The sequence below is a fragment of the Streptomyces sp. NPDC001532 genome, from assembly GCF_040298625.1.
In the GTDB taxonomy this organism is placed as follows: Bacteria; Actinomycetota; Actinomycetes; order Streptomycetales; family Streptomycetaceae; genus Streptomyces.
Genome location: NZ_JBEPAL010000017.1, coordinates 88,690 through 142,568, shown reverse-complemented (window position 1 = coordinate 142,568; position 53,879 = coordinate 88,690). Strand labels below are relative to the sequence as shown.

The window sequence follows — 53,879 nt, the reverse complement described above, 5'->3', positions numbered from 1 at the left end:
AGGGCGGCATGGCGGAGCCATGGCAACCGACGACAACGCGGCGAGGCGCGGTGCCAGACGCCGGGAGCCCGGCATGATCGGCGAGACGCCCCCTAGCCCGTCGCGTCCACCAGGGCCAGTTCGTGGAGGCGTTCCGGGGGGCCGGGGCGGGCGTAGTACCAGCCCTGGGCCGTGTCGCAGCCCAGTATGCGGAGCTGTTCGGCCTGGGCGCCGGTCTCCACGCCCTCCACGGTCACCGCGAGGTCCAGGCTGTGGGCGAGGGAGACGATGCCTTCGACGATCTTCAGATCGACGGGGTCGGCAGGGAACTGCTGCATGCTCTGGGTGAAGGAGCGGTCCAGCTTGAGGATGCTCACCGGGAGGCGGCGGAGGTTGGCGAGGTTGGAGTAGCCGGTGCCGAAGTCGTCCAGGGCGATGTCCACGCCCATCTCGGCGAGCCGGCGCAGCGGTTTCAGCAGGTCGTCGTCGGCGCCGATCAGGGCGGACTCGGTGACCTCCAGGCAGAGCGCGTCGGGGTCCACGCCCGCCGCCTCCAGGATGTCGACGGTGTCCTGGACCAGGCCGGGGTGGGTGAGCTGGCAGGGCGAGAGGTTGACGTTGATGCGCAGCGGACCGGACGTGGTGCCCGCGTACCGTTCGCGCCACTCGCGGGCCTGGCGGACCGACTGCTCCAGCACCCAGCGGCCCAGCGGCACGATCAGGCCGGTGTGCTCGGCGAGCGGGATGAACCGGTCGGGGCCGAGCACGCCGTGCTGCGGGTGCAGCCAGCGCACCAGGGCCTCCGCGCCGCGCACACTGCCGTCGCCGAGGTGGACCAGCGGCTGGTACTCGATGAAGAACTCGCCGCGCTCCAGCGCGGTCGGCAGTGCCGTGGTCAGCCCGTTGCGGGTGATGGCGCGGGCGTCGGCCTCCGCGTCGGCCAGCTCGAAGCGGTTGCCGCCGGCCGACTTCGCCCGGTACATGGTGATGTCGGCGCTGCGCAGCACCTCGGCCGCACTGCGCTCCCCCGCCGGGCCCTCGACGATGCCGATGCTGCCGCGCACGGTCAGCTCACGGCCGTCCACGCTGACCGGTGCGATCAGGGCGTTCATGATCCGGGCGGCCAGCTCGTCGACCTCGTGCTGGGTGTCGGGGCCGGTGGTCAGCGCCACGAACTCGTCGCCGCCGAGCCGGGCCACCATCTCGCCGGGCGCGGTGGCGCAGGACTGGAGCCGGTCGGCGACCTCGACGAGCAGCCGGTCGCCGGCCGCGTGGCCGAGGCTGTCGTTGATGGTCTTGAAGCCGTCGAGGTCCAGGTAGCACAGCCCGAAGCGCTGTCCGGGGCCCGCGTTGAGCGCCTTCTCCAGGCGCTCGAAGAAGAGCGTGCGGTTGGGCAGTCCGGTGAGGGCGTCGTGGGTGGCCTCGTAGCGCAGCCGCAGGTTCAGCAGCCGGCGCTCGGTGGTGTCCTCCATCAGCGCGAGCTGGTACTGCGGGTTGCCGTCGGCGTCGCGCAGCAGGGAGACGGTCAGATTGGTCCAAAGGGCCGTGCCGTCCGGCCGGTAGAAGGCCTTCTCCACGTGGTAGTGCTCGCGCTCGCCGCGCACCAGTTCCTCGTACAGCCGCCACACCTGCGGCGCGTCCTCGGCGTGGGTCCAGTCGCGGACGTTGCGGCCGCGCACGTTCTGCTCGCCGCCGCCGAACATCCGCAGCAGGGCGCCGTTGACCTCCAGGACGTTGCCGTCGAGGTCGGCGATGCCGATCCCTATGGCCGCGCCCTCGAACACCGCGCGGAACCGGGCCTCGCTGGCGTGCAGCGCCTGGGCGACGACACCCTGGGCGCGCAGCGCGGCCTGGGCGATGGACTCCTGCTCGGCCAGGGTGCGTTCGCGCAGTGCCTGGGCGAACCCGGCGGCCATGGCGTGCTGGAGGCGCGCGGAGCGGGCCCGCAGGTCCTCCTGGTCGCCGTCCTCGCCGCAGTAGAGCACGAGGTAGGCGTCCACGCAGTCCAGTGTGTGGCTGAGCGCCTCCGGGTCGGTGCAGTGCGCGGCGACCAGCGCGGCGCCCACCGCCCGGCCCTCGGCCGCGTCGAACGCCCTGGCGCGCAGCGCCTGGCTCAACCGGCGCGCGAGCGGCAGCAGTTGACGCTCGAACTCGGGCCGCGTCAGGGACGTCACGGTCACCGGGAAGACCGCCCGGCTCCAGATCGTCGCGAAGCGGCGCAGTCTGTCCTCCGGCCCGTCCGGCTCCGCGCTCACGCCGTACGCCCCACGCCCACGCCCGCGAACCCGGCGAAGGCATACGGGTCCTCGTCCTCCGGTGCGGTGTCCGGCCGCCAGTGCGGCATCGGCACCAGTCCGGGTTCCACCATGTCGTACCCCTCGAAAAACCGCGCGATCTCGTCGCGCGAACGCATGATCAGCGGGTTGCGAATGTCCTTGTATACGTCCACCGCACCCCCGGCCCGCTCCGGTGGGAGGGGGATTCCCTCGTACGAGGCATGCGTGAGCACCAGCATGCTGCCGGGCGCCAGTGCGTCGCTCAACTGCGCCACTGCCGCGTACGGGTCGTCCGCGTCCTCCACGAAGTGCAGTATGGCAACGAGGAGCAGGGCCACCGGACGGTCCAGGTCCAGCAGCCGGGCGACCTGCGGGCTGGTCAGGATGTCCTGCGGCTTGCGCAGGTCCGCGGCGACCACGTCCGCGTCCGCGTTGCCCTCGAGCACCGCCTGGCTGTGCGCGACGGCCACCGGGTCGTGGTCGACGTAGACGACGCGCGAGCCGGGAGCGGCGGCCTGGGCGACCTCGTGGACATTGCCGAACGTCGGGATGCCGGAGCCGATGTCGAGGAACTGGGTGATGCCCCGCTCCACCGCGTACCGGACCGCGCGGCGCATGAACGCGCGGTTGGCCTGCATGATTTTCGGGAGCCCCGGCATGAACTCCATCGCCCTGCGGGCCGCTTCCCGGTCGACCTCGAAGTTGTGCGAACCGCCCAGGTAGTAGTCGTAGATGCGCGAAACGCTCGGCACCGAGATGTCGATGCTTCGTGGGGCCCAGGCGGGACGCTCCATCTATCTCTCCAGGCATAGGCGATCCGGTGTTCGAGCAGAGGCTACTGATCGCCCGCCAAAGGAGCGAGCCGAAACGGAAATTGACCATCCGTTCCCGGTCACTGCCTGCGGCACGTGCCGAATGAGGCCCGCGCTGTTCCCACGGGAGGTATCGGCGGCATTCCGGAGAGTTCCGGTGCGGCGGAAGAAGGCGGGAAGAAGGGAGAGGAATGCCGAGGAGTCGCGGCGAATGACGGCAAACCGGTCCGCCCCCTGCCGCGAGGGGGCGGAAGAGGGCGGACCGGGGTCGGGCGCGCCGGTGACACCAGGGGAGGCTCACCGGAGTAGTGCTCCGAGCACTACTCCTTGTCCGGCGCGCCGACCGGCTTTCCGTCGGGCGCCACGGCGAACCAGGTGCCGCCGACGCCCTGACCGTTGGTGTCGCCCGGGGCGTTGTCACCGCTGAAGGTGTAGATCGGCCAGCAGTTGACCGTCTGCTGCCTGGCGCCGTCCGGGCGGGTGAAGCTCATCAGGCCCTTCTTCTGCACCCCCTTGGTGTCGTTCGCCTCCACCGGGGAGACGACCGGCCAGTTCTCAAGGCAGGCGCCGGTGCACGCCGAGACCGGCTTAGGCCAGGCCTCGTCCTTCATGAAGCGGTAGACCGTCATGCCGTTCTTGTCGACGACGATCTCGCCGAGCTCGGCGTCCTTGCGGGTGGACAGGCCCGGCAGGTCGGCGAGGGCCGCCTTCTTGCCGTCGGGGGCGAGCGCGTACCAGGTGCCGCCGACGCCCTGGCCCTTGGTGTCCCCGGCGTTGACGTCCTTGGCGTAGCGGTACGCCGGCCAGCCGCCGACGGTCAGCTGCTTGCTGCCGTCGGCGCGGGTGACCTCGCCGAGCAGCTTCTTGTCGATGCCCGCGCCGGCCGAGGCGTCGTCCGCGGGAACCGGCGGCCAGGCGGTGGCGCAGTCGCCCTCGCAGTTGGTCTTGGGGGGTTCGGCGGTGTCCTTGTCGAACCGGTAGAGGGTGCGGCCGTCGCCGTCGGTGAGGACACGCCCCAGCTCCGCGTTGACGGAGACGCCGAGCTTGCCGGCCGGCTGCGCCTCGGCCGCGGCGTTCTGCTGATCCGTAGTACCGGTTCCGGCGCCCGCTTCCGTGCCGTCCCCGAGGCCCGTGCCGCCGTAGCCGCCGGCCGCTGCCGTGGCGCCGACGTTCTGACTGGCCGGCTGGGACCCCGCGCCGTCCTGGCCGCACGCCGTCGTCAACGCCAGCACGACCACGGCACCCGCCGCGAGCGATGCGCTCCGCCAGGAGGTCTTCATCGTCAACTCCCCATATTCACAAGGCTGTTGCAGTTGCAGCGCCCTGCTGCGCCGCCGCTCGACAGGGGGTACGGGCGGAGGTGGGGTGAGTGTTCAACGCGGACGCGGATTTCTTTTCGGGGAGTTCCGGCGCGGGCGAGCCGGTGCCCTGCGGGTTCAAACGTGCGAGCGGCCGCTTCCCTCCTTCGGGGCATTCCCCCGGTCCCCGGGCATGTCGAGCCCCTGGAAGGCCTCATGATCTTCGGCGTGCATGGATCCGAACCGACCCATTTCTCCGCCGCCGCAAGGGTGTTGACCCTCACCGCGTTGACGTGGGCCCTCGCCGGCGCACCGGCCGGCGTCGCGGTCGCCGATGCCTGTGCCTGGGCCTCGACCGGGCCGGGAGGCACGGAGGCGGTGTCGGTCGCGGGAAGTCTCACGTGCCCGACCCCGACCCCCACCCCGACCCCCACACCCACTCCGACCCCCACACCCACCCCCACTCCCAAGCCACCGCCGCCGAAGCCGCCCCCCGCACCGACACCCAGCCCGCCGCCGAAGCCGACGCCCACCCCGGAGCCCGAGCCACCGCCTCCGCCGCCCCCACCGGCCCCGCGGCCCGTGCCGCCCCGCCCGGCACCGCCCCCGGCGCCCGCTCCCCCGCCACCGCCCGCCCCCACTCCCACCCCGAAGCCGAGGCCGGCGCCCAGCCCGCGGCCCTCCGCGACCCCGGTGAGCTACCCGGAGTACCGCACCGCACCGCACCCGCGGCCCGTCCACCACGCCCCCTCGCCGGTCACCTACGTCCTGCTCATCACCGCCCCCGCGGTGGTCGCCGTCGCCGCGCTGCGTCCGCGCTGATCCCTGGAGGAATCCGTTGCCGGAATGGCTTGTTCTCACCCTCGCGATGGGGGCCGCCTGCGTCGTGGTCGTCGTCATCACGCTTGTACGGCACCGCACCGCGAGCGACGACGAGGATCCCAGCGAGACCCCGGACGTCATCGAGTACATGACGATGTGGATCGGCGTGGTCTACGCGATCGTTCTGGGCCTGGCCATCGCGGGTGTCTGGGAGGCGCGCGGTGTCGCCCAGGACCATGTGCGCGCCGAGGCCCAGGCGCTGCACGAGATCTCGGAACGGGTGCGGGTCTACCCGCCCGACGTCCGCGACCGCATCCGGGACGATGTCAACACCTACGTCGGACATGTCGTCACCACCGAGTGGAAGGCGATGGCGGACGGCGGCCAGGTCACCGAGCGCGGCGCCGAGCTGATGGCGCGCCTCCGCGAGGACATCACCGACTACGAGCCGCGAAGCGACTTCGAGGCCCAGGCGTACCAGCCGCTCATGGACCAGGTCACCGCCGCCGACCAGGCCCGCAGCGCCCGCGCCGACTCCACCGAGCCGACCATGCCGGGTGTGGTGTGGTTCGGTCTGCTCGTCGGTGCCGCGATCACCATCGGCATGGTCTTCGCCCTGCAGATCCGGCGCACCGCGCGCGAGCTGATCCTCGCCGGGCTGTTCTCCGCGCTGATCGCCTTCCTGCTCTTCCTCATCTGGGACTTCGACGCGCCCTACAGCCGGGGCATCACGGCGACGGCGGACCCGTTCCTGGAGCTCTTCCCCGACGCCAAGGGCTGACGGCCCTTCATCGCCTTCGCCCCGGCTCCCTGGAGGAGCCGGGGCGAAGGACCGTACGCGCTCAGATCCGCTTCTCGGAGCGGCGGCGCATCCAGAACACCCCGCCGCCGACGACGGCCGCGGCGACCAGACCGCCGCCGATCGCCATGTCGGTCGGCGTGGCGCCGGCGGAGCTGCTGCCGCCGAGACCGCCGCGCACGCCGCCGAGGACGGTGAAGGCCGCCGGGCGGGTGAGGGTCCGGCCGGCGCAGTCGACGGTGATGTCGTACCTGCCGGGGCGGGCGTTCTCGTTGATCGTGGCGCTGCCCCGGGAGGTCTGGTTGGCGCCGCTGATCGGGCTGAGGGAGGTGTTGCGGAACGCGCCGGAGCTGGCGGTGCCGCCGCGGGGGCAGCCGTCGACGGTGATCGTGATCTGTCCGCCGCGGGCGATCACGCTGGGCAGAGCGACGATGTTGCTCGGGCCGTGACCGGAGTGGCCGCCGTTGCCGCCACCGTTACCGCCCGCACCGTTACCGCCACCATTGCCGCCGCCGTTGCCACCGGCGCCGTTGCCACCGTTGCCTCCTCCGTGACCTCCTCCGTCACCCCCGTTTCCGCCGTTGCCACCGGCGCCGTTACCGCCCCCGTTGCCGCCGTTGCCCCCTCCGTGACCTCCTCCGTCACCCCCGTTTCCGCCGTTGCCCCCGCCGTTCCCGCCGGCGCCGTTGCCGCCACCGTTCCCGCCGCCGTTCCCACCGGCGCCGTTACCGCCCCCGTTGCCCCCTCCGTGACCTCCTCCGTCACCCCCGTTTCCGCCGTTGCCGCCGCCATTGCCGCCGCCACCGTCGCCGCCGTTACCGCCGTTGCCGTTTCCGCCGTTTCCGCCGTTTCCGTTACCGCCGTAATCGCCGCCGCCGTCACCCCCCGAGCCGCCGCCCTGGTCCCCACCGGAATTGCTGCTGGAGACACCGCTCTGATTTCCCCCTGGGTTGTCCCAGGCCACGGCCGCCGGGGCGGCGAGGCCGAGGGCGGCGACCGCGGCGGCGGAAACCGCCAGGACACGTGAGTTGCGCATGTGATCCTCCGCGGAAGACGCCCCGGGGCCCGTCCCCGGTCGATCGGCGAGAAAGCGCCTCCCGGAAAAGACCCTCAGCGGCCGTGCGGCACGCCGCATTTCGGCGATGGTCCGTCCTGGTGAGCCAACACGCCGGACGAAAACCGCACAATCGGATATTGCCGCAGGTCACGCCCCGTCAGAAATTTCCTGGTCACGGCAACTCGGATGGCGCACCACGCCCGGCGGCGGGCCACCCGTTCGCCTCTGTCCCGTCGCCGGTTGCATGGACTCCATTTAGCGTTCTCATATGCGCGAATGGACGCGGCGACGGCCGCGTCGAGAGGGGATGGCGAATGTATGCATCAGAGCTGTCCGAGTTGGCCGAAGAGGAGGAGCGGCGGAAGAAGCGCGCCCCTTGGGGCGTGATAGCGCTTGTTCTGCTGACCGGCCTCGCGCTCATTCGCAATGGTTCGGGGGAATTCGACGTGGGCCCGCCGCAGCCCGCCTCGGCGGCGGCCGCGGACAGCGCCGTGCAGGACGCCTTCGGCCAGACGGCGCAGGCGCTGCCGTACGCCGTGCCGGACCGGGTCAGGATCCCGGCGATCCAGGTCGACGCGCCGACCATCCCGGTGGGCCTGGACGCGGACGGCTGGGTGGACGCGCCGCCGGCCGAGGACCCGAACCTGGCGGGCTGGTTCACCGGGGCGGTCTCGCCGGGCGAGAAGGGCACCGCCGTCGTCGTCGGCCATGTCGACAATCAGCAGGGGCCCGCGGTCTTCTACGGGCTCGGCGCGCTGAAGAAGGGAAATCGCGTCGAGGTGTCCCGCCTGGACGCGAAGACGGCCGTGTTCGAGATCTACGGCGTCGAGGTTTTCGAGAAGAACAATTTCCCCGGCGACCGCGTCTACGCGTCGAAAGGCGCTCCGGAACTGCGGGTCATCACCTGTGGTGGCGGATTCTCCAAGCAGAACGGCTACGACGGGAATGTCGTCGCCTTCGCCCGCCTGGTCGAGGTCCGCTGAACGGTCCCCGGCCGGGCGGGCGGCCCGCGGTCACACAGGGTGGCGGCGCGGCACGGTGACGCGGTAGCCGGCGTCCAGCAGCTGCGGCAGATAGGAGCGCAGCGCCCGCACGCTCTGCGAGCGGTCGCCCCCGGCGTCGTGCGAGAGCACCACGACACCGGGGGCGGCGCCGTCCTCCACCCGGTCGACGATGGTGCCGGTGCCGGGCTCGGTCCAGTCGAGGGTGTCGACGGTCCAGGCGAGGGGTTCCATGCCGAGCTCGGCGCCCAGCTGGAAGGCCGCCCGGTTCCAGGCGCCGTAGGGGGCGCGGAACCAGCGGGGCCGCTCGCCGTAGGTCTCCTCGACGATCTCGCTGGTGCGTTCCATCTCGGAGCGGATCCGGGACCGGCTGAGGCTGGTGAGCAGCGGGTGGGACCAGGTGTGGTTGCCCACGACGTGCCCCTCGTCCGCCATCCGCGCGAGCAGGTCCGGGTTGGCGGCGGCCATCTCACCGCAGACGAAGAACATCGCGGGGACCTCGTAGGTCCGCAGGGTGTCCAGGATGTCCGGGGTGTAGCGGGGGTCGGGGCCGTCGTCGAAGGTCAGCACCATGGTGCGGCCGAGGCCGGACACGCTGAGCAGCGGCTCGCTGCGGACCGGGGTGCGGCCGGGGGCCGCGCGTGGGGGGCCGTAGCCGGTCAGGGGCTGGAGGCGGTAGGCGGAGGGTTGCAGCGGGCGGCGCGCCGGTGTGCCCGGGGCGGGAGCGGCGGAGCGGACCGCGTCCCGGCCCGGGCCGAGGGTGAGCAGACCGGCGGTACCGGCAGCACCCACCGCGGCGGCACCGGCGAGCAACACCCGGCGCCGCGTGAGCAACTGATCCTTCTTCATGACTCATCAGTCGCCCGCTCCGCCCCCGACGCACCACAGCGGCACCGGTGCGGCGGCATGAATCCACCCGTGCGGCCCATGACGAACCGTCAGCGGATGCGGGCCGCCGTCGGAGGTGCGACGGGGGGTGCCGGCGGCCGCCGAACGGGCGGCGGGCTCGAGCGGCAGGACGCGGGCGACGGGAAGGGCCGGCGGGGCGCGGGAGGCGGGCGACGGGCACTGCCGTCGGGACGCGGGCAGCGGGCACCGGCGGCCGCACGGGCAGCGGGCACGACCGCCGAGACGCGGGCGGCGGACACGACCGCTAGGCACGACCGCCGGGACGCGGGCGGCGGACACCGGCGGCGGGACAGACCGCCGGGTCCGAGCAACGGACACGACCGCCGGGCGTCGGGCACGACCGCCGGGACGCAGCCGGCGGGAAGGGCCAGCGGGACGCGGGCAGCGGGCACATCCGTCGGCACGCGGGGGCGCGGCGCAGGCAGCGGACACCGGCGGCGGGACGCAGGCAGCGGGACGCGGGCGGCGGACACCGGCAGCGGGGCGCGGGCAGCGGGACACGGGGGGGCAGACACGGCCAGCGAGACGCGCGCCAGGCACGACCGCCGGAACACGGGCGGCGGACACGGGTGCCGGGACGCGGGCGGCGGACACGGGCGGCGGGACGCGGGCGCCGGGACGCGGGCGCCGGGACGCGGGCAGCAGGCACAGCTACTGGGACGCAGGCCGCAGGCACAGCCCCTTTGTGGACTGGCGTGTTCCGATAGCCTCGGGCCGTGACGGAACAGCACTCGTACCAGTTCGAGCGGGGCACCGACGGGCCCAAGGTGATCCTGGTCGGCGTCGACGGATCCGACTCCTCGCTGCGGGCCGCGGCCTACGCCGGTGGGCTGGCCCGGCGGCAGCGCGCGCTGCTCGCCGTGGTGTACGTGCAGCCGGTGATGGCCGGGGGCGCGGCGCTCGGGGCGCCGGTCGCGGGGACGACCGAGGAGATCGCCGAGGAGCTGGTGGCGCAGATCCGGGAGGCGGCCGAGCGGGTGAAGGGGATATTCGACGTGCGCTGGGAGTTCCACACCCTGCGCGGCGACCCCTACAACGGGCTGGTGAGGGCCGCGGACGAGCTCAAGGCCGACGCCGTGGTGGTCGGCGCCTCCGAGCAGGCCGGCCACCGGATCGTCGGCTCCGTCGCGATCCGGCTGGTGAAGGCCGGCCGGTGGCCGGTGACGGTGGTGCCGTAACCGCCGCGCTCGTGCGTGGCGCCTTTGCCCGGGCCCGCGGCTGAGACATCATGATCCGCCGTCAGCCGTTTGCCGAGCGTGAAGAGGTGGCCGTATGGCCGGGCTCCGGGCGGGTCAAGGGGTTCTCCGTCGCAAACCGATCGAGCACATCGAGGAGACGGAGGTCGTGGAGGGCACACGCCTCGACCGCTCCCTCGGTCTGGGGCAGCTGACCGCGATCGGGGTCGGCGGCATCATCGGCGCCGGCATCTTCACCCTCGCGGGCACGGTGGCCAACGGCACGGCCGGACCCGCGGTCGTGGTCTCGTTCCTCATCGCCGGTGTCGCGAGCGCCGCGGCGGCGCTGTCGTACGCCGAGTTCGCGGGCCTGATCCCGAAGGCGGGCTCCGCCTACACCTACGGGTACGCGGTGCTCGGCGAGCTGGCGGGCTGGTTCATCGGCTGGGACCTGCTGCTGGAGTACACCGCGATCGTGGCGGTGGTGGCGATCGGCATCTCCGGCTACTTCAGTTTCCTCGTCGGGGAGTTGGGCGCCGATCTGCCGGCCTGGATGCTGGGCGCGCCGGGCACCGGCGGCGGTCACCGGATCGATCTGTTCGCGGCGGTGCTGTGCCTGCTGATCGCGTATCTGCTGAATCTGGGCATCAAGAACGCGGCCCGGTTCGAGACGGTGGTCGTGATCCTGAAGGTGCTGGTGGTGCTGCTGGTCATCGGGGTCGGTGTCTTCCACATCGACACGGCCAACTACGACCCCTTCTTCCCGTACGGGGTGGGTGGCGCGTTCACCGGTGCGGCGACCGTGTTCTTCGCGGTGTTCGGCTACGACGCGATGTCGACCGCCGCCGAGGAGTCCAAGGACGCGCAGCGGCACATGCCGAAGGCGATCATCTACTCGCTGGCGATCTCGATGGTGCTGTACGTCGCGGCCTGCATGGTGCTGACCGGGATGCAGAACTACACCGAGATCGACAAGGAGAGCGGCTTCTCGACGGCGTTCAAGTCGGTGGGACTGAGCGGGCTGGCGGACGTGATCGCGGTGGGCGCGATCATCGGCATTCTGACGGTCATGTTCACGTTCATGCTGGGCGTCACGCGGGTGTGGTTCGCGATGTCCCGGGACGGACTGCTGCCCGCCTGGTTCGCCAAGACGCACCCGACCCGGCATGTGCCGACCCGGGTCACCTGGATCGTGGGGGTGGCGTCGGCCGCCATCGCCGGGTTCCTGCCGATCGGCGAGGCGGCCGAGCTGACCAACATCGGCATCCTGCTGGCGTTCGTGGTGGTGTGCGTGGCGGTGATCGTGCTGCGCTACCGGCAGCCGGAGCTGCCGCGCACCTTCCGTACGCCCTGGATGCCGTTCGTGCCGGCCGCGGGTGTGGTCTTCTCCATCTGGCTGATCACGTTCCTCCAGTGGCAGACCTGGGTGCGGTTCGCCATCTGGTTCGCGCTGGGCCTGGTGGTCTACTTCGCCTACTCGTACCGGCACTCGAAGCTGGCCGACCGGGCCGAACGACAGGGCCCGGCCCGGCGGCGGCCCTGAGCCGGCCGCGGCCCTGAGCCGGCCGCGGCCCTGAGCCGGCACGACGGCCGGGCGGCGCCCGGCGGCGGTCACTCCCCCATCATCAGCCCGTCCTCCGCCGCGCCCCGGCTCAGCACCACGTCGCGGATCCGGTCGCGCACCCCCCGCACGTCGGCGCCCTGCGCGAGGGCCTGGTTGAGGGCGACCACCCGGCCTGCGTCGACGTCGAAGAGCAGAGGGACGAACTCGGCGCGGGCCACCTCCCAGCGGCCGCCGGGACGGGCGGGCGGGCGGAAGGTGAAGCGGCCGAGCGTGGACTGGTTGGCGCGCGGGTCCTGGACGCCCGCGTTGTCGTACATCTCGCCGGCGACCTGGTCGCCCATGCCGTAGACCACCCAGGTGCCGTTGACCTTCTCGTACGCCTGCGGGACGTGGGCGTGGGTGCCGAGGATCAGGTCGATGTCGGGGCGGCCGCGGGTGGTGGAGGCGGTGAGGTTCTCGGCCAGTGAGAGCTGGCGCTGGTCGGGTTCGGCCTGCCATTCGGTGCCCCAGTGCATCGACACGACCACCACGTCGGCGCCCGCCTCCCGGGCGGCCCGCGCGTCGGCGACGATGCGGCCCTCGTCGATGAGGTCGACCGCCCAGGGCTGCCCGGCGGGCAGGGGTCGGCCGTTGGTGCCGTAGGTGTAGGCGAGGTGGGCGACCTGTGCCGTGCCGGCCCGCAGGACGGTGACGGTGCGGGCCTCGCCCTCGGTGCGGGCGGCCCCGGCGTGCCGTACGCCCGCGCGGTCGAGGGCGTCCAGGGTGCGCCGGATGCCTTCGGAGCCGTCGTCGAGGCTGTGTTCGGAGGCGGTGGAGCAGCCGTCGTAGCCGGTGGCGGCGAGGGCCTGGGCCACCTCGGGCGGCGAGGTGAGGACCGGGTGGCCGGTGTAGTCGCCGTCGGCGCCGTACACGGTCTCCATGTGGCACAGCGCGAGGTCGGCGGGGGCGACGACGGGGCCGAGGCCGGAGAGCATCGGCCGGAAGTCGTATCCGGTGCCGCCCGCGTCGAAGCGCGCCCGTTCGATGATCGAGGTGTGCGGCAGGATGTCGCCGCCGGCGACGAGGGTGAATCCGCCGGGGGCGGCGGACGGCGCGGGGTGCCCGGCCCGCGCGGCCGGTTCCTGGTGCTGGGCCTGGCAGGCGGCGCCCGCGGCGAGGAGCGCCGTCAGGGCGATGGCCACCTGCCGTCTGCGTGCGATGCGTACGATCATCAGCTTCCCCAGTGCGGTCGTATCTACCTACGAATAGGTACGAAGCTGTACACGACGGCAAACAGCCCCACGGGTCCCTTTAACCCGTCCGGTGCGCGCGGTCGGACGCGTCGGACCGTTCGTCGTACCGTTCGCCGACGCGTTCGACCGTCCGCCGCAGATCCGTGTGCGCGCCCTGTCCCGCTCCGGCGCCCTGCGATGCCATACGGCCATGACGGCCGGAACCACCCTCACCCACGGGACCACCGCCGAGCACGAGCTCGCCGCGCTCCAGCGCGAGCACGGCCGGCCCCTCTTCGCGCTGCTGCTGCGCCTGTGCGACGGCGACCGGCAGCGCGCCGAGGATCTGGTCCAGGAGACGCTGGTGCGCGCCTGGCAGCATCCCGAGGCCCTGCGCGCCGACGACTTCGACTCCGTACGGCCCTGGCTGCTGACCGTGGCCCGGCGGCTCGCCATCGACGCCCGGCGGGCCCGGCAGGCGCGGCCCGCGGAGGTCGGGGACGCGGTGCTGGAGAACGCGCGGGTGATCTCCGACCACGCCGAGCGGGCCGCGGCGATGCTCGATGTCCGCGAGGCTGTGAAGACACTCACTCCGGAGCACCGTGAAGTCCTGGTGCTCGTGTACTTCCAGGGGGCGAGTGTGGCGGAAGCCGCGCAAACGCTGGGGATCCCGCCCGGTACCGTGAAGTCCCGCGCGTACTACGCGATCCGCGCCCTGCGTCGGGTGCTTCCCGGATACGCATCCGACCTGCGGTGAAACCGACGGCCGGGTCAAGCCTCCGTAAAGCGCCTTGCTGAGGGCCTCCGTTGCGTATCGGCTGTCCTCATGCGTGTTCCGGACGGGGACAGGCCCCGAGCCCGGGGCCGGGCGACGCGCGCGACGGAGGAAGGCAGGAAGGGATGCCGCACAGAGGTCACCAGAACACGGACGGCACGGACGGCGCCGAGGACGGCGCGCCGGCCGTCCCCATGGCCTGGTTCTACGCCGAGTACATCGCCGACGAACTGCTGCGGACCGGCGATCTGATGCCGCCGACGTCGTTCGAGTTCCGCGCGGGCCGCGACGCCCTGGCGCTCACCATCTTCCTGTCCGACACCGGCGGCGAGCTGCCCGGCATCCGGGTCGTCTCCCAGCTGGAGACCTGGCTGTCGCTGACCGCCTACGACCAGCCCTGGCAGGACTGGGTGCGCGAGCGCATGGCGCAGCTCTCCGCGGCGGCGGCCGAGGCGGGCGGGCCCGCACCGGACCTGGAGCTGGCCGCGGCGGCCTGGCGCTGGCTGGAGGAGACCGAACTGCTCGCCCCGGACCTGAACGCGGTACCGGGTGGCGGTCCGGTGGTGGGCGAGGACGACGGGCCGAAGGTGTGGACACCGGCGTGGCAGCTGGGGCTGCCGCTCGGCCACCTCGCCATCCACCTCTTCTAGGGCTCTTCCGGCGCGGGCTGTTCGCCCGCGGATCCGGCCTTTTTCCGAACGGACCAATCCTCAGGCCCGGCGGCTCCGAATCCCTGGCCGCGATTGCGGTCGCGGCTTGAGTGATTCGGCCGCCGCGTGCGTACCGGTGGGTGCACGGAGTAACCCCACACCCACCCAACGGCACGAGGATGCGGCATGAGGTCCCTGGAGAGGCATCGCGACGTCGGCGCGTACACGCTCGGCGTGCTGGACGAGGCGGAGGCCTTCCGCTTCGAGGATCACCTCATGGAATGCCCGCGGTGCACGGCCCAGGTCACCGAATTCGGGCCCACGACACGGCAGTTGATGCTCTACCGGCAGGCGACGCCGCGGGTGGTGCACCCGGCGGCCCGGCCCGGACCGAGCCTGCTCGACCGGCTGCTCGGCGAGGTCACGGCACGGCACCGGGCGCGGCGGCGGCGCATGCTGTGCGCCGTGGCGGCGGCGGTGGTGCTGGCGGTCGGCGGGCCCTGGGCGGCGGTCGTGTCGGCGGGCGGGAACGGGGTGGTGCGGGTCGCGGCGACGGACGCGCGGTCCGGGGTGTGGGCGCAGGTCACCGCCGAGGACGCGGCCTCGGGCAGCCGGGTGGAGCTGAAGGTGAAGGACGCGGCGGGGCCCCGCACCTGCCGGCTGGTCGCCGTCGGCCGCGACGGCTCCGAGGAGACCCTGGCCACCTGGAGCGTCCCCCGCCACGACGCCCGCCCCAACACCGTGGAAGGGTCGGCGGCCCTGCACCCCGAGCAGATCGACCGCTACGAGGTGCGGACGGCGACCGGGGAACGTCTGGTGCGGATCGACACGTCCTGACCACGTGGGTCCCCGCCCGCGCCGCACCGCCTCAGTCCGTCACGCGCTCCCCCACCGGCGGTGTCTCCTCGCGCAGGCGGGTGCAGGTCCGGCTGAGCAGGCGGGAGACGTGCATCTGGGAGATGCCGAGGCGTTCGGCGATACGGGTCCGGGACCAGTCCTCGAACAAGCGCAGGTAGAGGATGGCCCGCTCCTGGCCGGGCAGGCGGCGTACGGCGTCCTTGACGCTCTCGCAGTGGGGATGGCGAACGGTTCGAAGGGCCCGCGCGAGGGGTCGTAGCGGCGGATCGCCTTCACCAAGCCCAGCGCGGCCACCTGCCGCAGGTCCTCGGTGCTCTCGCCCCTGTCCCTGAAGCGCCCGGCTATCCGGTACGCCATCCGCAGCCACGCGCGCAGCACCTCCTCGTGCACCCGGTCCCGCTCGGGTCCGTCCGGCAGTGCGAGCAGCCGCCGGAAGCCGGCGGCGGTGTCGGGGGCGGTGTCGGGGCGTCGGGGCGGGGGCGGTGCGGGCGGTGTGGGGCGAGGGGCGCGGGGGCGGCTCGGACGGTGGTGCCCGTGCGGGCGGTGGCTTCGGTCGGCATGGTGCTGTTCCTCGACGTCGGCTCGGTCGGATGTGCTGTCCTCCGTACTGCCCGGAGCCACCACGTCCGCATACGGGACCTTGGTCCCGAGGTCGTCGGGACCTCTCACCCGTACGGCCGTGCCGTCCGTCCCGGCGCCCCGGCCGCCGGGCGGGCCGCAGGCCACGGTGTGAGACTGCTGAGGGACGCCACCCGACCGCGCCCGCGGTCCCGACGAGGGGAGAGACGTGTCGACGGCAGAGACCGGTGACGGTCTGCTGGAGGAGTTCCTCGCCGACCCGGAGACCCCGGCGCTGGAGCTGGCGACCGCGGCGGCGCGCTGCTCGAAGGCTCTCGGACTTCAGCACTCCGTGGTCTACCTCGCCGACCTCCAGCAGCGCCAGCTCGTCCCGCTGACGGACGTGGCCTCCGCCCTGCCCATCGACGACTCGCTCGCCGGCTGGACCTACCGCACCCAGTCGCTGCGCGTGGAGGAGTCCGAGACCGGCGGGATGACGGCGTGGCTGCCGCTGTTGGACGGCGCGGAACGGCTCGGCGTCCTCGCGGTGCACCAGCCCACCCTCAGCCCGGTCTCCCTGCGCCGCAGCCGGAGCCTCGCGACCCTGCTGGCGATGATGGTCACCTCCAAACGGGCCTACAAGGACTCCTTCGTACGGCGCACCCGGACCGAACCGATGCAGCTGCCCGCCGAGATGCTGCGCGCCTTCCTGCCGCCGCGCACCATCGGCACCGCGCACGTGGTGTCCACGGCGGTCCTGGAGCCCGCCTACGAGCTGGGCGGCGACTCCTTCGACCACTCGCTCACCGAGACCACCCTGCATGCCGCCGTCCTCGACGCGATGGGCCACAACCTGGCCTCCGGGCTGACCACCGCGGTGTCGCTGGCGGCCTGCCGCAACGCCCGGCGCACCGGCGCCGACCTGCCGGAGCTGGTGAAGAGCGTCGACGACGCGCTGTCGCAGTGGCTGCCGGACCAGTTCTGCACCGGGGTGCTCACCCAGCTCGACCTGGCGAGCGGCGTGCTGCGCTGGGCGAACTGCGGGCATCCGACGCCGTTGCTGATCCGCGACCAGCGGCTGCTGGTCGACGCGATGGAGCGGGAGCCCGATCCGCCGATGGGGCTGCCTGCGCTGCTCGACGGCCGGGCGCGGCCGACCCATGAGCTCGCGCTCCAGCCGGGCGACCGGGTGCTGCTGTACACGGACGGCGTCACCGAGGCGCGCACCCGCGACGGCGAGGAGTTCGGCCTGGAGCGGTTCGCCGACTACGTCATCCGGGCCATCGCGGGCGGCGAACTGGCGCCGGAGATCCTGCGCCGCCTGATCCACTCGATCCTGGACTCCCAGCCCGGCAGGCTCCGCGACGACGCGACGATCGTGATGATCGAGTGGTGGCCCCCGACGACCTGACCGGCCCGCTCGCCCGGCCGGCTCCGCCACCGGCCCCTCACTTCAGCAACCGTGACATCCTCCGGTCGGCCAGCGGTCTGCCGCCGGTCTGGCAGGTCGGGCAGTACTGGAGCGAGGAGTCGCTGAACGAGACCTCGTGGATGGTGTCGCCGCACACCGGGCAGGGTTCGCCGGTGCGGCCGTGGACACGCAGGCCGGACTTCTTCTCGGCCTTGAGGCGGCCCGCGGCCAGACCGCGGGAGCGCTCGACGGCCTCGGTGAGGGTGGTGCGCAGCGCCTCGTACAGGCGGGTGGTCTCCTCCGCGGTGAGGGACCCGGCCAGTTTGTACGGCGACATCCTGGCGGCGTGCAGGATCTCGTCGCTGTAGGCGTTGCCCACCCCGGCGATCAGGCTCTGGTCGCGCAGGGCGCCCTTGAGCCGGCGGCGCTCACCCGCGAGGAGCGCGGCGAGGCGGGCCTCGTCGAAGTCGTCGGCGAGCGGGTCGGGGCCGAGCCGGGCGACGCCCGGGACCTGCTGCGGATCGGCCACGACGTACACCGCGAGGCGCTTTTGGGTACCGGCCTCGGTCAGGTCGAAGCCCGCGCCGGTCTCCAGGGCCACCCGCAGGGCCAGGGGCCCCTTGCCGGGGCGGGGCGGCCCGTCGGGGAGGCGGTCCTTCCAGTGCAGCCAGCCGGCCCGGGCCAGATGGGTGACGAGGTGCGGGCCGCCGTCGGTGGCGAGGTCGAGGAACTTGCCCTGCCGCCGTACGGCGGTGACCTCGCGGCCTTCGAGCGCGGTGAGCGGAGGGTCGTACGTCTTCAGGACGCTGATCGCGACCGGCAGCACGCGGACGATCTCGTGTCCGACCAGGTGCTCGGTGAGGAAGTCCTTGAGCGCTTCGACCTCGGGGAGTTCCGGCATAGGTCCAGAGTGCCACCCGGCACCGACAGCCTCAGCCCGGCGCGGTCCGGCTCAGCCCCGTTCGGGCACCGCGAACTCGCACCACACGCACTTGCCGCCGCCGCGCGCCTCCACCCCCCACACCTCGGTGAGCAGGTCGACCAGGAGCAGGCCGCGGCCGGAGACGCCGGACTCACCGGCCTCGCGGCGGCGCGGCAGGGCGCTGGAGGAGTCCTCGACCTCGACGCGCAGCCGGCGTTCGGCGCCGGCCAGCACCCTGAGGGTGACGATGGCGGCGCCCTCGGTGTGCATCAGGGCGTTGGTGATCAGTTCGTCGGCGACGAGTTCGATCTCGTCGGCGCGGTCCGCGGCGCCCCAGGCGCGGACGGCGGCGCGGATCATGTGCCGGGCGCCGGTGAGGGCCTCGGGGTCGCCGGGGGCGACGTGCTGCTGGAGGCGGCCACCGGTCTTGGGGGCGTCCATGCCGCGGCGGCGCAGCAGGAGCAGGGCCACGTCGTCGTCGCCGCCGCGTTCCTCGGCGAGGTCGATGAGGCGGTCGGCGAGTTTCCACACGTCCGGCGGGCCGGAGGCGATCAGTCCGGTGAGGGCCTGCATACCGTCGTCGAGGTCGGCGCCGGGTGTCTCGACGAGGCCGTCGGTGCACAGCAGCAGGGTGTGACCGGGGTCGAGTTCCAGGGTGCCCACGGGGTAGTCGAGGCTGCCGAACTCGGCGGACAGGCCGAGCGGCAGGCCGCCCTCCACCGGGACCCGGCGGCAGCTGCCGTCGGCGGCCCGCAGCAGCGGGTCGATGTGCCCGGCGCGCACCACCTGGACCACTCCGGTGGACAGGTCGGCCTCGGCGTACAGGCAGGTGGCGAACCGGTCGGTGTCCAGTTCGTGGAGGAAGACGGAGGCGCGGGCCATGACGGTGGCCGGGGTGTGGCCCTCGGCGGCGTAGGCGCGCAGCACGATCCGCAGCTGGCCCATGACGGCGGCGGCGTGGGTGTCGTGGCCCTGGACGTCCCCGATGACGGCGCCGACCCGGCCGCCGGGCAGCGGGATCAGGTCGTACCAGTCGCCGCCGATGTCCCGGCCGAGGGTGCCGGTGGCGCTGCCGGAGCGGTAGCGCACGGCGACGTCGGCGCCGGGGACGCTCGGGATGGTGCGCGGCAGCATGGCCTGCTGGAGGCCGGTGGCGAGGTCCTTCTCCTGCTCGTAGAACATGGCCCGTTGCAGGCTCTGCGCGATGCTGCTGCCGAGGGCGACGAGGATGTCGCGTTCCTCGGGGGTGAAGCCGCGGCGGTCGCTGTAGAGCAGGCCCATCGCGCCGATGGGCCGGGCCTGGACGATCAGCGGCAGATAGGCGGCCGAGGTGATGCCGAGGTCGGTGATGTGCGGCCACAGGACGGGGTAGCCGGCCGCGAACTCCTCCGGGGACTCGATGAAGCGGGGGCTGAGGGTGCGGACGACCTCGCTCATCGGGTACTGCTCGTCGATCCGGGTGACGTCGGTGCCGGGCACCCGGCTGCCCTGCGGGCCCTCGGCGATCAGCCGGATGCGGCCGGCCTCGACGAGGCCCATGACCAGGCTGGTGGCGCCGAGATGGGCGACGCCGTCGGAGTCCTTGAGGACGTCGATGACGTCGTGCACGGTACGGGCGTGCGCCAGGGCCGCGGTGGTGGACTGCACGATGCTTCCCTGGTCGCGGCGGACGCCGTCCTGGCCGCCCTGGGCGCCGCGGGCCTCGATCTCGTCGAGTTCCCGGGTGGCGTCGCGGACGATGCCGACGATCCGGCGCGGCCGGCCGGTGTGATCGCGCCGGATGTAGCCCTGGGTGTGGGTCCAGCGCAGGGTGCCGTCGCGCAGCCGCAGGCGGAAGTAGGCGCCGTAGTTCTCGCTGCCGTCCTTGATGGCCTGCGCGACCAGGGCGTCCAGCCGCTGGCCCTCGGCGGGCGGGACCCGGATGGACAGCGTCTGCGGGCGGCTGTCGAACTCGTCGGGGCGCACGTCGAAGACCTCGTGGGCCTGGGCGTCCATGTGGAACAGACCGCTGTCCAGGTCCCAGTCGAAGGTGCCCATGCGGTTGAGCGCCAGGATCGGGTCCGGGTGGGCGGGCCAGTCGTCCGGGAGTGACAGGGCGCTCGCTCCCCGATCAACCATGGGCCCCACCTTGCCAGGCTTTGTCCGATTCTTCGACTTGTCCTCTGTATTGTCTGCTTCACTCGCTTGGGTCACGCAAGCGGAGGCGCTCGCCGCGGATGGTGGGGTGAGCCGTCGACGCCAGAATGGAGGGAGAGGAGTGCAACGGCCGTGGACTGGTTCACCGCATCCGACTACTGGCTGAGCCGGCTGGTCTTCCAGCGGGCGCTGGCCGCCGTCTACCTGGTCGCGTTCCTGACCGCGGCCCTGCAGTTCCGGGCGCTGCTCGGCTCGCGCGGAATGCTGCCGATCCCCCGCTTCGTGGCGCGGGTGCCGTTCCGGCGGGCACCGAGCCTGTTCCAGCTGTACTACTCCGACCGGTTCTTCGCCGGGTGCGCCTGGGCGGGGGCCGCGGTGTCGGCGGCGCTGCTGGCGGGTCTCGACGGGTGGCTGCCGCTGTGGGCGGCGATGCTGCTGTGGCTCGTCCCGTGGGCGCTCTATCTGTCGATCGTCAACGTCGGCCAGACCTGGTACGGCTTCGGCTGGGAGTCCCTGCTGCTGGAGACCGGGTTCCTGGCGGTCTTCCTCGGCAACGACGAGGTGGCCCCGCCGATCGTGGTGCTGTTCCTGCTGCGCTGGATCCTGTTCCGGGTCGAGTTCGGCGCCGGCCTGATCAAACTGCGCGGCGACGAGTGCTGGCGGAAGCTGACCTGTCTGGACCACCACCACGAGACGCAGCCGATGCCGGGCCCGCTGAGCTGGTTCTTCCACCGTCTGCCGAAGCCGCTGCACCGGGTGGAGGTGGCCGCCAACCACGTCACGCAACTGGTGGTGCCGGTGCTGCTGTTCACCCCGCAGCCGGTCGCCACGGCCGCCGCCGCGCTGATGATCGTCACCCAGCTGTGGCTGGTGCTGTCCGGCAACTTCTCCTGGCTGAACTGGATCACCATCGTGCTGGCCCTGTCGGCGGTCCGGTTCCCGGTCGACCCGCCGTCCGTCGCGAGCGCCCCGCTCTGGTACGTCGTCGTGGTCCTCGCCGTGGCCGCGCTGCTGCTCTTCCTGAGCCACCGCCCCGTGGCGAACATGATCTCCCGCGGCCAGATCATGAACCGCTCCTTCGACCCGCTGCACCTGGTGAACACCTACGGCGCCTTCGGCAGCGTCAGCCGGGTGCGGTACGAGGTGGTCGTCGAGGGCACCGCGGACGCCGTACCGCGCGAGGACTCCGACTGGCGGGAGTACGAGTTCAAGGGCAAGCCCGGCGATCCGCGGCGCTGGCCGCGCCAGTTCGCGCCGTACCACCTGCGGCTGGACTGGATGATGTGGTTCGCCGCGCTGTCGCCGGCCTACGCGGGCTCCTGGTTCGGGGCGCTGGTGGAGCGGCTGCTGGAGGACGACCGGGACACCCTGAGGCTGCTGCGCCGCTCCCCCTTCCCGCCCGGCGAGCCGCCCCGCCACATCCGCGCCCGTCTCTTCCGCTACCGCTACTCCACTTGGCGGGAGCTGCGGGAGACGGGGGCCTGCTGGCAGCGGACGTATGTGCGGGAGTACCTGCCGCCGACGCGGCTGAGCGGGACCGCTCAGAGGCTGTAGACGCGGGTGGCCGTGTGCGTGAAGACCTCGGCGCGTTCGGAGGCGCTCAGCCCGGCGGTCAGCTCGGCGGCCGCGGTGATCACCTCGCCGTAGGTCGCCGCCAGGGTGCACACCGGCCAGTCGGAGCCGTACATCAGCCGGTGCGGTCCGAAGGCGTCGAGCACCACGTCGGCGTACGGCCGCAGGTCCGCGATCGTCCAGGAGGCGAGGTCGGCCTCCGTGACCAGGCCGGACAGCTTGCCCACCGTGTTCGGCAGGGCGGCCAGGGCGCGCACGGCGCCCGCCCAGGGCTCGGTGGCGCCGGAGGCGACGGGTGGTTTGCCGAGGTGGTCGAGGACGAAGGCGAGCCCGGGGTGGCCTGCGGCGGCGCGGGCGCAGACGGGCAGCTGGTGGGGCCGGACGACGAGGTCGTAGGCGAGGCCCGCGGCGGCCACGGCGGCCAGGCCGCGGTGGACGTCCGGGCGCAGCAGCCAGTGCGGGTCGGGTTCGCTCTGGACCTGGTGGCGGATGGCGCGGAGCCGGCCGCCGCCGGGCAGTTCGCGCAGCCGGGCCAGTTCGTCGGCGATGTCGGGCCGGGTGAGGTCGGTCCAGCCGACGACGCCCGCGATCAGCTGGTCGCCGTCGGCCAGGGCCAGCAGTTCGGGGGTCTCCTCGGGCACGGTGACCGTCTGGACGAGGACCGTGCGGTCCACTCCGGCAGCGTCGGCCTCGGGGCGGAGGTCGTCGACGGTGAAGTCGCGGCGCAGCGGCCCGAGTCGGGGTCCGGTGATCCATTCCTGGTCCCGGACGGACAGGTCCCAGACGTGGTGGTGGGCGTCGACGGTCACGGCCGCTCCTCGCCGGGCAGCGGGGCGTCGGCGGGCAGCAGGCCGGTGTCCCGCAGCTCCTGCCAGAAGGCCGGCGGCACGGGGGTGCGGAACTGCTCGGCGCAGTCGTCGACCTCGGCGGCCGAGCGGGCGCCGACGAGGACGCCCGTGACGGCCGGGTGGGCGGCGCAGAAGGCGAGGGCGGCGGCGCGCAGGGTGGTGCCGTGGCGTTCGGCGGCGGACTTCAGGCGCAGGGCCCGGTCGAGGAGGTGCGGCGGTGCCTGGGCGTAGTCGTAGGTGGCGGTGGGGCGGGGGTCGGCGAGCAGGCCGGAGTTGAAGGGGCCGCCGATCACGACGGCCGTGCCGCGCTCCCGGGCGGCGGGCAGGAGGTCGGTGAGGGCGCTCTGGTCGAGCAGGGTGTAGCGGCCTGCGCACAGCACCACGTCGACGTCGGTGTCGCGGACGAAGCGGGTGAGCATCGCGGTCTGGTTCATGCCCGCGCCGATCGCGCCGACCACGCCTTGTGAGCGCAGCTTCTCCAGCGCCGGATAGCCCTCCCGGAAGGCCTGTTCGGCGTGGTCGTCGGGGTCGTGGAGGTAGACGGTGTCGACGTGGTCCAGGCCGAGGCGGGCCAGGCTGGCGTCGAGGGTGCGCAGGATGCCGTCGGCGGTGAAGTCCCAGACGCGGCGGTGGGTGGCGGGCACCGCGAAGCCGTGCGCGAGGTCGTCACCGGTGCCGTCGGCGGGTTCCAGGCGGCGGCCGACCTTGGTGGAGACGGTGTAGGCGGAGCGCGGGTGTTCGCGCAGGGCGGCGCCGAGGCGGCGTTCGGCGAGGCCGAGGCCGTAGTGGGGTGCGGTGTCGAAGGCGCGGACGCCCTGGCGCCAGGCGGCGGCCACGGCGGCGTGCGCCTGCTCGTCGGTGACCTCGGTGTAGAGGTTGCCGAGGGCTCCGGTGCCGAGGGCGAGGGCGCTCACCGGACGGCCGGGCGCAGTCGCAGGCCCTGCATGCCGCCGTCGACGGCGAGCGCGGTGCCGGTGGTGGCGCCGGAGAGCGGGCTCGCCAGGTAGGCGATGGCACCGGCGACCTCGGCGGCGCTGACGAGCCGGCCGGCCGGCTGGCGGGCCTCCAGCGCGGCGCGTTCGGCCACCGGGTCGTCGGCGGCGTCGAGCAGCCGGCCGACCCACGGGGTGTCCGCGGTGCCGGGGTTGACGCAGTTGACGCGGATGCCCTCGCGGACGTGGTCGGCGGCCATGGCGAGGGTGAGGGAGAGCACGGCGCCCTTGGTGGCGCTGTACAGGACCCGCTGCGGCAGGCCGGCGGTGGCCGCTATGGAGCAGGTGTTGACCACGGCCGCGTGGGCGGAGCGGCGCAGGTGCGGCAGGGCGGCGCGGGCGGTGCGGACCATGCCGACGACGTTGACGTCGAGGACACGGTGCCATTCGGCGTCGTCGTTGTCCTCGACGGTGCCCTGGGCGCCGATGCCCGCGTTGTTGACGAGGACGTCCAGGCCGCCGAGGTCGTCGGCGGCGGCCGTCACCGCCCGGCGTACGGAGGCGTCGTCGGTGACGTCGGCTCGGTGTGCGAGCAGCGGTTCGCCGACCGCGGCGACGTCCAGGTCGAGGACGGCGACCCGGGCGCCGCGCTCGGCCAGCAGGTGCGCGGTGGCCCGGCCGATGCCGGAGGCGCCGCCCGTGACCAGGGCCCTCAGCCCTGCGAAGTCGTTCATCGTGCCTGCCCCTTCGGTGTGCGCTCGGCGAGGTCGGCGGCCCAGAAGGCGCCGCCGGGGAACGTGTACCGCGCGATCGACTCCGGGCGCATGGTCGCCGAGAAGCCGGGCGCGGTGGGTGCGGTGTAGTGGCCGTCCCGGATCACCACCGGGTCGAGGAAGTGGTCGTGGAGGTGGTCGACGTACTCGATGACCCGGTCGTCGGTGGTGCCGGAGACCGCCAGGTAGTCGAACATCGCCAGGTGCTGGACGAGTTCGCACAGTCCGACTCCGCCGGCGTGCGGGCAGACCGGGACGCCGAACCGGGCGGCGAGCAGCAGGATCGCCAGGTTCTCGTTGACGCCGCCGACGCGGGCCGCGTCGAGCTGGAGCACGTCGATCGCGCCGGCCTGGAGCAGCTGCTTGACGACGATCCGGTTCTGGGCGTGTTCGCCGGTGGCGACCTTGACCGGGGCGACGGCCCGGCGGATCGCCGCGTGGCCGAGGATGTCGTCGGGGCTGGTGGGCTCCTCGATCCAGTACGGGTCGAACTCGGCGAGCGCCTCGGTCCAGTGGATCGCCTCGTCGACGTCCCAGCGCTGGTTGGCGTCCACGGCGAGGCGGATGCCGGGGCCGACGGCGGCGCGGGCGGTACGGCAGCGGCGGATGTCGTCGTCGAGGTCGGCGCCGACCTTCAGCTTGATCTGGGTGAAGCCGTCGGCGACGGCCTGTCCGGCGAGCCGGGTGAGCTTGTCGTCGTCGTAGCCGAGCCAGCCGGGGGACGTGGTGTAGGCGGGGAAGCCGCGCTCCAGGAGCCGGGCCCGCCGCGCCTCGGCGCCCTTGCGGCCGCGGCGCAGGAGGGCCAGGGCGTCGTCCGGGGTGAGGGCGTCGGTGAGGTACCGGAAGTCGATCTGTCCGACCAGCCATGCGGGGTCGGCGTCGGCGAGCAGCTGCCACAGCGGCTGCCGGGCGCGCTTGGCGGCGAGGTCCCAGACGGCGTTGACGACGGCGCCGATCGCCATGTGCATCACGCCCTTCTCCGGGCCCAGCCAGCGCAGTTGGCTGTCGCCGGTCAGGGCGCGGCTGAGGGTGCCCGGGTCGGCGCACAGCTCGTCGACGGAGCGTCCGACCACGTGTCCGCGCAGTGCCTCGACGGCGGCGACCTGGACGTCGTTGCCGCGTCCGATGGTGAAGGTGAAGCCGTGTCCCTCGTGGCCGTCGGCGGCGTCGGTGCGCAGCACGACGTAGGCCGCCGAGTAGTCGGGGTCGGGGTTCATCGCGTCGGAGCCGTCCAGCTCGCGCGAGGTCGGGAAACGGATGTCGTAGGTGTCGACGGCGGTGACGCGGGCGGGAGTCGGGGACGTCATGCCGCATGCTTATCAGACCACTTGGTGTCCACGGCACCCTGGCGACGGTGTTTCGATACGCTTTCGCTTCGAGTGGTCCGACCACTCGGGTGACTAAACAGCCGCGCACCGATGACAGGGGAGACGACGTGGAGAGAGCCGACGAGAGCCCTCCGGACGGTGAGCCGGCCGGCCCGAGGGGCACGGTGACCCAGCGGGCCATCGAGCGGATCAAGGAGATGATCACCGAGGGCCGGCTGGAGCCCGGCCAGCGGCTGCCGACCGAACGCGATCTCGCCGCGCGCCTCGGCATCTCCCGCAGTTCCATGCGCGAGGCGATCCGCGCCCTGACCGTCCTCGGTGTGCTGGAGGCGCGGCACGGCTCCGGCATCTACGTCACCCGGCTGGAGGCCGGCGATCTGCTGGAGACCTTCGGCGTGGTGGCCGACCTTTCCCGGGGCGAGCGCCTGGTCGAACTGCTGGAGGTGCGCCGGGTGCTGGAGTCGACGGCGACGGCGCTGGCCGCCGCCCGCATCACCCCGGACCAGCTGGCCGAGGTCGAGCGGCAGCTGACGGCGATGAACGCCACCGACGACCCGGAGCGGATCCTCGCCCACGATCTGGCCTTCCACCGCGCGATCGCCGAGGCGGCCGGCAACGAGTCCATGGCCGCCATCCTGGAGGGCCTGTCCTCCCGCACCTTCCGGGCCCGTGTCTGGCGCGGCTACCAGGAGGAGGGCGCCTTCGACCGCACCCGCCGCGAGCACGCCGCCATCCACCGCGCCCTGGCCGCCCGCGACCCGGAGGCGGCCCGCGCGGCGGCGGCCACGCACGTGGGCGAGGTGGAGCAGTGGCTGCGGGAGCGGCTCGATGTCCGAGCCGCGCCCGGTTCACGCCCGTGACAGCCGCAGGGTCATCAGCTCGAACGGCCGCAGCCGTACGGTGATCCGGGCGCCGTCCAGCCGAGGCGCGGCCGCTTCGGCGAGCGGGCGTTCCAGCAGGTCGGTGGCGGTGACCGCGGCGACCGGGAAGCCGAGGTCGAGGCGCGCGCGGATCCGGCCGCCGTGGGCCTCGTGGAAGCGGACCACGACATCGCCGCTGCCGTCGTCGGCCAGTTTGACGGCCGTGACGACGACGGCGTCCTGGTCGACGGTGAGCAGCGGCGCGACCTCGCGGGCGCCGCGGAGCCGCCGTTCCGGGAGGTTCAGCCGCCAGCCCTCACGCACCGCGTCGCCGATGTCCGCGCCGGGCACCAGGGCGTGCCGGAACCGGTGGACTCCCTGGTCGGTCTCGGGGTCCGGGAAGCGCGGGGCGCGCAGCAGGGAGACGCGGACGGTGGTCGTCGTCCCGGCGTCGGGGCCGGTACGGACGGTGCGGGTGACGTCGTGGCCGTAGGTCGAGTCGTTGACGAGGGCGACGCCCCAGCCGGGTTCGGCGAGGTGCACGAAGCGGTGGTTGCAGGCCTCGAACCGGGCGGCGTCCCAGGAGGTGTTGTCGTGGGTGGGGCGGAAGAAGTGGCCGAACTGGGTCTCCGAGGCGTACCGCTCGGCGTGCAGGTCGAGCGGGAACGCCAGTTTGAGGAACTTCTCGGTCTCGTGCCAGTCGACCTCCGTGTCCAGCACCAGCCGCCGCTCGCCCGGCGGCAGCGACAGCACCTGGGTGACCCGGGAGGCGCCGAAGGACCGGACGATCCGCACCGAGGCGCCGTCCTCGCCGACGGCGACCTCGTCGGCGTCGGTGAGGTCGGTGACCGTGTTGCGGTAGAACTCGTCGACGTCCCAGGCGTCCCACATGTTCGGGAAGTCGGGGTGCAGCTGGAGGAGGTTCGCGGCCCGGCCCGGGGCGACGGTCTCGCGGTCGGCGGCGATGTCGTGGGCGGAGACGACGAGACCGCGGGCGTCGATCTCGACCCGGAGCAGACCGTTGTCCAGGACGTGGCCGCCCTCCGCCCGCGGGGACAGTGAGGTCGTGCCGCTGGTGGCCGGGGTCGCCGCGCCGCCGGCGGGGACGCCGTTCCTGGCGTGCGGCGCCGAGTTGAACACCAGATCGCGCCCGCCCTCCCCCGCCAGCGCCCGCTGGGCGGCCTCGACGATGCCGGTCAGCTCGGCGGCGACGCGGGCGTAGGTGGCGCGGGCCTCCCGGTGCACCCAGGCGATGGACGAGCCGGGCAGGATGTCGTGGAACTGGTGCAGCAGCACCGTCTTCCAGAGGCGGTCCAGCTCTTCGTAGGGGTAGCGGAAGCCGGTGCGCACGGCCGCCGTCGCCGCCCACAGCTCGGCCTCCCGCAGCAGGTGCTCGCCGCGGCGGTTACCCTGTTTGGTCCCGGCCTGGCTGGTGAGGGTGGCGCGGTGGAGTTCGAGGTACAGCTCGCCCACCCACACCGGCGGCTGCGGATACTCGGCCTCGGCGCGGGCGAAGAAGCGCTGCGGGGTCTCCCAGGTCACCGTGGGGGAGCCTTCGAGGTCGCGCAGACGGGCCGCGCGGGCCACCATCTCGCGGGTGGTGCCGCCACCGCCGTCGCCCCAGCCGGTGGGGGCGAGGGAGTGCCGGGCACGGCCCTTCTCCCGGAAGTTGCGGGCGGCGTGGGCGAGTTCGGCGCCGCGCATGGAGCAGTTGTAGGTGTCGACGGGCGGGAAGTGGGTGAAGATCCGGGTGCCGTCGATGCCCTCCCAGCGGAAGGTGTGGTGCGGGAAGGTGTTCGTGCGTGACCAGGAGATCTTCTGGGTCAGCAGATACCGGGAGCCCGCCGCCTTGATGATCTGCGGCAGTCCGGCGGCGAAGCCGAAGGTGTCCGGCAGCCAGGCCTCCTCGTTCTCGATGCCGAACTCGTCGAGGAAGAACCGCTTGCCGTGCACGAACTGCCGGGCCATCGCCTCCGAGCCCGGCATGTTGGTGTCCGACTCCACCCACATCCCGCCGGCCGGCACGAACCGCCCGTCGGCCACGGCCTTCTTCACCCGCGCCCACACCTCGGGCCGGTGCTCCTTGATCCAGGCCCACTGCTGGGCCTGCGACATCGCGAAGACGAACTCCGGTTCCTCGTCGATCAGCGCGGTCATGTTCGCGGCCGTGCGGGCCACCTTGCGGACGGTCTCGCGCAACGGCCACAGCCACGCCGAGTCGATGTGCGCGTGCCCGACCGCGCCGATCCGGTGCGCGGAGGGCGCGGCCGGGGCGGCGAGGACACCGGCGAGGCAGTTCCGGGCCCGCCCGGCCGTACCGCCCACGTCCTGGAGGTCGACGGCGTCCAGGGCCCGCTCCACGGCCCGCAGGATCTCCCAGCGGCGCGCCGAGTCCCCCGGCAGCTCGGCCATCAGCTCGCCCAGCACCTCCAGGTCGAGCACCAGCTGCCACACCGTCTCGTCGAAGACGGCCAGCTCCATCCGCCCGAGCGTGTACTGCGGCTCCCGGCCGGCCGTCTCCTTGTCGCCGAGCGGGGTCGGCCGGAAGGGCGGGAAGTCGAGGACGACCGGGTTGGAGGCGGCCTCGATGTGCAGCCGTACCTCCTCACCGCCCGCGACCGGCGCGCCGATCCGCACCCACTGGTTCTGCGGGTGCAGGCCCTTCACGGGGGTGCCGTCGGGCCGGTAGGCCAGGCCCTCGCACTGGAAGCCGGGCATCCCCGCCTCGAAGCCGAGGTCGAGCAGGGCCTCGACGGTCCGCCCGGCCCACGCCTCGGGCACCCGCCCGCTCACCCGGAACCAGCTGGTCCCCCAGGGCGCGCCCCACCGCTCCCCGGCCGCGATCGGCCGGCCTTCCGCGGCCAGCCCCTCGGCGACCGGCACCGGCTCGTCGGGGGCGTGCCACACGGTCACCTCCAGCGGCACGGTCAGCGGATACACCGCGGGCCGGACACGCTCGTCGAGGACACGCCTCAGCCGGCCCTCGACGAGGCCGCGGTCGTCATGCATGGGCTCTCCTTGCTTCTCACGGGCGGACGGTACGGTCCGGCACGGGGCCGACGAGGTCTACAGCTCCCCTGCCGCATCCGGTCCGAACCGTGCCCGCCCTCGCCGGTCTCTCGACGCGGCCCGGCCCCACCGGGCACAGTTCTCCCTACGTACTCACCAGTAGCCAGCTGAACCCATCGCCGAGGAGCACCCGTGACCAACTGGGTCGGACGGACCGCCGTGGAGATCGCCGCCGCCGTACGGGAGAAGCGGGTGACGCCACGGGAGGTGGTGGCCGCGCACCTGGCGCGGATCGAGCGGCTGGACGGCCGGATCGGCGCCTTCCGTACGGTGCGGGCCGAGGCGGCGCTGCGCGAGGCCGAGGAGGTCGCCGCCCGCGGCGACCTCGGTGAACTGCCGCTGGCCGGGGTGCCCGTGGCCGTCAAGGACAATCTGGCCGTGCGCGGCGAGTCCAGCCGGATCGGTTCGGCCGCGACACCGGACACGCCCGCGGCGGCGGACCACGTCACCGTGGCCCGGCTGCGGGCGGCGGGCGCGGTGGTGGTGGGGCTGACCAACGTGCCCGAGCTGTGTGTGTTCGGCACCACCGAGGGGGTGCACGGCACCTCCCGCAACCCCTGGGACACCTCCCGGACGGCGGGCGGTTCGTCGGGCGGCAGCGCGGCGGCCGTGGCCGCCGGGATGGTCCCGCTCGCCCTCGGCAACGACGGCATGGGCTCGCTGCGCATACCGGCGGCCAACTGCGGCCTGGTCACGCTGAAGCCGGGCCACGGGGTGGTACCGGCGGGCATCGGCGAGGGCGACTGGTTCGGCATGTCGGAGAACGGGCCGCTCGCCACCACCGTCGCGGATCTGCGGCTGATGCTGTCGGTCCTCGCGGACGGCGGCGCCACCGCCGTGGGCCCGGACGCCGCCGCCACGCCCAAGGTCGCGCTCTCGCTGCGCAGCCCGCTCGCCGGGGTCGTCCTCGGCAAGCCGTACGCGCAGGCCGCGCGGGAGGCGGCCGGTGTGCTGCTGAAGGTGGGCCTTCCGGTGCGGCGGGCCGACCCACCGTACCCGCTGTCGCTGCCCTTCACCGCGCTGGCGCACTGGACGGCGGGCACGTCGGTGGACGCCCAGGGACTCGATCCGCGGCTGCTGGCCCGGCGCACCCGCGTCCACGCGGCCGTCGGCCGGCGTTTCGCCGGGCGGGTGCGGTCCGGGGCGAGCCGGGAGGAGCTGCGCCGGCGGCTCGAGCCGTTCTTCGCCGAGTACGACGTGCTGCTCACGCCCGCGCTGGCCCGCCGCTCGCCCAAGGCGGCGCCGTGGCACGAGCGGGGCTGGCTGCGCAACCTCGCGGCGAACTCCGCGTACTCGCCGCTGACGCCGCCGTGGAACCTCACCGGCTGGCCCGCGATGGCGGTGCCGTTCGGCAGGCTGCCGTCGGGCGCCCCGTGCGCCGTGCAGTTGGTGGGGCGGCCGGGGACGGAGACGCAACTGCTCGGGGTGGCGGAGCAGTTGGAGCGGCTGCGGCCCTGGGAGCGGACCGCACCGCTCGACCGGGCGCTCTCCGTACCGGACGCTCAGGGGGTGTCCGGCTAGGGCCTGTCAGACAGGCCCTAGGCCGACGGCAGGGCCTTGTACATGACGTGGAGGCCGACGAGCCCGTGCCTCGGGTGGTCGAAGGCGTTCGGCACGGTGGTGAGGATCGTGAAACCCAGGGACGTCCACAGCTTCACGGCCGGGTTGGTCTCGACGACCGCGTTGAACACCATGCCCCGGTAGCCGTGCGCCTCGGCCTCGCTCAGCACGTGCTCGGCGAGGGCTCGGCCGATGCCGCGGCCGCCCCGGTCGGGGTCGACCATGAACCCCGCGTTGGCGATGCGGGCGGCGGGACCGCCGTAGTTGGGGGTGAGGTAGGCGGAGCCGACCACGGCTCCGGTCTCGTCCTCGGCCACGTAGACGCGTTTCGCCGGGCTCATCCAGAGGGCGCGGGCCGCCTCCTCGCCGGTGTCCGGGTCCCAGGCGTAGGTCTCGGCGGCGGCGACGATGCGGTGCCAGAACGGCCAGATGCGCGGCCAGTCGTCGGCGGTGGCTTCTCTGATCAGCATGGGCGTGAGTCTCGCACGCCCAGCTGACCGGTGATCGCGAGCCTGCCCGGGAGGTCAGTCCACGCTGGGCAGGATGTGCGGCTCGGCGAGGTCGTCCTCGTAACCCGCCAGGCGGATCGGGGCCGAACGGGCCCACACGTCGAGGCTGCCGAGCTCGCCGGGACGTCGCCCCGCGCGCTCGTTGCGTTCCTTGGGGCGCTGATCGCGATTCTTCTTCTCCGGTGTCACCGCGCACTCCTTATGTGTCGGGTCACCCTCGGGCTTGCCGGCCAGTCTGCGGTCCGCGGCACGACGCGCACTCGGGTCTCAGTCGAATCCGTCCGGACGCGGTGGCGTCTGCAACTCACGGGCGAGCAGGCCGATGTGCACCGGCTGTTCCCGGGACGGACGGTGGGTGTGGGTAGGGACCCGTGCTGCTGTCCGTCCGCCTTAGGTTAACCAAATGAGCGGGCGTCCGCTCGATGGCGCTCGAAACTAGGGGGAGCTTAGGGGTGACTATGCCAAGTCGTCCGTATCGTGCCGCACAACCCCTTGCGCCGTTTTGCCACATGATGCCCCGTTCACCACTCACCCGCTCGGCCTACTGGGCCGAGCGGATGTCGGAATGGAGGACGCATCGGGCGGGCCGGCGCGGGCGGTGCGGGGCGGGTGTCACCACTTGCCGGGCGCGTAGTCCTTCAGGAAGACGCCGTACAGGTCCTCGCCCGCCTCGCCGCGGACGATCGGGTCGTAGACGCGGGCGGCACCGTCGACCAGGTCGAGCGGGGCGTGGAAGCCGGCCTCGGCGAGGCGCAGCTTGTCGAAGTGCGGACGCTCGTCGGTGATCCAGCCCGTGTCGACGGAGGTCATGAGGATGCGGTCGGCGTCGAACATCTCCTGGGCGCTGGTCCGCGTCACCATGTTCATCGCGGCCTTCGCCGCGTTGGTGTTGGGGTGCCCGGCGCCCTTGTAGCCGCGAGCGAACACGCCTTCCATCGCGGAGACGTTGACGACGTAGGAGCGTCCGCTGGCGGCCTTGCGGGCGGCCTCGGCCATCACCGTGCGCAACTTGCTGATCAGGATGAACGGCGCGGTGTAGTTGCACAGCTGGGTCTCCAGCAGCTCCACCGGGGAGATCTGCTCGATGGTCTGCACCCAGGTGTTGCTGTCGACGACGTCCGGGACCAGGCCGCCGGCGTCGATGGCGGTGCCGTCGAGGTGGCGGGCGATGCTGGCGTTGCCCGCGACCAGGGCGAGGTCGGCGACCTTCTGCGCGTCGAGCCCGCTGACGCCGACCGGCAGCGCGGCGAGCCCGTCGACCGCACCGGAGTTGAAGGCGCCGATGACGTGGTGGGCCGGGAGCTCGCCGGCGGGCAGCGGGGCGCTCTCGCCCTCGACCAGGGCGGCGTAGGCGGAGGGCAGGCGGCGCACGGTCTGCGTCGCGTTGTTGATCAGGACGTCGAGCGGGCCCGCCTCGGCGACCTGGTCGGCGAGGGCCACGGCCTGGGCCGGGTCGCGCAGGTCGATGCCGACGACCTCCAGGCGGTGGATCCAGTCCGCCGAGTCGTCCATGGCCTTGAAGCGGCGGATCGCGTCCTTGGGGAACCGGGTGGTGACCGTGGTGTGGGCGCCGTCACGCAGCAGCCGCAGCGCGATGTACATGCCGATCTTGGCGCGGCCGCCGGTGAGCAGCGCGCGCTTGCCGGTGAGGTCGGCGCGGGCGTCGCGGCGGGCCCGGTTCTCGGCGGCGCAGTCCTGGCAGAGCTGGTGGTAGAAGTAGTCGACCTCGACGTACCGCTGCTTGCAGACGTAGCAGGAGCGGGGGCGCTGGAGTATGCCCGCGATGGTGCCGGCCTCGGTGCGGGAGGAGGGCAGGATGCCTTCCGTCTCGTCGTCGATGCGCTCGGCGGAGCCGGTCGCGGTGGCCTCGGTGACCGCCTTGTCGTGGGCGGTCTTGGCGGCCCGGCGCTCCTGGCGGCGGCGCTGCTTGACCGTGCGGTAGATCTGCGAGGTGGCCCGGCGCACCTTGATCGCGTCGGGGTGGTCGACCTCCAGCTGGTCGAGTTCTTCGAGCACGCTGAGGCAGATCTCCAGGCGCTCGGGGTCGATACCGGGCCCGAAGACCAGCTCTTCCGTGGCCTGCGTGCCGTCGTCTGTCACCGTCATCGCCGCTGCTGTCCCGCTTCTGCCCTGGCGGCGCTCCGACTCGCGCCCGCATTCGAACGGCAGATTTTACGGAGCACCGGGCCGCACGCCAAACCCGTGCCGATCAGGGCGTACAGGCCAAGATCAGGGTACGCACCTCCTCGTGCAGGGCCCGGGCGAGCCGGTCGAGGTCGGGGACGGCCTCGGCGTCGGCGACCAGGCCGTAGTGGACGGCGCCCCGGTAGGTGGAGACGGCGACCGCGAGTGCCTGGCCGTGGGCGAGCGGGGCGAAGGGATAGACCTCGGTGAGCGGGGCGCCGCCGAGCTTCAGGCCGAGCGAGGGCAGCGGCACGCTGGTGACCAGGATGTCGAACCAGAGCCGGGCGGCCTGGGAGACCAGGGGGCCGCCGAGCCGGTGGCCGAGGGCGGGCACATGGTCGGCGAGCAGGGCGACGGCGCCCGCGCCGCGGTGCGGGCCGGCGTCCTTGTTGCGGTCCATGGCGGTGCGTACGGCGTCGAGGCGGCGCAGCGGGTCGGGGTCGCCGACGGGGAGCCGTATCAAGTAGCCGGAGAGCCGGTTGCCCTGCGGGTGGGCGGTGCGGGGGCGGCGGGTGGAGACGGGGATCAGGGCGCGCGGGGCGACACCCTCGCTGCCGTCGCCGCGGTCGTCGAGCCAGCGGCGCAGGGCGCCCGCGACGACCGCGATCAGTACGTCGTTGACGGTGCCGCCGACGGCCTTGCGGATGCGGTGGACATCGTCGAGGTCCAGGGCGGCTCCGGCGGTGCGGCGGGTGCCGGAGGGCCGGGCGGCCAGCGCGGGGACGGGCCGCGCGCCGAGGGTGGAGCGGGCGACCGAGGCGCCGATGTCGAGGGCGCGGCTCGCGTCGGACAGGGCGCCGCGCAGCAGCCCGGGCAGCCGGCGGACGTCGGGCAGCCGGCCTCGGGGCGGCTCGGCGGGGCGGCGCCGGGGCGGCGGCAGGTCCATCGGGTCGAGGACGGCGGCGGCCAGGGTGAGGGCTCGCAGGCCGTCGGCGAGGGCGTGGTGGAACTTGAACAGCACGGCGAAGGAGTCGCCGTCCGCGCCGGGCAGCACATGGGCCTCCCAGGGCGGCCGGCCGCGCTCCAGGGGCCGTTCCATGAGCTGTCCGGCCACGGCCTGGAAGTCGGCGGCGGGGTCGTGCAGCCGGACGTGGTGAAGGGGGTCGAAGTCCGGGTCGGGCTCGCGGGCGGCGCCGCCCAGGGAGAGCGGCCGGCCGAGGTCCAGGGGGAACGGCCGGCCGAGGTCGATCGGGAACGGGCGGCCGAGGTCGCGCGGCTGCCACAGGTCGCGGATCCGCATCCGCAGTCCCGGTACGGCCGCGGCGCGGGCGGCGAGGAGGTCGGCGGCGTGGGCGGCGGCGGTGGGCGAGTGCGCGGCGAAGACGCCGAGGGCCCCCAGGTGCATGGGGTGCCGTTCGGACTCGATGTTCCAGAACGCCAGGTCCAGAGGGGCGAGCAGGTCGTCAGAAGAAGTCAATGCCTTGCCTCGCGTCGACGACAGGTAGGGCAGCAGTCAATCGCTCATGAACGATTACGGTCAAGGACTGCCAGGCTACGCTCAGTTAACAGCGCATTAAGCCCCGGCCTCGACACCTCTGCCGCCACACCGGTGACACCGGACACACGAGTGGACGCCCGGCACCCCTGACGACACCCCCGACGGACCCCTCAGGCACTCCCTACGGCACCCGCTGCCCCTTGCCCAGCGCGATCACCCCGCCCTTCGACACGGTGTACAGCTCGCCGTCCCGGTCCGGGTTCACCCCGATCGTGGCACCGGGCGGCACCTCCACGTTCTTGTCCAGCACCGCCCCGCGCACCACCGCGCCCCGCCCGATGTGCACGTTGTCGTGCAGCACCGACCCCTGCACCACCGCCCCCGGATCGACCACCACGCCCGGCGAGAGCACGGACCGGGTCACCTGTCCGCGGACGAGGCATCCCGCACTGATGATCGACTCGCTGGCGATGCCGCCCGCGTTGAACCGGGCCGGCGAGAGCTGGTTGGAGTGGGTGTAGATGGGCCAGTCACGGTTGTAGAGGTTGAAGGCGGGGCGGTCCGCGATCAGGTCCATATGGGCGTCGTAGTACGCGTCCAGGGTGCCGACGTCGCGCCAGTACCCCTGGTCGCGGCTGGTCTCGCCGGGCACGTGGTTGTCGCCGAAGTCGTACAGCTGCGCCTCGCCGCGCTCGGTGAGCTGGGGCAGGATGGAGCCGCCCATGTCGTGCACCGAGTTCCGGTCCTCGGCGTCGCGCTGGAGCGCCTCGATGAGGGCCTTGGTGGTGAAGACGTAGTTGCCCATCGAGGCGAAGACGCAGTCGGGAGCGTCCGCCAGTCCGGGCGGATCGGCCGGCTTCTCCAGGAACCGCTCCACCGTCTGGCCGTCCGCGCCCGGTGTGATCACCCCGAAGGACGGGGACTCGGAGCGCGGTACTCGGATGCCCGCGACGGTGACCCCGGCGCCGGACTCGATGTGCTGCGCCAGCATCTGCCGCGGATCCATGCGGTACACGTGGTCGGCGCCGAACACCGCGACGTACTCCGGCTGTTCGTCGTGCACCAGGTTCAGGGACTGGAGGATCGCGTCCGCGCTGCCGAGGTACCAGCGCGGGCCGAGCCGCTGCTGGGCCGGGACCGGGGTGATGTAGTTGCCGAGCAGACTGGACATCCGCCAGGTGGTGGTGATGTGCCGGTCCAGCGAGTGCGACTTGTACTGCGTCAGCACACAGATGCGCAGGATGTCGGCGTTGACGAGGTTGGACAGGACAAAGTCGACGAGCCGGTAGGTGCCGCCGAAGGTGACCGCGGGTTTCGCGCGGTCGGCGGTCAGCGGCATCAGCCGCTTGCCCTCCCCACCCGCCAGCACGATTCCGAGCACCGAAGGTCCACCACGACGCATGGCCGCTCCCCTCCCGATGGATTCACTGCACGACTGCCCTCGAACAGGGCGGACAAGCCTGCCTGCGGAGCCGCGGCGGCACTACGTCCCGTCGGCGATCCGCTCGTAGAGCCGCGCGGTGCGCCGGGCGACCGCGTCCCACCCGAACTCCCCCACCGCGCGCTCCCGTCCGGCCTCCCCCATCCGGCGGGCGCCCTCCGGATCGCCGAGCAGCGCGTCCAGGGACCGCGTGAGTCCGGCTTCGAAGTCGTCGTCCACGGACACCAGCAGACCGGTCTTGCCGTCCTCGACGACCTCCGGGATACCGCCGACCCGGGAGGCCACCACGGGCGTGCCGCAGGCCATCGCCTCCAGGTTGACGATGCCCAGCGGCTCGTAGACCGACGGGCACACGAACACGGCCGCGTGCGTGAGGAGTTGGACGACCTCGGGGCGCGGCAGCATCCGCGGGATCCAGTGCACGCCCTCGCGGACCCGGCTCAACTCCTCGTACAGCTCGCGGAACTCGCGGTCGATCTCCGGAGTGTCCGGCGCGCCCGCGCACAGCACGACCTGGGCGGCCGGATCGATGCCGCGCACGGCCCGCAGCAGATGCGGCACGCCCTTCTGCCGGGTGATGCGGCCGACGAAGAGCACATACGGACGGGCCGGGTCGAGGCCGAGGCGGCGCAGCACGTCGGTGCCGGGATCGGGCCGGTACAGCGCGGTGTCGATGCCGTTGTGCACCACGTGGACCCGCGCCGGGTCCAGCGCCGGGTAGCAGGAGAGGATGTCCTCGCGCATCGCGGTGGACACGGCGATCACCGCGTCGGCGGACTCCATCGCGGTGCGCTCGGCCCAGCTGGACAGGGCGTAACCGCCGCCCAGCTGCTCGGCCTTCCAGGGGCGCAGCGGTTCCAGCGAGTGGGCGGTCAGCACGTGCGGGATGCCGTACAGGAGCTTGGCGAGATGGCCGGCCAGGTTGGCGTACCAGGTGTGGGAGTGGACGAGCTCGCGGCCTTCGAGGGCGGAGGCCATGGCCAGGTCAACGGAGAAGGTGCGCAGCGCGTCGTTGGAGCCGTCCAGGGTGGACCAGGGGCGGTGGCGTACGACACCGGTCGCGCGCTCCGCCAGGGTGACCTCGCCCCAGCAGTGCACCTCCAGGTCGACCAGGGACCGCAACTCCTGTGCCAGGAACTCCACATGGACGCCCGCGCCGCCGTACACGTCCGGCGGGTACTCCCGGGTCAGCAGTCCCACACGCACCCGGAACCCCCTGTCTCAGCGGCTGATGCCTTCATGGTCACCCAGATGCGGCGCGCGGGGAAGACCGCGGGGGCCGGGTGAAGCAGCAGTCGCCACAGACGCCGCCGCCCGGCAGCCGGTAGTACAGACAACAGCTGCGGCGCCGGAAGGCGGTGCCGGAGAAGCCACCGGTGTCCACGAGGCGCGGGTCGGCGAAGAGGCCGGCGGTCAGGGTACGGGCGCGCGCGGCGACCTCCGCCCGGCCGTGCGCCCGGGCCTGCCGGGCGAGGACGCGGGCGGCGCCGGCCAGGGCGGAGGCGGCGTTGCCGCGCAGCAGGCCGGGGGCGAGCCGGTGGCGGGCGCGCAGGGCGGCGTCGAGCGGTTCGAGGTGTCCGCGCAGCACGGCGTCGGCGAGGACCGCGGGGTCCGCCGCCGCGTCACCGGGCAGCGGGCGCGTCTCGGTGAGCCACAGGTCGTCGGGGGCGCCGGCGTCGGGATCCCAGCGGAGCAGTTCGGGGCGGAGGTCGGGAAGGCGGCCGTAGACGGCGGCGCAGCCGAGGGCGACGGACCAGAGGCGGGCGGCGAGGCCGAGGTGGGCGATGGAGGCGGCGACGCGCGGCTCGGCGGCGTGCAGGGCGGCGGCGACCTTGCGCACCCGGAAGGCCAGGGGGTCCGCGGGCAGGTCCGACGGCTCCTTCGCGGGATCACCGGTGTACACCTGCGCGAGCGTCGGCGGAGGGCCGGGCGGGGACTCGGGCGGGCGCCCGGGGGCGGCGGCCGTGCGGGAGCGGGGCTCGGCTTCGCGGGTGCGGGGTTCGCCGGTGCGGGGTTCGCCGGTGCGGGGTTCGCCGGTGCGGAGGGGGAAGAACCCGCCGAGCGGGCGGAGGGCGGCGAGTTCGGGGTCGAGGTCCACGAAGAGCAGTAGTACCAAGTCCCTTAGGGGACGGGGCCCCGGGGTCGCGGCGTACGGCGCCCGCCTTGGGGATGACTGCGCCCGCTTCGTACTCCATCGGCAGTAGTACGCATTGAGTGCTCAAGTACGACGACGGGGAACACATCGGCAGGGCATCGTGTTGCCATGGAAGCAGACCGCTCGCCGCGTCGGGCTCCGCGCCCCCGCCTCACGCAGAGGAGCAGCCCATGAGCGCCCTCGCGTTGTCCGTCCTGCTGTCGCTCGTGTCCGCGGTCGCCTACGCGGGCGGGGCGATCGTGCAGGAGCGCGTCGCGGCGTCCTCGCCGGGCGAGCAGTACGCGCCGCTGCGCCGGCCGAGCTGGTGGGCGGCGGTGGCGCTGAACGGACTGGGCGGACTGCTGCACGTGGTGGCGCTGGCGTACGGCCCGCTGAGTCTGGTCCAGCCCCTCGGGGCGCTCACCATCGTCTTCGCGCTGCCCATGGCGGCGCTGTTCGTGGGCCGCAAGGCCGGTGCGACCGCCTGGCGGGGCGCCATCATGGCGACCGTCGGCCTCGCCGGACTGCTGTCCCTGGTCGGCGCGTCCGACGCGCAGTCGCTGGGTGGGCCGCAGCAGGTGGCCGTCTTCCTCGTCACGGCCGGCGCCGTGACGGCGCTGATGATCGCGGGCCGGGCCGCCCACCGCCATCCGGCGGTGCGCGCGATGCTGCTCGCGACCGCCTCGGGCATCGCGTTCGGCATGTCCTCCGTGTTCACCAAGACCGTCGCGGTCGACTGGACCGGCGGGATCTCGGCGGGCGACCTGATGCCCCTGGCCGCGATCGCCGTGCTGGCCTCGGCCGGTCTGCTGCTCTCCCAGGCCGCCTACCGGGGCGCCGGTCTCGCCGCGCCGCTGGCCACGCTGACCGTGGTGAACCCGGTGGTGGCCGCGGCGGTGGGCATCACGATGTTCGGCGAGACCTTCCGCTACGGCACCATGGGCACCGCGCTCGCGCTGAGCTGTGGCGTGGTCGCCGCCGGTGGCCTGATCCTGCTGACCACCGAGCGCATCGCCCACGACGAGGACCGCGCCGCCACGCCCACCGAGGCCGGTGTTCCTGCTCCCGCACCGTCGACGGAGGCCGCAGCAGCCGCGCCCGCGCCGACGGCGGCGCCGCGCGACGAACCCCTGCTCGTACCGCGCGACGAGGCCGTACTCGTGCCGAGCCCCGCGGCGGAGGGCGCCCACGCGAACCGGGCGCCCGCCGCCGGACCGGGTCCGGTGCCGTACTACGCCTCCGTGTACGGCGGCGTGCTCGTCCCGCTGCCCGCCCTCGACCGGCACCGCGGCCGCGTCAGATCCTGACGCCGCCGGCCCGGAGATAGGCGACCGGGTCGACGTCCGTACCGAAGCCCGGCCCGGTCCGCACCTCGAAGTGGAGGTGCGGACCCGAGCTGTTCCCGGTGGACCCCGCGCGTCCGATGCGCTGTCCGGCGCCCACCGACTGCCCCGCCTTCACGGCGATGGCCGAAAGATGCGCGTACTGCGTGTAGCGGCCGTCGCCGTGCCGGATGACCACCTCGTAGCCGAAGGAGCCGGCCCAGCCCGCGCTCACCACCCGGCCCGCTCCGACGGCCTTCACCGAGGATCCGGTGGGCACGGGGAAGTCGACGCCGGTGTGATAGCCCTTCGACCAGCTGGACCCGGTCGCCCGGTAGGGCGTCCCCAGGGAGCCGCTCACCGGGGCGACGAGGGAGCCGGCGCTGGAGGACGCGGCCTTCGGCTGCTCCTTCTGCTCCTCCTTCGCCTCCTCCTGCCGCTCGGTCCTGGGCGCGGACGTGGCCGTTCCGGCCGTCGTCGCCGTACCGGCGGCCTTGCCGCGCAGGCTCAGCCGCTGCCCCGGCACGATCAGGTCGGGGTCGGTCCCGATGGTGGTGCGGTTCGCGCTGTACAGGCCCTGCCAGCCGCCCTTGACCCGCCGCTCCTCCGCGATCGCGGAGAGCGTGTCCCCGCGCACCACGGTGTACATCTCGGCCTTCCCGGCCCGCGACTGCGGCGTGGTCTGCGGCTGTACGTCCGCCACCGAGGTCCCGGCCGCCCGGCCCGAGGTGCCGCCGTCGGGCCGGATGTCGGGGCTCGCGCCGCCGCGGGTCAGTCCGGCCTCCTGCGAACAGGTCGGCCAGGCGCCCGGACCCTGTCCGTCGAGCACCTTCTCCGCCACGGCGATCTGCTGGTCCTTGGTGGCCAGATCCGCACGCGGCGCGTACGCCGTGCCGCCGTACGCCTCCCAGGTGGACTGGCTGAACTGGAGCCCGCCGTAGTAGCCGTTGCCCGTGTTGATGTTCCAGTCGTTGGTGGACTCGCAGGCGGCGACCTTGTCCCAGGTGTCCACATCGGCCGCCTGCGCGGCGCCGGCGCCGACGAACGGGAGGGCTATCCCGGCCCCGCCCGCCGTGACGGTGAGTGAGGCGCGGTTGATCCTGTTCGGCTGATACCGGCGGTGCCGGCCGCGTACGGCCATGAGGTGCCCCCTAGACATGTCCAGAAGGGCCAAAAGTAAACGCGCGTAACAGGCCATGACAAGACGGCAATCAGCCGCCTCACAGCTGCCCGGAAACCCACCCGGAGACCCTGAGCGCCCGGGCCTCCCCGTCCGTATCTGCGGTCGTCCCCCTACTCAGGGAGCCCGGGTGTGCGGTCGGTGCGGCGGCACGTCAGGATGGCCGGAGACAGTACGCAGAGCACGACTGGCACCACCCGATGTCCGGACAGCTAGGAGCCAACCGTATGAGCACGTCAGCCCAGATCGGCGTCACGGGTCTCGCGGTCATGGGCCGCAACCTCGCCCGCAACTTCGCACGCAACGGCTACACGGTCGCCGTGCACAACCGGACGGCGGCGCGCACGCACGCGCTGGTGGAGGAGTTCGGGAGCGAGGGCGAGTTCATCGCGGCCGAGACCGCCAAGGAGTTCGTGGCGGCGCTGGAGCGGCCCCGCCGGCTGGTCGTCATGGTCAAGGCCGGTGAGCCGACCGACGCCGTGATCCAGGAGTTCGCGCCGTTGCTGGAGCCCGGCGACATGATCATCGACGGCGGCAACGCGCACTTCGCCGACACCCGGCGCCGGGAGCGCGAACTGCGCGAGCGGGGCATCCACTTCGTCGGCACCGGCATCTCCGGCGGCGAGGAGGGCGCGCTGCACGGGCCGAGCATCATGCCGGGTGGCTCGAAGGAGTCGTACGACTCGCTGGGCCCGATGCTGGAGAAGATCTCCGCGAAGGCGGCGGACGGGGCGCCCTGCGTGACGCACGTCGGTCCCGACGGCGCCGGACACTTCGTGAAGATGGTGCACAACGGCATCGAGTACGCCGACATGCAGCTGATCGGCGAGGCCTACCAGCTGCTCCGCGACGTCGCCGGCTACTCCCCGGCGCAGATCGCGGAGATCTTCCGCACCTGGAACACCGGGCGGCTGGACTCCTACCTGATCGAGATCACCGCCGAGGTGCTGTCGCACGTGGACGCGGCGACGGGCCGGCCGTTCGTGGACGTCGTGGTGGACCAGGCGGAGCAGAAGGGCACCGGCCGCTGGACCGTGCAGATCGCCCTCGACCTGGGCGTCCCGGTGTCCGGCATCGCCGAGGCGGTCTTCGCGCGGTCGCTGTCCGGGCACGCGGCGCTGCGGGAGGCCTCGCGCGGGCTGGCCGGTCCCACGCCGTCGCCGCTCGGCGAGGCGGAGGCGGCGGCCTTCGCGGACCGCGTCGAGCAGGCGCTGTACGCCTCGAAGATCGTGTCGTACACCCAGGGCTTCCACGAGATCGCGGCGGGCAGCGAGGAGTACGGCTGGGACATCGACCTCGGTGCCGTCTCCGCGATCTGGCGCGGCGGCTGCATCATCCGCGCGGCGTTCCTGGACCGGATCCGCTCGGCCTACGACGCCCGGCCCGACCTGCCGAGCCTGCTGTCCGACGAGACGTTCGCGCAGGAGATCGCCGCGGCGCAGGACGACTGGCGGGACGTGCTGGTCGCCGCGACCCGGCAGGGTGTGCCGACGCCGGGGTTCGCGGCGGCGCTGGCGTACTACGACGCACTGCGGGCCGAGCGGTTGCCCGCGGCGCTCACGCAGGGGCAGCGGGACTTCTTCGGGGCGCACACGTACCGGCGGACCGATCAGGAGGGGTCGTTCCACACGCTGTGGGGCGGGGATCGCTCGGAGGTCTCGGCGTAGGCCTGGCGGCGGCTCGGCGGCTCGGCGCCGGGCGGGAGCCGGTGCCGGTGCCGGAGCCGGAGCCGGAGCTTGATCAGGTGCGGGAGCGGGTACGTAGGGGGTGTTCGCGCGGTTCCCCGCGCCCCTGAAGGGTGATGCGGTGGGCGGTGTCTCGATGCCGCCCGCCGCTTTCTCCTGCTCTCGCTCTCGCTCTTGTTCTCGTCGGTCAGGTCAGGGGTGGGCCCGGTTCCGGGTTCGGGACCGGTTCGGGGCCCGGGGGGATCGGGGACGGGGTCGGGTCGGGGACCGGGGTGGGGCCGGGGGGCGGGCCCGGCGCGGGTGGGGCCGGTGGGGTCGGGGCGGGGCCCGGTGGTTCGGGGGCCGGGACGGGGCCCGGGGGCGGTTCGGGGTGGGCCGGGTCAGGGCCGGGGGTCGGCGGGGGCTGTACGGGATCCGGGTACGGGTTGGTCACGGGGTCCTCCGGCCAGTCGGTGATCGTTGGCTCTGGACTACTCCCCCGCCTACCCGGCGTCCGGCCCCGCAGTCACCCGAGGGCGCCATCAGGGCACCCCGGGTGGCCGCACCGGCTCACGCGGGGAGCGCCGCCTCGGCGGCCGCCGCCAGGCCGGGACGAGGGCTGGACAGCACCGGCACCGCAGTCGTCGTCAGCCGCTCGGCGGGCGCCATGGAGGCCTGCGCGAGGACGATCACGTCGGCGTCGCCGGCCGCGTCGGCGGCGGCTGCCACCAGGCGGGCGTACCCCTCGCTGTCGCCCGCCTCGAAGCGGGACCAGGCACCGTCCACCAGCCGGGTGCGCACCTCGACCGGGCGTCCGGCGCGGCGGGCCTCCTCCTCGATCAGGGCGGCCGTGGGGCCGAGGGTGCTCGCCAGTGCGGCGAGCACCACGACACGCGGACCGGCGGCCACCGCGGCGGCCGCCATCGGACGGTCGACGCGCAGCACGGGCACGCCGTCGGCGGCCGCCTCGGCGACGCCGCCGATGGTCGAGCAGGTGCACAGCACCGCGCGGGCCCCGTCGGCGACGGCGCGGGCGATCACGGTCCGCACCGCGTCGGCGACCGCGTCGGGGCCGTCGCGCCGGGCCCGGTCCAGCAGTTCCTCATGGACCAGGTGCCGCAGTGGCAGCCCCGGCCGGTCCTCGTCCCGCAGGGCGTCGAAGACCGGCACGTGGAGGGGCGAGGTGTGCAGCAGGGCGAGCATGCTCGGCGCGGGGCTTCGCTCAGAACCGGCCGGGGTGGGCCACCAGCCAGGCCTTCGCCGCGCGCAGCAGCTCGGGGTCGGCCTCGGGGGCCTCGTCGGGGTGGCGTTCGGCCCACTTGACGACGTACGGGCAGAGCGGGGCGACGGGGACGCCCTCGCGCTCGGCGAGGGCGTACAGCTCGCGTGCCAGCGAGCCCGCGATGCCCTTGCCCTCGTGGGCGGGCTCCACGATGGTGTGGACGGGGACCAGGGCGCGCGCGGGCGATTCGAGGACGAAGTACTCGATGTGGCCGACGACTTCGCCCTCACCGAGGGCCTCCAGGCGCCCCGCCGCCCGGTCGTCGCGGATTTCGATGTCGCTCATGGGACGCTCCTGGTCCGTCGGTCAGGCCTGCACGGCCTGCGGGGTGCGCTGCTGGTCCGAGCCCGGCACCGGCGCGCCCGGGTCGCTGCCCAGGTCCACGATGCGGTTGTCGTGGTCCACGTGCACCACCCGCGGCTTCAGCGCCCGCGCCTCGGCGTCGGAGACCTGAGCGTAACTGATGATGATCACCAGGTCTCCGGGGTGGACGAGATGGGCCGCGGCACCGTTGATACCGACGACGCCGGAGCCGCGCTCACCCTCGATCACGTACGTCTCCAGGCGCGCGCCGTTGGTGATGTCGACGATGTGAACCAGCTCACCGGGCAGCAGATCGGCGGCGTCGAGCAGGTCGGCGTCTATCGTCACGGATCCCACGTAGTGCAGGTCGGCCTGGGTGACGGTGGCTCGGTGGATCTTGGACTTGAACATTGTCCGGAACATGAAAAGACTCCCGATTCCTCTGCTCCCCGCCTGCTTTGCGCAGGTCAAGGGCGGTCCTCACTTTACAACCGGCACGGGCCCGACTCGAAGACTGTGAGGAACATCGCTGGGCCCCTCGTTCCACGGCCTCGAGGTGCGGCACGAGCTTCGGGTGTCCGCGCGGACGAACCTTCGGTCGACGAGGCGGCGCCGGAGCCGCTCCGGGGTCACGACCCGGCCTTCGGCCGACCGCGCGTCTGCGGGAGACAACAGCCGGTTCCGGCCGACCAGTTGGATTTGCTCGCGCGGGTGCTCGATCCGGCGCACCGTGGACGTCACCGGTCCTTGCGGGCCGGGTGGGCTTTCTTCGTTCGTCGCCACGCGGTTTCGTTCAAGGGACGGGATGAGCATGTACGACTACGTCATCGTCGGCGCCGGATCCGCGGGCTGTGTGCTCGCGGCGCGGCTCTCGGAGGACCCCGGTGCGCGGGTGGCCCTGATCGAGGCGGGCGGACCCGACTCCGCCCAGGAGATCCATGTTCCGGCCGCCTTCCCCCAGCTGTTCAAGTCCGGGCTCGACTGGGACCTCGACTCCGACCCTGAGCCGGGGCTCGGCGGCCGGCGGACCTATCTGCCGCGCGGCAAGGTCTTCGGCGGTTGCAGCTCCGTCAACGCCATGATCTACATCCGGGGCAACCGCGCCGACTTCGACGGCTGGGCCGCGGCCGGGGCCACCGGCTGGGGGTACGACGACGTGCTGCCGTACTTCAAGCGGTCCGAGGACAACGAGCGCGGCGAGGACGCGTTCCACGGCACGGGCGGACCGCTGACGGTCAGCGACGGCAGGTCCGGGCATCCGCTCCCCTCGGCCTTCGTGCAGGCCGCCGTGCAGGCCGGGCACAAGACGAACGACGACTTCAACGGCGAGACGCAGTTCGGCGTCGGCCGCTACCAGCTCACCCAGCGCGGCGGCATGCGCTGCAGCACCGCCGTCGCCTATCTGCATCCCGCCCTCGCCCGCCCGAACCTCACCGTGCTCTCCATGGCCCGCGCCCACCGCGTGCTGATCGAGGGCGGCCGGGCGACCGGCGTGGAGTTCGAGCGGGGCGGCGTCGTCGACGTCGTCCGGGCCGAGCGCGAGGTGATCCTGTCCGCGGGCGCCTACGAGTCGCCGAAGCTGCTGATGCTGTCCGGCATCGGCCCGGCCGCCGTGCTCGGCGCCTTCGGCATCGGCGTCGTCCGCGATCTGCCCGTCGGCCAAGGCCTCCAGGACCACTACATGACCCTGCTGAACTTCCCGACGGCCGTCGACTCGCTCCTGTCGGCGGCGACCCCGGAGAACGCGGAGCTGCTGCAGAGCGCGGGACGCGGCCCGCTGACCTCCAACATCGGTGAGGCGGGCGGTTTCTTCCGCAGCCGGGACGGACTGGACGCACCGGATGTCCAGTTCCACGCCGCGCCCGTCCTCTTCCACCAGGAGGGACTCGGCGCCGTCACCGAGCACGGCCTCTCCTTCGGCCCCTGTGTGCTGGCCCCGACGAGCCGAGGAGCGGTGACGCTGCGCTCCGCGCGCCCGGACGCCGCACCGCGGATCGTCCACAACTACCTCACGACCGCCGAGGACCGGGACGCGATCGTCGCCGGCACGCGGATCGGCCTGGACATCGCCTCACAGCCGGCGGTGGCGGACCTCGTCACGGGGACCTTCGGCGACGCGCCGTCCGCCTCGGACTCCGACGCGGAGCTCCTCGCCTGGGCCCGGCGCGTCGGACAGACGCTCTACCACCCGACGTCGACCTGTGCCATCGGCGCGGTGGTCGACCCCGAGCTCCGCGTGTACGACGTGGCGGGGCTCCGGGTCGTCGACGCCTCCGTGTTCCCGACGGTGACGCGGGGCAACACCAACGCGCCCACGATCATGGCCGCGGAGAAGGCGGCCGACCTCGTCGTGGGAGCCGCGCGATGACGCTGGTCCAGCAGTCGTAGGCGATCTCCGGGGGATGCACCTCGTGCGCGAAGCGCACGCCGCAGGGTCGCCTGCTTACTGAGCGTTCACTAAAGAGCGGAGAGGTTGACGGTCGGTCAACTCCGGCTTTTTCCCTTGTGTTTGTGGGCCGACACCGGGAAAGTGGCATCAGATCGGCTGCCGGACGCCCGGCGGCACTGATCGACCGCTAAGCACCTGATGCTCCACTCCCCCGGTGTCGGTACCGACGAGAGGACCCCGCATGGACGCGCTGGAGGCCCGCACCCGCTTCAAGGAGCTCCGGGAGCGGGACGGCCTGGTCGAGGCCGCCGAACTCGACGAGATCTGGGCCGCGTTGGCGACGGTCCGCCCGGAGGAGATCCTCGGTGCGTGGGAAGGCGGCGAGTTCCGCACCGGCCATCCCCTCGAGGGCACGCTGGCGAAGGTCGACTGGTACGGCAAGACCTTCGCCTCCGTGCACGACGCCAAGCCGCTGATCTGCCGGGACGCGACGGGCGAGCTGTACTCCAACCGCGAGCTCGGCCAGGGCGAGGCGAGCCTGTGGACCGTGGAGTTCCGCGGCGAGACGACGGCCACCATGGTCTACGACGGCCGGCCGGTCCTCGACCACTTCAAGCAGGTCGACGACACCACGCTGATGGGGATCATGAACGGCAAGGGGATCGCCCCCGAGGGCCCGTACTACTACTTCTTCCTCGAACGCGCCCCCGAGACCCCGGCCGGCGGCCCGCGCGCCGCGGAGGGCGCGTGAGACGCGTCCGTGCCGCGGTCGTCGAGGCGCCGGGCGCCCCTTTCACCCTGCGGGAAGCGGACCTCGAGGACCCGCGGCCGCGCGAGGTGCTGGTGAGGATGACCGCTGCCGGCATCTGCCACACCGACCTGGGCATGCGGGACACCTGGCCCCGGCACCTCACCCCGATGGTCTTCGGCCACGAGGGCGCCGGCCGCGTCGAGGCGGTGGGCGCGGAGGTGACCGGCGTGGTGCCGGGAGACCATGTCTGCCTCACCTTCGCCAGTTGCGGCGCCTGCGAGCAGTGCGCGGCGGACCACCCGGCCTACTGCCGCGCCGCGCGGGCGCTGAACCTCTCCGGTGGACGCGCCGACGGCACCACTCCGTTCTCCGTCGACGGCGCACCGCTGCACGCCGGCTTCTTCGGCCAGTCCAGCTTCGCCACACACGCCGTCGTCCACGAGCGCGGCGTCGTCAAGGTGCCCTCCGACCTGCCCGCCGCCATCGTCGCGCCGTTGGGGTGCAGCGGGCAGACGGGCGCGGGCACCGTGCTCAACCGGCTGCGCCCCGAACCGGGCTCCTCGCTGGTCGTCCTGGGCGCGGGCGGGGTCGGGCTGAGCGCGCTGATGGCCGCGGTGGCGGCGGGCTGCGACCCGGTGGTGGCCGTCGACCCGGTCGCCTCCCGCCGCGCCCTGGCCGTCGAGCTCGGCGCCAAGGCGGCCCTGGCCCCCGGCGAAGGCCTGGTGGCGGCGGTGCGCGACCTCACCGGCGGTGGTGCGCACCACGTCGTCGAGACCACCGGACGTCCGGAGATGGCCCGCCGGGCCGTCGGCGCGCTGCGCCCGCGCGGCGAACTCGCCCTCCTCGGCCTCGGTGGTGAGGTGGCGTTCGATGTGATGGGCCTGCTCTCCAAGGGCGTCCGCGTGCACGGGGTGATCGAGGGGGACTCCGATCCCGGGCGCTTCGTCCCCGAGCTGGTCGGTCTGCACCGGCGTGGTCTGCTGCCGCTGGAGAAGCTGGTCGCCACGTTCCCGTTCGAGGACATCGACGCCGCTGTGGCCGCGATGCGGAACGGCGGCGTGGTCAAGCCGGTCCTCACCTTCAGCTGACCGACCGCCCCGGCCGCTCGGGCAGCTCCGCACGGCCCTGTGACGGCCTGTGATTGACTGCTCCGCATGGCCCCCGCCTCCCCGCCCGCCCGTTCGGCCGCGACCGCCGATCCGACCGCGGCCACCCGGCCTCGCAACCGCAAGCAGCTCATCGTCGACGCGGCCGGGCGGGTCTTCAGCGAGCGCGGCTACCACAAGGCGTCCATGGAGGAGGTCGCCGCCGGTGTGGGCATCACCGCGGCCGCTCTGTACCGGCACTTCCCGAACAAGTACGCGCTGTTCGCGGAGTGCGCCCATGTGATGGTGGACAGGCTGGTCGCCGCGCTCGACGAGGTGCCGTCCGGGGCGAGCCTGACGGATGTGCTCACCGCGCTCACCCGGGTCACCCTCGCCCATCGCGCGTCGGGCGGCGTGTACCGCTGGGAGGCCCGGTACCTCGATGGCGAGGACCGCCGGCGTCTCGGGGTGAAGTTCGCGCGCCTGGTGGAGCGGGTCGACGAGGCGGTACGGCGCGAGCATCCCCTCCCCGACGCGCGCCCGCGGGCCATGGCGCGGCTGCGGGCCATGGCGGCGCTCGGTGCGATCGGCTCGATCACGATGCACCACATCTCCATCGCCCAACGCCGGGCCGAGGAACTGCTGCTGGCGTCCGCGCTGGGCGTGGCCGCGACCGATCCGGCGGCGGGCCGGCCGGGCGCGCACCCCGTCGAGCTGCCCGCCCGGCCGGTGCCGCGCACGCGACGGGCGGAGATCCTCGCGGCCGCCATCCCGCTGTTCGCCCGCGACGGATTCGCCAATGTCACCAACGGACAGATCGCGGAAGCGGTGGGGCTGACCCCGTCCGCGCTCTACCGTCACTACCCCGGCAAGATCGACATCCTGGCGGCGGCGTGTCTCCAGGCGGCGGGACTGCTGGCCCAGGGGGTGGAGCAGAATCTGCGCGAGGTGGCCGACCCGCACGACGCGGTGGTCGCGCTGGCGGCGACGTATGTGGCGTACAGCTTCGAGCACACCGAGCTGAACAGTGTCGCCGAGGCCGAGCTCGCCGGGCTGCCGGTCGATCTGCGCAGGCCCGTGGTCCTCGCGCAGCGGGAGCACATCGCCCTCTGGGAGCAGCAGTTGCGGCTGGCCCGGCCGGAGCTGGACCCGCGCCAGGCCAGGGTGCTGGTGCACGCGGGGTTCGGCGTGGTGGTCGAGGCGGGACGCACCCTGCGGTGGCGGGACGGCCCCGGCCACCGTGAGGCCGTGACCGCTCTCGTCGTGGCCGCGCTGGGCCTCTGAACGCTCGTAGGCGTCCGTCGGCGTCCGGCGTCTGGCGTCTGGCGTCTGGCGTCTGGCGTCTGGCGGCGAGATGCCGGCGCCGTGCCGTGCCGTGCCGTGAGGCACCCGTACGACGGGCACGCCGATGCCCGCCCCTCGGTTCGTCTGCCGCGGGGCGGGCCGGTGCGGTCGGAGCGGCGGCTCAGCCCGCCCTGTTGCCGGTGGGGATCGTGATGGGGGTGGTGGTTCCCGAACCGCCCTTGTTCAGGAACAGCATGGCCAGGGCGCGCACGAACTGGTCGAACATGTAGAACGTGCCGGGCATGACGGGCGACAGGCCCTCACGGAACAGGATGAACGCCGGCCATCCGGTGCGGACCAGGGCCGCCGCCGCGTAGTCGCGTTTCAGTCCCAGCCAGTCGCCGACCTCGTTGCTGAGGACATAGCGCACGAACTCGTTCAGGAAACCGCGGGTCACGCCGAGGTCTATCTGCGCCGTCAGGCCGAGCAGTTCCTCGGCCAGGGCGATGCCCTCGGTCGAGGGGCTGAGGATCGGGGTGAGCACCCGCGCCGACTGCGCCTCGGCCTCGGCCCAGGTCCGCGGGATGTGCTCGTAGGGCACACCGAGCAGGTGGACGGCGACCTGCCACGAGTGCAGGAAGGCCTCCTGGTCCGCGGCCGGGTACGGGATCTTCCAGTCGAGCAGCTTCCGGTGCACGTAGGTGCCCAGGCTGTGGAAGGTGACCAGGATGTCGGCGGCGCTGATCGGGATGGTCTCGTCGGCGACCGCCCGCCAGTGCGGCGACTGCGGCAGCAGGTGACGCACCGCGGCGTGCACCACGCGGGTCTTGTTGGCCGTGACGACGAACTGCCCGGACGGTGTGAAGGCCCCCAGTTCGGACAGGTCGTAGCCGAAGGTGAACGTCTTGGCCGCGCGGTCCTGCATGTCGGCGCCGCCCGCGGACCAGTAGACGCTCTTGGCCTCGCGCGGGATCACGGTGCTCATGATGCCGCTGCCGAGCCCGTACAGCATGAACAGGTACGTGTCCCGGCGCCGGTTGAAGTCGGCGGCGCGGGCCAGTTTGGCCTGGTCGGCCCAGGTAGGAAGCCGGTTGACCTGCCGCAGGTACGCGGTGAAGTCGGCCGGCAGGCCGCTGGGCAGCGGGTCGTCGTTGTTCACCCACGACGCCCACGCGGTGTTGATCGCCGGGACGTGGCCGTTCTCCAGCATCGAGGCCATCAGAGGGTCCGCCGCGTCGTCCCAGATCCACTCCGGGCCGGTCCCCGCGGCGGCTCCGGTCGCCGAGCCCGTCGACGCCAGCGCCTGGACGGGGTTCGCCACACCCACGAGGCCGAGCGCCACACCCAGCGACAGAGCCTTTCGCCTGCTGAGGTTCTCCATTGACTTACCTGCTTCCCTGATGGGCCTAAGGGGTCCAAATGCCTTCGCAGACTTGCCTTTTGTGCGACATGGTGCGGGTCGACAGTCGTCGCACCGATGTGATTTCCGGTTAACATAGCGAGGTGTGTAACCGTCGGCAATGGTGGTGACGAAGGCTTGTCCACCGGGCCTTGCCCGCCCTCGGGCCGAAGGAGGTTCAGTCGTCCTCGAACAGCAGGTCCTCCGGCCGGCGCGTCATCCGCAGCGTGTGACCGTTCTCGACCTCGACGATGTGGTGGAGGCCGATGCGGCGTTCACCGGTGGAGAGGATGGAGTAGCGGTCCTGGACGCCGGCCAGGTAGGCGGGGACGCAGGCGACCGGCAGCGTGCCGATGTGGAGGTAGTCGGCCAGGCGGCGGAACAGCTTGGGCAGGAGCACGGCGTCGCAGGTGATCGAGGCCAGGCCGGTGATCTTCGCTCCGGTCGTGGTGGTGTCGGCGGGCCACAGGCCGCGGCCCGCCTGCCGTGCCTCCTTGGCCACGGTGGCCAGCTCCGTGCGCAGTCCGGGGAAGAGGCTGCGGTAGAAGGTCGGATAGGCCAGACCCGTGGCGAGCAGATGGTGGTTGACCGTGGTCCGCAGCAGGGGTACGTCCACGTCCATCTCCAGGCCGCTGGCGCCGGGCGGCTGTCCGCGTCCGGCGAGGGCGATGCAGCGGCCGTGGACGTCGGCACCGCGGGTGAGGACGAAACCGGGCACCGTCTCGGGTGTCGTCGCGGTCACGGTCTCGTTCGGCAGACGCTGGACGTCGGTGAAACCGAGCCAGGTCAGCAGCTCGTCGCGGGCCGCGTGGGCGAACTGCGGCGGCTGGTGGTCGCGGGCCGGGCCGTAGTGGGTCTCCAGCGCGTCGACCCCTTCCAGCCGCAGCTTCGCACGGCCCGCGCCGTGTTCGACGGCGCGTCCGCGCCCGCCGCCGACGAGGCTCCACTCGGCCGGGTCGTCCGCCGTGAAGTGGACCGTGTCCCCGTCCGGCTGGGACTCCTTGATGGCGTAGAAGCCCTTGATGAGGAGCATGGGCATGGCGACTCCTTGAGCGGGAGGGTGCGGAAGGCCGGAGAGATCCCGGCGCGCCGGGTGATGCGGTCCGGCGACGCCGTCCCCCTCTCTCATGGTCGGCCCGCGCCGCCGCCCTGTCCTGCCCTGCGTGCTTATGTCGGCGTAAGTCGGGCACGCGGTCGGCTGTACGCCCCCGAGCCGAGGACGGTGCCGCCATGACCGAGTACGAGCGTTCCCGCACGATGTCCGCGCAGCCGGAGCAGGTCTTCGACCAGGCAGCCGACGTGGGGCAGCTGGACACCTGGCTGCCGGACGAGCTGCATGTGCGGCCGCAGGCACTGCCCGCCGTCACCGTGCACGAGGACCGCACCGACGAGGACACCTCGGCCCTGTTCCGCGCGCGGCCCGAGCAGATGCGGCTCGAATGGGGCACCCGTGAGCAGGGCAGCTACACCGGCTGGTTACAGGTCGCCGGGATCGGCAGCGGGGCCAGCGAGGTGACGGTGCACCTGTCCTTCTTCGAGGACAGCCACGACCCGGGCGAGCAGGCGGTGCGGGACGCGCTCGACGGCAGCCTGCGGCGGCTGGAGGAACGGGTGCGGGTGCGGGGCGACGACGCGACCGGCTGAGGTGCGGAGGCGCGGGTGACCGGGAGGGAGCTGAGGGTGTCATGGCACAGCCGCGGCAGTACGCCGTCGCCGCCTCCGGGCAGTGGACCGACGAGGAGGAGGGCCGCTGGCGGCTGCCCGCGGGCGAGGTGCACGCCTGGCAGCCGGGCCGGAACGAGACGGTGTGCGGGCTGTCCCTGAGCCGGTCCCGGCTGATCCGGTTCCCGCACGTCACCTGGCAGGACACGATCCCGGAGTCCGGCGGCGCCGCGGACCGGGTACGGCGACTGTGCCCGCGCTGCGCCTCCGTCGCCGGCCGCCGGGGCACCGGCGCGCGCCCTCGGTGGCGGCGCGTCGATCCCCGGCCGTGAGGCGGCCCCGGAGGCGGTACGTCGGCTCTCGGCCCCCGGCCGTGAAGCGACCTCGGAGGCGGCGCCTCGGCCCTCGGCCCGGCCGTGAACCGGCCTCGGAGGCGGCACGCCGACCCCCGGCCCGACCGTGAACCGGCCCCGAAGGCCGTACGTCGGCTCTCGGCCCCGGCCGTGAAGCGGCCCCGGAGGCGGCAGGCCGACCCAGGGCCCCGGCCACAAACCGGCCTCGGAGGCGGCACGACGGCCCCCGGCCCGACCGTCAATCGGCCCCCAAGGCGGCACGCCGACCCCCGGCCCGACCGTGAACCCGTCCCTGGAGGCGGCGCGTCTGCCCTCCACCTCGGCCGTGAACCCGTCCCTGGAGG

The 53,879-nt window shown here is 73.1% G+C and carries 46 protein-coding genes and 2 pseudogenes; 21 read left to right on the top strand and 27 right to left on the bottom strand.

Going from position 1 to position 53,879, the window contains the following annotated elements; genetic code table 11:
* Positions 1 to 92: 92 nt before the first annotated feature.
* The 3 genes from ABT232_RS18120 to ABT232_RS18110 form a co-directional block, all read right to left on the bottom strand.
* Positions 93 to 2,234, bottom strand: coding sequence for a putative bifunctional diguanylate cyclase/phosphodiesterase (locus tag ABT232_RS18120; RefSeq protein WP_351840930.1), 2,142 nt, complete (start codon positions 2,232 to 2,234; stop codon positions 93 to 95).
* Entirely contained in the window at positions 2,231 to 3,049 is an 819-nt protein-coding gene (locus tag ABT232_RS18115; protein ID WP_351840928.1) for an SAM-dependent methyltransferase, read from the bottom strand. Before ABT232_RS18115 ends, ABT232_RS18120 begins: the two co-directional genes overlap by 4 nt.
* A 338-nt stretch (positions 3,050 to 3,387) precedes the next feature.
* Positions 3,388 to 4,347: an SCO0930 family lipoprotein gene (locus ABT232_RS18110; RefSeq protein ID WP_351840926.1), complete on the bottom strand. Its 960-nt coding sequence runs from the start codon at positions 4,345 to 4,347 to the stop codon at positions 3,388 to 3,390.
* Between the two features lie 711 nt (positions 4,348 to 5,058).
* On the opposite strand from ABT232_RS18110, the gene ABT232_RS18105 reads away from it, so the two are divergent.
* Both ABT232_RS18105 and ABT232_RS18100 read left to right on the top strand, forming a co-directional pair.
* Positions 5,059 to 5,187: a hypothetical protein gene (locus tag ABT232_RS18105; protein ID WP_351840924.1), complete on the top strand. Its 129-nt coding sequence runs from the start codon at positions 5,059 to 5,061 to the stop codon at positions 5,185 to 5,187.
* Between the two features lie 16 nt (positions 5,188 to 5,203).
* On the top strand, positions 5,204 to 5,968 hold the full coding sequence (locus tag ABT232_RS18100; protein WP_351840922.1) for a bestrophin-like domain: 765 nt from the start codon (positions 5,204 to 5,206) through the stop codon (positions 5,966 to 5,968).
* Positions 5,969 to 6,029: 61 nt separating this feature from the next.
* On the opposite strand, the pseudogene ABT232_RS18095 reads toward ABT232_RS18100, so the two are convergent.
* Positions 6,030 to 6,490 (bottom strand): annotated as a pseudogene (locus ABT232_RS18095) (hypothetical protein).
* Positions 6,491 to 6,536: 46 nt separating this feature from the next.
* Between ABT232_RS18095 and ABT232_RS18090 the strand changes: the two are divergent.
* Together ABT232_RS18090 and ABT232_RS18085 are read left to right on the top strand one after the other, a co-directional pair.
* Complete coding sequence (locus ABT232_RS18090) at positions 6,537 to 7,013, top strand: hypothetical protein (RefSeq protein ID WP_450871793.1); 477 nt, start codon at positions 6,537 to 6,539, stop codon at positions 7,011 to 7,013.
* Between the two features lie 344 nt (positions 7,014 to 7,357).
* Complete coding sequence (locus tag ABT232_RS18085; protein ID WP_351840921.1) at positions 7,358 to 8,026, top strand: class F sortase; 669 nt, start codon at positions 7,358 to 7,360, stop codon at positions 8,024 to 8,026.
* Positions 8,027 to 8,056: 30 nt separating this feature from the next.
* Here the strand turns inward: ABT232_RS18085 and ABT232_RS18080 are convergent, their stop codons facing one another.
* Positions 8,057 to 8,893, bottom strand: coding sequence for a polysaccharide deacetylase family protein (locus tag ABT232_RS18080; RefSeq protein WP_351840919.1), 837 nt, complete (start codon positions 8,891 to 8,893; stop codon positions 8,057 to 8,059).
* A gap of 776 nt (positions 8,894 to 9,669) precedes the next feature.
* On the opposite strand from ABT232_RS18080, the gene ABT232_RS18075 reads away from it, so the two are divergent.
* Positions 9,670 to 10,131, top strand: a complete 462-nt coding sequence (locus ABT232_RS18075; protein ID WP_351840917.1) for a universal stress protein — start codon at positions 9,670 to 9,672, stop codon at positions 10,129 to 10,131.
* A gap of 94 nt (positions 10,132 to 10,225) precedes the next feature.
* Positions 10,226 to 11,671: an amino acid permease gene (locus ABT232_RS18070; RefSeq protein WP_351840915.1), complete on the top strand. Its 1,446-nt coding sequence runs from the start codon at positions 10,226 to 10,228 to the stop codon at positions 11,669 to 11,671.
* A gap of 68 nt (positions 11,672 to 11,739) precedes the next feature.
* Here ABT232_RS18070 and ABT232_RS18065 read toward each other — a convergent pair whose 3' ends face one another.
* Complete coding sequence (locus tag ABT232_RS18065) at positions 11,740 to 12,903, bottom strand: CapA family protein (RefSeq protein ID WP_351840913.1); 1,164 nt, start codon at positions 12,901 to 12,903, stop codon at positions 11,740 to 11,742.
* 211 nt (positions 12,904 to 13,114) lie between these two features.
* Between ABT232_RS18065 and ABT232_RS18060 the strand changes: the two genes are divergently transcribed.
* The 3 genes from ABT232_RS18060 (at position 13,115) to ABT232_RS18050 (ending at position 15,165) form a co-directional block, all read left to right on the top strand.
* A complete protein-coding gene (locus tag ABT232_RS18060; RefSeq protein ID WP_351840911.1) occupies positions 13,115 to 13,660 on the top strand; it encodes a sigma-70 family RNA polymerase sigma factor in 546 nt (181 codons plus the stop codon).
* Between the two features lie 143 nt (positions 13,661 to 13,803).
* The gene (locus tag ABT232_RS18055; protein WP_351840909.1) at positions 13,804 to 14,328 is read left to right on the top strand and encodes a hypothetical protein; all 525 of its coding nucleotides are present in this window, start codon (positions 13,804 to 13,806) and stop codon (positions 14,326 to 14,328) included.
* 186 nt (positions 14,329 to 14,514) lie between these two features.
* Positions 14,515 to 15,165 (top strand): zf-HC2 domain-containing protein, encoded by a 651-nt coding sequence (locus tag ABT232_RS18050; protein WP_351840907.1) that lies wholly within the window; start codon positions 14,515 to 14,517, stop codon positions 15,163 to 15,165.
* 31 nt (positions 15,166 to 15,196) lie between these two features.
* Here ABT232_RS18050 and ABT232_RS18045 read toward each other — a convergent pair.
* A pseudogene (locus tag ABT232_RS18045) lies at positions 15,197 to 15,612 on the bottom strand (sigma-70 family RNA polymerase sigma factor).
* A gap of 361 nt (positions 15,613 to 15,973) precedes the next feature.
* Between ABT232_RS18045 and ABT232_RS18040 the strand changes: the two are divergent.
* On the top strand, positions 15,974 to 17,155 hold the full coding sequence (locus tag ABT232_RS18040; RefSeq protein WP_351840906.1) for a PP2C family protein-serine/threonine phosphatase: 1,182 nt from the start codon (positions 15,974 to 15,976) through the stop codon (positions 17,153 to 17,155).
* A gap of 37 nt (positions 17,156 to 17,192) precedes the next feature.
* Here ABT232_RS18040 and ABT232_RS18035 read toward each other — a convergent pair whose 3' ends face one another.
* Positions 17,193 to 18,056, bottom strand: coding sequence for an Fpg/Nei family DNA glycosylase (locus tag ABT232_RS18035; RefSeq protein ID WP_351840905.1), 864 nt, complete (start codon positions 18,054 to 18,056; stop codon positions 17,193 to 17,195).
* 51 nt (positions 18,057 to 18,107) lie between these two features.
* Positions 18,108 to 20,195: a SpoIIE family protein phosphatase gene (locus tag ABT232_RS18030; RefSeq protein WP_351840903.1), complete on the bottom strand. Its 2,088-nt coding sequence runs from the start codon at positions 20,193 to 20,195 to the stop codon at positions 18,108 to 18,110.
* A 150-nt stretch (positions 20,196 to 20,345) separates the two neighbouring features.
* Here ABT232_RS18030 and ABT232_RS18025 point away from each other — a divergent pair, with 150 nt between their 5' ends.
* Positions 20,346 to 21,767 (top strand): lipase maturation factor family protein, encoded by a 1,422-nt coding sequence (locus ABT232_RS18025; RefSeq protein ID WP_351840901.1) that lies wholly within the window; start codon positions 20,346 to 20,348, stop codon positions 21,765 to 21,767.
* On the opposite strand, the gene ABT232_RS18020 is transcribed toward ABT232_RS18025, so the two are convergent.
* From ABT232_RS18020 to ABT232_RS18005, 4 genes are read right to left on the bottom strand one after another with little or no spacing between them, the layout of a single operon-like run.
* On the bottom strand, positions 21,755 to 22,594 hold the full coding sequence (locus ABT232_RS18020) for an amidohydrolase family protein (RefSeq protein WP_351840900.1): 840 nt from the start codon (positions 22,592 to 22,594) through the stop codon (positions 21,755 to 21,757). The two genes, ABT232_RS18025 and ABT232_RS18020, sit on opposite strands and share 13 nt — an antisense overlap.
* Entirely contained in the window at positions 22,591 to 23,547 is a 957-nt protein-coding gene (locus ABT232_RS18015) for an aldo/keto reductase (protein WP_351840898.1), read from the bottom strand. The genes ABT232_RS18020 and ABT232_RS18015 overlap by 4 nt, the downstream gene beginning before the upstream one ends.
* Positions 23,544 to 24,299 (bottom strand): SDR family NAD(P)-dependent oxidoreductase, encoded by a 756-nt coding sequence (locus ABT232_RS18010; RefSeq protein ID WP_351840896.1) that lies wholly within the window; start codon positions 24,297 to 24,299, stop codon positions 23,544 to 23,546. The genes ABT232_RS18015 and ABT232_RS18010 overlap by 4 nt, the downstream gene beginning before the upstream one ends.
* On the bottom strand, positions 24,296 to 25,645 hold the full coding sequence (locus tag ABT232_RS18005; RefSeq protein ID WP_351840895.1) for an L-fuconate dehydratase: 1,350 nt from the start codon (positions 25,643 to 25,645) through the stop codon (positions 24,296 to 24,298). The genes ABT232_RS18010 and ABT232_RS18005 overlap by 4 nt, the downstream gene beginning before the upstream one ends.
* A gap of 128 nt (positions 25,646 to 25,773) precedes the next feature.
* On the opposite strand from ABT232_RS18005, the gene ABT232_RS18000 reads away from it, so the two are divergent.
* A complete protein-coding gene (locus tag ABT232_RS18000) occupies positions 25,774 to 26,526 on the top strand; it encodes a FadR/GntR family transcriptional regulator (protein WP_351840893.1) in 753 nt (250 codons plus the stop codon).
* Here the strand turns inward: ABT232_RS18000 and ABT232_RS17995 are convergent.
* Complete coding sequence (locus tag ABT232_RS17995; RefSeq protein ID WP_351840891.1) at positions 26,515 to 29,535, bottom strand: alpha-mannosidase; 3,021 nt, start codon at positions 29,533 to 29,535, stop codon at positions 26,515 to 26,517. The two genes, ABT232_RS18000 and ABT232_RS17995, sit on opposite strands and share 12 nt — an antisense overlap.
* A 192-nt stretch (positions 29,536 to 29,727) precedes the next feature.
* Between ABT232_RS17995 and ABT232_RS17990 the strand changes: the two genes are divergently transcribed.
* Positions 29,728 to 31,116 (top strand): amidase, encoded by a 1,389-nt coding sequence (locus tag ABT232_RS17990; protein WP_351840889.1) that lies wholly within the window; start codon positions 29,728 to 29,730, stop codon positions 31,114 to 31,116.
* Positions 31,117 to 31,133: 17 nt separating this feature from the next.
* Here the strand turns inward: ABT232_RS17990 and ABT232_RS17985 are convergent, their stop codons facing one another.
* From ABT232_RS17985 to ABT232_RS17955, 7 genes are all read right to left on the bottom strand, one after another.
* A complete protein-coding gene (locus tag ABT232_RS17985; RefSeq protein WP_351840887.1) occupies positions 31,134 to 31,625 on the bottom strand; it encodes a GNAT family N-acetyltransferase in 492 nt (163 codons plus the stop codon).
* A gap of 54 nt (positions 31,626 to 31,679) precedes the next feature.
* On the bottom strand, positions 31,680 to 31,853 hold the full coding sequence (locus ABT232_RS17980) for a hypothetical protein (protein WP_351840886.1): 174 nt from the start codon (positions 31,851 to 31,853) through the stop codon (positions 31,680 to 31,682).
* Positions 31,854 to 32,276: 423 nt separating this feature from the next.
* Positions 32,277 to 33,770: an SDR family NAD(P)-dependent oxidoreductase gene (locus ABT232_RS17975; protein WP_351840885.1), complete on the bottom strand. Its 1,494-nt coding sequence runs from the start codon at positions 33,768 to 33,770 to the stop codon at positions 32,277 to 32,279.
* 103 nt (positions 33,771 to 33,873) lie between these two features.
* Positions 33,874 to 35,265: a wax ester/triacylglycerol synthase family O-acyltransferase gene (locus tag ABT232_RS17970; RefSeq protein WP_351840884.1), complete on the bottom strand. Its 1,392-nt coding sequence runs from the start codon at positions 35,263 to 35,265 to the stop codon at positions 33,874 to 33,876.
* Positions 35,266 to 35,467: 202 nt separating this feature from the next.
* Positions 35,468 to 36,688, bottom strand: a complete 1,221-nt coding sequence (glgC, locus tag ABT232_RS17965) for a glucose-1-phosphate adenylyltransferase (protein ID WP_351840883.1) — start codon at positions 36,686 to 36,688, stop codon at positions 35,468 to 35,470.
* An 81-nt stretch (positions 36,689 to 36,769) separates the two neighbouring features.
* Positions 36,770 to 37,933 (bottom strand): glycogen synthase, encoded by a 1,164-nt coding sequence (gene glgA, locus ABT232_RS17960; protein ID WP_351840882.1) that lies wholly within the window; start codon positions 37,931 to 37,933, stop codon positions 36,770 to 36,772.
* Between the two features lie 37 nt (positions 37,934 to 37,970).
* Complete coding sequence (locus ABT232_RS17955) at positions 37,971 to 38,843, bottom strand: (2Fe-2S)-binding protein (protein ID WP_351840881.1); 873 nt, start codon at positions 38,841 to 38,843, stop codon at positions 37,971 to 37,973.
* Positions 38,844 to 39,052: 209 nt separating this feature from the next.
* Here ABT232_RS17955 and ABT232_RS17950 point away from each other — a divergent pair, with 209 nt between their 5' ends.
* A complete protein-coding gene (locus ABT232_RS17950; protein ID WP_351840880.1) occupies positions 39,053 to 40,168 on the top strand; it encodes a DMT family transporter in 1,116 nt (371 codons plus the stop codon).
* On the opposite strand, the gene ABT232_RS17945 is transcribed toward ABT232_RS17950, so the two are convergent.
* Entirely contained in the window at positions 40,158 to 41,324 is a 1,167-nt protein-coding gene (locus ABT232_RS17945; protein WP_351840879.1) for a transglycosylase family protein, read from the bottom strand. The genes ABT232_RS17950 and ABT232_RS17945 overlap by 11 nt on opposite strands.
* Before the next feature lie 266 nt (positions 41,325 to 41,590).
* On the opposite strand from ABT232_RS17945, the gene gnd reads away from it, so the two are divergent.
* Positions 41,591 to 43,030 (top strand): NADP-dependent phosphogluconate dehydrogenase, encoded by a 1,440-nt coding sequence (gene gnd / locus ABT232_RS17940; RefSeq protein ID WP_351840878.1) that lies wholly within the window; start codon positions 41,591 to 41,593, stop codon positions 43,028 to 43,030.
* Between the two features lie 567 nt (positions 43,031 to 43,597).
* On the opposite strand, the gene ABT232_RS17935 is transcribed toward gnd, so the two are convergent.
* The 3 genes from ABT232_RS17935 to panD are packed head-to-tail and all read right to left on the bottom strand — an operon-like array spanning position 43,598 to position 45,035.
* The gene (locus ABT232_RS17935) at positions 43,598 to 44,230 is read right to left on the bottom strand and encodes an aspartate/glutamate racemase family protein (RefSeq protein WP_351840877.1); all 633 of its coding nucleotides are present in this window, start codon (positions 44,228 to 44,230) and stop codon (positions 43,598 to 43,600) included.
* A gap of 19 nt (positions 44,231 to 44,249) precedes the next feature.
* Positions 44,250 to 44,594 (bottom strand): GNAT family N-acetyltransferase, encoded by a 345-nt coding sequence (locus ABT232_RS17930; protein ID WP_351840876.1) that lies wholly within the window; start codon positions 44,592 to 44,594, stop codon positions 44,250 to 44,252.
* Between the two features lie 21 nt (positions 44,595 to 44,615).
* Entirely contained in the window at positions 44,616 to 45,035 is a 420-nt protein-coding gene (panD, locus tag ABT232_RS17925; protein WP_351840875.1) for an aspartate 1-decarboxylase, read from the bottom strand.
* 382 nt (positions 45,036 to 45,417) lie between these two features.
* On the opposite strand from panD, the gene ABT232_RS17920 reads away from it, so the two are divergent.
* The 4 genes from ABT232_RS17920 (at position 45,418) to ABT232_RS17905 (ending at position 50,121) form a co-directional block, all read left to right on the top strand.
* Positions 45,418 to 46,980 (top strand): GMC family oxidoreductase, encoded by a 1,563-nt coding sequence (locus ABT232_RS17920; protein WP_351840874.1) that lies wholly within the window; start codon positions 45,418 to 45,420, stop codon positions 46,978 to 46,980.
* A 262-nt stretch (positions 46,981 to 47,242) separates the two neighbouring features.
* A complete protein-coding gene (locus ABT232_RS17915) occupies positions 47,243 to 47,752 on the top strand; it encodes a DUF4334 domain-containing protein (RefSeq protein WP_351840873.1) in 510 nt (169 codons plus the stop codon).
* Positions 47,749 to 48,840: an NAD(P)-dependent alcohol dehydrogenase gene (locus ABT232_RS17910; RefSeq protein ID WP_351840872.1), complete on the top strand. Its 1,092-nt coding sequence runs from the start codon at positions 47,749 to 47,751 to the stop codon at positions 48,838 to 48,840. The genes ABT232_RS17915 and ABT232_RS17910 overlap by 4 nt, the downstream gene beginning before the upstream one ends.
* 66 nt (positions 48,841 to 48,906) lie before the next feature.
* The gene (locus ABT232_RS17905; protein ID WP_351840871.1) at positions 48,907 to 50,121 is read left to right on the top strand and encodes a TetR/AcrR family transcriptional regulator; all 1,215 of its coding nucleotides are present in this window, start codon (positions 48,907 to 48,909) and stop codon (positions 50,119 to 50,121) included.
* Between the two features lie 181 nt (positions 50,122 to 50,302).
* Here ABT232_RS17905 and ABT232_RS17900 read toward each other — a convergent pair whose 3' ends face one another.
* Positions 50,303 to 51,502, bottom strand: coding sequence for an oxygenase MpaB family protein (locus ABT232_RS17900; RefSeq protein ID WP_351840870.1), 1,200 nt, complete (start codon positions 51,500 to 51,502; stop codon positions 50,303 to 50,305).
* Positions 51,503 to 51,698: 196 nt separating this feature from the next.
* Positions 51,699 to 52,559, bottom strand: a complete 861-nt coding sequence (locus ABT232_RS17895; protein WP_351840869.1) for a thermonuclease family protein — start codon at positions 52,557 to 52,559, stop codon at positions 51,699 to 51,701.
* A gap of 191 nt (positions 52,560 to 52,750) precedes the next feature.
* Between ABT232_RS17895 and ABT232_RS17890 the strand changes: the two genes are divergently transcribed.
* Positions 52,751 to 53,164 carry an SRPBCC family protein gene (locus tag ABT232_RS17890; RefSeq protein WP_351840868.1) on the top strand — a complete coding sequence of 138 codons (414 nt, stop codon included), beginning with the start codon at positions 52,751 to 52,753 and terminating at the stop codon, positions 53,162 to 53,164.
* Between the two features lie 41 nt (positions 53,165 to 53,205).
* Positions 53,206 to 53,514: a hypothetical protein gene (locus ABT232_RS17885; protein ID WP_351840867.1), complete on the top strand. Its 309-nt coding sequence runs from the start codon at positions 53,206 to 53,208 to the stop codon at positions 53,512 to 53,514.
* The last annotated feature ends 365 nt before the right edge of the window (positions 53,515 to 53,879 follow it).

Coding starts and splice junctions, on each gene's coding strand:
- ABT232_RS18115 (WP_351840928.1), bottom strand. CDS start 3,049: ATGGAGCGTCCCGCCTGGGCCCCACGAAGCATCGACATCTCGGTGCCG.
- ABT232_RS18110 (WP_351840926.1), bottom strand. CDS start 4,347: ATGAAGACCTCCTGGCGGAGCGCATCGCTCGCGGCGGGTGCCGTGGTC.
- ABT232_RS18085 (WP_351840921.1), top strand. CDS start 7,358: ATGTATGCATCAGAGCTGTCCGAGTTGGCCGAAGAGGAGGAGCGGCGG.
- ABT232_RS18080 (WP_351840919.1), bottom strand. CDS start 8,893: ATGAAGAAGGATCAGTTGCTCACGCGGCGCCGGGTGTTGCTCGCCGGT.
- ABT232_RS18070 (WP_351840915.1), top strand. CDS start 10,226: ATGGCCGGGCTCCGGGCGGGTCAAGGGGTTCTCCGTCGCAAACCGATC.
- ABT232_RS18065 (WP_351840913.1), bottom strand. CDS start 12,903: ATGATCGTACGCATCGCACGCAGACGGCAGGTGGCCATCGCCCTGACG.
- ABT232_RS18060 (WP_351840911.1), top strand. CDS start 13,115: ATGACGGCCGGAACCACCCTCACCCACGGGACCACCGCCGAGCACGAG.
- ABT232_RS18055 (WP_351840909.1), top strand. CDS start 13,804: ATGCCGCACAGAGGTCACCAGAACACGGACGGCACGGACGGCGCCGAG.
- ABT232_RS18050 (WP_351840907.1), top strand. CDS start 14,515: ATGAGGTCCCTGGAGAGGCATCGCGACGTCGGCGCGTACACGCTCGGC.
- ABT232_RS18035 (WP_351840905.1), bottom strand. CDS start 18,056: ATGCCGGAACTCCCCGAGGTCGAAGCGCTCAAGGACTTCCTCACCGAG.
- ABT232_RS18030 (WP_351840903.1), bottom strand. CDS start 20,195: ATGGTTGATCGGGGAGCGAGCGCCCTGTCACTCCCGGACGACTGGCCC.
- ABT232_RS18010 (WP_351840896.1), bottom strand. CDS start 24,299: ATGAACGACTTCGCAGGGCTGAGGGCCCTGGTCACGGGCGGCGCCTCC.
- ABT232_RS18005 (WP_351840895.1), bottom strand. CDS start 25,645: ATGACGTCCCCGACTCCCGCCCGCGTCACCGCCGTCGACACCTACGAC.
- ABT232_RS17995 (WP_351840891.1), bottom strand. CDS start 29,535: ATGCATGACGACCGCGGCCTCGTCGAGGGCCGGCTGAGGCGTGTCCTC.
- ABT232_RS17985 (WP_351840887.1), bottom strand. CDS start 31,625: ATGCTGATCAGAGAAGCCACCGCCGACGACTGGCCGCGCATCTGGCCG.
- ABT232_RS17975 (WP_351840885.1), bottom strand. CDS start 33,770: ATGACGGTGACAGACGACGGCACGCAGGCCACGGAAGAGCTGGTCTTC.
- glgC (WP_351840883.1), bottom strand. CDS start 36,688: ATGCGTCGTGGTGGACCTTCGGTGCTCGGAATCGTGCTGGCGGGTGGG.
- ABT232_RS17950 (WP_351840880.1), top strand. CDS start 39,053: ATGAGCGCCCTCGCGTTGTCCGTCCTGCTGTCGCTCGTGTCCGCGGTC.
- ABT232_RS17945 (WP_351840879.1), bottom strand. CDS start 41,324: ATGGCCGTACGCGGCCGGCACCGCCGGTATCAGCCGAACAGGATCAAC.
- gnd (WP_351840878.1), top strand. CDS start 41,591: ATGAGCACGTCAGCCCAGATCGGCGTCACGGGTCTCGCGGTCATGGGC.
- ABT232_RS17935 (WP_351840877.1), bottom strand. CDS start 44,230: ATGCTCGCCCTGCTGCACACCTCGCCCCTCCACGTGCCGGTCTTCGAC.
- ABT232_RS17930 (WP_351840876.1), bottom strand. CDS start 44,594: ATGAGCGACATCGAAATCCGCGACGACCGGGCGGCGGGGCGCCTGGAG.
- panD (WP_351840875.1), bottom strand. CDS start 45,035: ATGTTCCGGACAATGTTCAAGTCCAAGATCCACCGAGCCACCGTCACC.
- ABT232_RS17920 (WP_351840874.1), top strand. CDS start 45,418: ATGAGCATGTACGACTACGTCATCGTCGGCGCCGGATCCGCGGGCTGT.
- ABT232_RS17915 (WP_351840873.1), top strand. CDS start 47,243: ATGGACGCGCTGGAGGCCCGCACCCGCTTCAAGGAGCTCCGGGAGCGG.
- ABT232_RS17905 (WP_351840871.1), top strand. CDS start 48,907: ATGGCCCCCGCCTCCCCGCCCGCCCGTTCGGCCGCGACCGCCGATCCG.
- ABT232_RS17900 (WP_351840870.1), bottom strand. CDS start 51,502: ATGGAGAACCTCAGCAGGCGAAAGGCTCTGTCGCTGGGTGTGGCGCTC.
- ABT232_RS17895 (WP_351840869.1), bottom strand. CDS start 52,559: ATGCCCATGCTCCTCATCAAGGGCTTCTACGCCATCAAGGAGTCCCAG.
- ABT232_RS17890 (WP_351840868.1), top strand. CDS start 52,751: ATGACCGAGTACGAGCGTTCCCGCACGATGTCCGCGCAGCCGGAGCAG.
- ABT232_RS17885 (WP_351840867.1), top strand. CDS start 53,206: ATGGCACAGCCGCGGCAGTACGCCGTCGCCGCCTCCGGGCAGTGGACC.